Below are 55,263 nucleotides of genomic sequence, written 5' to 3'. Positions count from 1 at the left end.
CGTGCTGCCCGGTCACGTCCTGCTCTTCCGCGGCGACGGCGAGGTGATCGACGCGGTGGTCACGGCGTCGTGCTCGTCGGTCCTGTCGGTCCTCGGGCTGGTCGCCCTGACCGCGGTGGTCCTGCGCAGCCGCGGGCTGCACGCCCTCGGCGGCCTGGTCGTCGCCGTCCTCGCCGTGGTGGTGCTCAACCACGGCCGGCTGCTGCTGTCGGCCCTGGCGGGCCTGCAGTGGGGCGAGGGCGCGCTGGTCCTGTTCCACGACTGGGTGGGCACCGTGTGGAACCTCGTCGCCACCCTCGGCGGCTTCCTGGTGATGGTCTGGGTCACCCTCCCCGCCGCCGAGCGGGCCGAGCAGGACGTCGAGGGCCGGCACACCGCCCGCCGCCCCGACAGCTGGGCGCGGCCCGGTCTGGGCTACCGCACCGCCGACGCCGAGGACGTCGAGGCCCGCCGCCGGCGGACGACCGTCACCGGCCTGCTGCACCGGCACGTGCTGCCCCGGCGGCTCTCCGCCTGGCTGGCCGCGCGCCGCGAGGCCGCCCGCGTCGACTACCGGCTCGGCCACCTGCCGGCCGCCCAGCGGGTCGAGCGGGTGCACGCCCTGGCCGCTGACGGGCTTGGCGCGCACGCCGCCACGCTCGTGGCCGTCGCGACCTACGAGTCCGACCCCCTCGTCCTCGACGCCCTCGCCGACGCGGTCGCCGCGCGGCAGTGGGAGCCGGTGACCGACCACCGGGTGGCCGCGCTGCGGCTGTGGGCCCGCGGCTGGCTGCTGGCCCGGCCCGCGGCACCCCCGTCCGCCCTCGGCGGCCCGTCCGCGGACGACGGCGCCCCGGTCGTGGTGGCCCGGATCCCCGTGCCGCCGGCCACGCCCGGACGTGGCCCCGCGCCGCCGCCGGACGGTTCCGCGCACCCCGCCGGGTCCGCGGCGCCCCGCAGCTTCGCCCGCCCGTCCGCCCCACACCCCCCGGAGACGCCCCGGTGACCTCGACCCTGCCGACCCGGCCGCCCGCTCCCGTCCCCCCACCCGCCGGCGAGCACGAGCGGCGCGGCGCGCCCGCGGTGATCGTCACCGGCGCCGGCGGCCCGGCCGGCGTCGCCGTCGTCCGCCGGCTGACGGCGCTGGGACACCGCGTGGTCGGGGTGGACGCCGACGCGACCGCCGCGGGAGCGGCGCTGGCCACCGTCGGCGCCGTCGTCCCGCGCGCCGACCACGTCCGCTTCGTCGACGCCCTCGTGGCGCTGGCCGGCGCGCACGGTGCCGACGCGCTCATCGGCACGGTCGCCGAGGAGCTGCCGGCCCTCGCCGCGGGCGCCGACCGGCTGGCCGCGGCCGGCGTGGCCACCTGGCTGCCCGACGTGTCCGCGGTCGAGGTCTGCTGCGACAAGGCCGCCTTCGCCCGCCTGCTGCGCGCCGCCGGCGTGCCGCACCCCGCGACCACCGACACCCCCGCAGGGCTGGTCGCCGTCCCCGGGCCCTGGGTGGTCAAGCCCCGCGCCGGGCGCGGCAGCCGCGGCGTCCGGCTGCTCGACGTGCGCTGCGACGTCGTCGAGGCCATGCGCGCCGACGCCGCGCTGATCGCCCAGACCCGGCTGTCGGGGCGCGAGTTCACCGCCGACGCCCTCGTCGGCCGCGACGGGGAGCTGCTCACCGTGGTGCCGCGCTGGCGCGACGACACCCGCGCGGGCATCTCGGTGAAGGGCACCACCTTCGACTCCGCCGAGGTGACCGCGGTGGTGGCCGCCGCGCTGGAGGCCGTGCGTCTCACCGGCCCGGCGAACGTGCAGGGCTTCGTGGCCGACGACGGCCGGGCGACGGTGGTCGAGGTCAACCCCCGCTTCTCCGGCGGGCTGCCGCTGACCCTGGCCGCCGGCGCCGACGTGGTCAGCGCCCACCTGACCGGCATCCGCGAGCCCGGTGCCGCGCTCCCGCACCTGTGGTTCACCCCCGGCGTGCGGATGAGCCGCTACTTCGCTGAGACCTACACCGCCGACGACGGCACCCCGGTGACCGACCCCTGCACCGCGACGGAGGTCCGGGCGTGACCCGCACCCGGCACGTGCTGGTGCCGTTCGGGACCCGGCCGGAGGTGGTCAAGCTCGCGCCCGTGGTGCGGGCGCTGACCGCCGCGGGGCACCGGGTCGACGTGGTCGACACCGGCCAGCACACCGACCCGGACCTGTCCACGCGCCTGCAGCAGACCCTCGGGCTGGCGCCGACCTGCCGGTTCCACCTGCCCGCCGGTGACCCGGCCGCGCGGTACGGGGCCCTGCACGCCGACGCGGCGCGCGCGGTGGCCCGGTTCCGGCCCGACGTCGTGCTGGCCCTCGGCGACACGAACACCGTCCCCGCCTACGCCCTGGCCGCACGCGGCGCCGGTGTGCCCTTCGCGCACCTCGAGGCGGGGCTGCGCAGCCTCAACCCGCGCAGCGTGGAGGAGGTCAACCGGCGGGTGGCCGCGGCGGTCGCCGCGCTGCACCTGGCGCCCACCCGGCGTGCGGCGGCGTTCCTGGCCGCCGAGGAGGTGCCCGCCGAGCGGGTGTTCGTGGTCGGCAACCCGGTGGTCGACACGCTGGTGGACCGGGGCGTGCGGCCGGTGCCCGCGGCGGAGCGGGAGGGGGTCCTGGTCACCGCGCACCGCCCCACCAACGTCGACGACCCGGTGCGGCTGAAGCGGCTGGTCGGCGTCGTCCGGGCGCTGGCCGACGACGTCGGGCCGGTGACCTTCCCGGTGCACCCGCGGACCGCGGCCCGGCTGGCGGCCGCCGGCCTGGACGCCGAGCTCGAGCACCCGGCGATCACCCGGACCGGCCCGGTCGGCTACGACACGCTGCTGGCCGCCCTGGCCTCGGCGCGGCTGGCGGTCACCGACTCCGGCGGCATCCAGGAGGAGGCGGCGTTCCTCGGTGTGCCCGTCGTCGTCCTCCGCGGCTCGACCCCGCGGTGGGAGGGCGTGGAGGCCGGGACGACGACGCTGGCCGGCCTGGCCGACGACTCGGCCGCCGACGCCGTGCTCGCCGCCGCGGCCCGGCACACCGGTGCGGAGGGACAGGCCCGCGCGGCAGCCCTCCCCTGCCCCTACGGCGACGGCACCACCGGCGCCCAGGTGGCCGCCCTCCTCGCCGACGAGGCGACCGACGCCCTGCTGACCCTGGAGGAGCCCGACTTCACCGACGGCCGGCTGCCGTGGTGACCGCGCCACCGTCCTGGCACGGGCCGCCGCCGCTGGCGGTCGTGGTCGACCTCGACGACACGCTCTACCCCCAGGCGGCCCACCTGGCCGGCGCCGCGGCCGACGTCGGGACCGCCGCTGCCGCGGCCGGGCTGGACGGCGCGCGGGTGCACGCCGCCCTGCTCCGGGAACTGGCGGCGGGGTCCGACCGCGGCGGGACGATCGACCGCGCGCTGCTGGCCGCGGGCGTGCCCGCCGCCGACCTGCCCCGGCTGGTCCCGGAGCTGGTGGCCGCCTTCACCGCACACGCGCCCGTGTCCCTGGCCCCCTACCCGGGCGTCACCCCGGCGCTGGCCGAGCTCGGCCGTGCGGTCCCGGTGGGGTGCCTGACCGACGGCAACCCGGTCATCCAGGAGGCCAAGCTCGCCGCGACGGGCCTGACGTCCCTGCTGGCCGAGGTGCTGGTCACCGACACCCTCGGCGGCCGGGCGGCCCGCAAACCGGCTCCCGAGGGCCTGCGGGTGCTGGCCGGCCGCCTCGGCGTGCCCGCCGAGCGCGTCCTGGTCGTCGGGGACCGCCCCGGCAAGGACGTCGCGGTCGCGGCCGCGGTCGGCGCACGGGCGATCCGGGTGCGCCAGGGGGAGTACACGTCGGCTGCCGACCGGCCTCCCGCGTGGGCGGTCACCGACGACTTCCCCGCTGCCGCGGCCCTGGCCCTCAGCGCCCTCGGCGCGGGGGCGGTCGTCGCGGGCTGACCCGTCCGCCTCCCCGGCCCGAACCGTCGTGCGCGACCGGATCTCCCTCCGACGAGGGAGGAGCCGCCGGCCGGGATGGAGGGGGCCGCCGGGTCCGCCGATGGAGGGACGTCGGGCGGCGAACCGCCCCGGACGGACAGGACGGCGGGCGATGGACGGCGCGGGCACGCGGAGCACGGGACGCAGCGTCCTGGCCATCGGGGCACACCCCGACGACGTCGAACTGGGCTGCGGAGGCGCCCTGCTGGCGCACGTCGCGGCCGGGGACTCGGTCACGGTGCTGGTCATGACCGGCGGCGAGAACGGCCCCGGCAACGGGCCGCAGGTCGCCGGCCGCCGGGCCGAGCAGGAGCGAGCGGCCCGGGTGCTCGGCGCCGACCTGGTCTGGGGCGGCCTGCACGACTGCGAGGTGGTCGCGGACTCGGCGGCGATCCGCCGGATCGAGCAGGCCCTGGAGGCCACCGCGGCCGACCTGGTCTACGTGCACGCCCCCGACGACAGCCACCAGGACCACCGCGCCGTCGCGGCCGCCACGCTCGGCGCGGCCCGCCGCCTGCCGCGGGTGCTGCACTACCAGAGCCCGTCGACGCTGACCTTCGCGCCGACCGTCTACGTCGACGTGACGGCTCACCTCACCGGCAAGCTCGCCGCGCTGGCCGCCCATGCCTCGCAGGTGGAGCGGTCGGCGATGGTGGAGCCCGACGCGGTCGTCGCCTCCGCCCGGCACTGGGGCGCGCAGGCGCGGATCGGCTACGCGGAGGCCTTCCAGCCCACCCGCATGGTGCTCGACCTGGCGCCGGCCGGCGGCGCGGCGACCCGGTCGATCCCGGCCTCCTGGTCGCTGGCCCCCTCGTTCGTCCCGCACGCCGCCTCGTCGTTCGCCGCCGGGCGGCGCTGAGCGCCACCGGCCGCCGACCGGGTTCCGCGACGGCCCGGTCACCCGAAGACCTGCCCGGCGATGCCGATGACCATCGGCGCGATGCCGAGGCAGACGAAGGCCGGCAGGAAGCAGGCGCCCAGCGGCGCGAGCACCCACACACCGGCCCGCCGCACCGCGGCGTCGGCGTCGCTGCGGGCGGTCTGACGGGCCTCGGCGGCCAGCACGCGCAGGGCGGGGACCGCCGCCGCCCCCGACTCCCCGGCGCGCACCAGCACGCGGCCCAGCCCGGCCAGCCCGGCGGGGGCGCCGGCCCAGGCCGCGTGCGACGCGGCGCCCAGCCGCATCCGGCCCGCGACCGCCGCGAGGGCGCCGCCCGTGGGTCCGGGCAGGGCCGCCGCCACCGCGCCCAGCGCGCCGCCGACCGGCAGCCCGGCCGCGAGGCAGACGGCGAGCAGGTCACAGGCCACCGGCAGCTCGGCTCCTCCCCCGCCGCCCGGCGCGTCGACCGGCCCGCTCCGCCGCAGCACCCGGTCGGCGAGCACCCCGGCCACCACGCCCAGCGCCGCCCCCGGCGGTCCCCCGACCAGCAGCGCGACGGCCACCCCGGCCGTGCCGGGCAGCAGCAGGCGGCGCACAGCCCCCGGCCGCGGCGGCGTCACCACCGGGTCCGCGGGAGGACGGCCGGCCACGGCCCGCACCCGCGCCGCCCGCCGGGCGGCCGGGGACGGCCACAGCAGCAGCGCCGCGGACAGCAGGACCAGGCTGGCGCTCACGCCGTCGCGTCCCCCGCCGCCCGGCGGACCAGCCGCGCCGACCAGGCCAGTCCGGCTCCCTCCAGGGCGACGCCGGCGACGAGCAGCACCTGCCCGGCCGCGGTCGTGGTGAGCACGGCCCACGGATCGGCGCCGATGCCGCTGCCCATCGCCAGCGCGAGCAGCGGCAGCCCGGCGAGCAGCGCGGCGCTGGCCCGCGGACCGGCGGTCGCCGACCGCAGCTCCTGCCGCTGCCGCCGGCGGGCGCGCAGGTCGTCCTCGACCGCCGCCACGACCGCGGCCAGCGAGCAGCCGGTGCGCTCGCTGAGCAGCACGGCCGCGGCCACCCGTGCCAGCGCCCGGTCGAGGTCGGTCGCGGGGACCGCCGGGGCGCCGACCGTCGCCGGTGCCCTCAGCGCCCCGGCCAGGCCGCGCGCGAGGTCGCCGTCGGGGCAGCCGGCCAGGACCGACGCGGTGGCGGCGGCGAGCGGCCGGCCGGCGCGCAGCTCCGCGGCGACGGCACCGAGCGCGTCGGTGAGCGCGTCGACCCGGGCCTCCTGCGTCCGGCGGGCCCGCGACCGGCCCAGGCCCCTCGCCGCGACCGCCGCGGCCGCGCCGACGAGGACCGCGACCAGGGGCGTGCCCACCGCGGCACCCGCGAGCACGCCCAGCACGGCCGCCGGCACCGGCCAGGCCGATGCCGGCACCGTGGCGATCCGCGCCCGCACCCCCGGCCGCGGCCGGACCAGCCGGCGTAGCCGCTGCCGGCGCTCGTCCACCCGGCCGGGCCACAGCAGCAGCGCGACCGCGGCCAGGACCAGTGCCACGCTCATCCCGGGCCCCCGCCCTCGAGGAGTGCGGCCAGCCGCCCGGCGCCCGGGCACGGGCCCCCGTCGGCGCGCCAGCCGGGCTCCACCACCACCCAGTCACCGTCGCGGCGCACCACCCCGATCTCCTCGACCCGCCGGCCCTCCGGGGTGCGGCGGAGGTGGACGACCGCGGCCAGGGCGGCCGCCGCCTGGCTGTGCACCGCCCGCCGGTCCAGGCCCGCCGCCACGCCGAGCGCCTCCAGCCGCGCGGGCACCTCGCCGGGCCGGTTGGCGTGCAGGGTGCCGCAGCCGCCGTCGTGACCGGTGTTGAGGGCGGCGAGCAGGTCGGTCACCTCGGCGCCGCGGACCTCGCCGACCACGAGCCGGTCGGGCCGCATCCGCAGCGCCTGGCGCACCAGGTCGCGCAGGGTCACCCGGCCCGCGCCCTCGACGTTGGCCGGGCGGGTGAGCAGCCGGACGACGTGCGGGTGCGCGGGCGCGAGCTCCGGCGCGTCCTCGCACAGCACCAGCCGCTCCGCCGCCGGCAGCTCGCCGAGCAGGGCCGCGAGCAGGGTGGTCTTGCCCGAGCCGGTGCCGCCGGTGACGAGGAAGGCCAGCCGGGCCCGCAGCACCGCACGCAGCAGCCCGGCCGACTCCCCGGGCAACGTGCCCCGGGCGGCGAGATCGTCGAGGCCGAGGCGGGCGCGGCGCAGGACCCGCAGCGACAGGCAGGTGCCCCCGCCCGAGACCGGCGGGAGCACCGCGTGCAGGCGGGTGCCGTCGGGCAGGCCGGCGTCCACCCAGGGCGCGGCGTCGTCGAGCCGGCGTCCGGCGCTGGCCGCCAGCCGCACCGCCAGCCGCCGGACGGCGTCCTCGTCGGGGAAGCGGACCAGGGAGCGCTCGAGCCCGCCGCCCCGGTCGACGTAGACCGCCGCGGGGCCGTTGACCAGGACGTCGGTGACGCCGGGCTCGCGCAGCAGCGGCTCCAGCGGTCCGGCCCCGGCCAGCTCGGCCACGGCGTCCCGCACCGCGTCGAGGACCTCGGCGTCGCCGACCAGTCCGGCCTCGTCACGGACCAGGGCGGCGACCGCGGCGCGGCTGGGCGGGCCCGGCTCCAGCGCCAGCCGGGCGCGGACCCGCTCGACCAGCGGCAGCCCGCTCACGCCGCCCGCTCCGCCCGCGCGAGCTCGCCGAGCAGCCGCCGGGCGACCGAGCCGAGGGGACTGCGCGGTGTCACCGAGGGCGGCTCGCCCCGCTCGCCGCGGGCCAGGGCACCGCGGTCGTGCGCCAGGCCGGCCAGCACCGGCCGGCCGGTCACCGCGGACACCTCGGCCGCGGACAGGCCACCGGGGACCTCGCGGACCACCAGCCGGGCCGCGCCCCACGGCGCCGGCTCCTCCGGCACGCCGGTCAGCAGCAGCCGGGCCGCGGAGACCGCCCGGAGCCGGGCGGGCACGAGCAGCACCGCGAGGTCGGCTTCGGCGAGCACCGCGGCCGCCGCCGCGTCGGCGGGACCGGCCGGCCGCGGCAGGTCGACCACCACCGGCCGGCCGCAGCCGCGGGTCGCCTCGACGACCGCGGTCAGCGCCGCGGCGGGCACCGCTGCGGGATCGTCGCGCGCCGCGGCCAGCACCGTGACGCCCCGGACCTCGGGCAGCGCCGCCAGCAGCGCCTCGCCGGCGACCCGCCCGCGGAGCCCGGCGAGCGCGGGCCAGCGCAGACCGTCGGCGTCCTCGGCGCCGAGCAGCAGGTCCAGCCCGCCGCCGCAGGCGTCGGCGTCGACGAGCAGGACGCCGTCGGCGGACTCCGCGGCGGTGAGCGCCAGCGCGGTCGCCAGGGTGCTGGCGCCGGCCCCGCCGCAACTGCCGCCGACCACGGCCAGCCATCCCCGCTCGACCGGTGAGCGGACGGCGTCGGCGGCGCGGGCGGCCAGCCACGCCTCGTCGTCGGGCAGCACCACGACCCGCTCGGCGCCGAGCTCGACCGCCGCCGCCCAGGCCGGCGCGGCCGGCACCCCGGCCACGACGACCACCACGCCGGGACGCCGGGGCAGCGCCCGCACCGCGGGGAGCTCGAGCGCGTCGGCGCCGAGCAGGACCAGCCCCGCGTCCCGGGACGCGCGCCGCAGCGCGGGACCGCCGGTGGCGACCTCCGGCTCGGTGCCGGCCGCGGCGAGGACGCGCAGCACGTCGTCGAGCAGGTCCTCGTCGGAGCTGACGACGAGCGGCCGGGAGGAGGGCGGAGCGGGACGCGGGGACACGCGGCCGAGCCCAGCGCACGGCGGAGCCCCGCGGGCCCCGGCCGGGTGACCTGTGGACGACCCGTTGGGGTGTGGACGGAGCGAGGCGGGTCGTCACCGGCCCCCGCTCCCCTACAGTCGTGAACCGTGACCCGCGCTGCGGCGTTCTTCGACCTGGACAAGACGGTCATCGCCAAGTCCAGCACCCTGGCCTTCGGCCGGCCCTTCTTCGCCGGCGGCCTGATCAACCGCCGTGCCGTGCTCAAGGGCGCCTACGCGCAGCTGGTCTTCTCCCGCGCCGGCGCCGACGCGCAGCAGATGGAGCGGCTGCGCGCGCAGATCACCCGGATGGCCACCGGCTGGGACGTCGCCACCGTGCACGACATCGTCAGCGAGACGCTGCACGAGATCGTCGACCCGCTGGTGTACGCCGAGGCCGCCGACCTGATCGAGTCCCACCGGGCGGCCGGCCGGGAGATCGTGATCGTCTCCAGCAGTGGCGCGGAGATGGTGGGACCGATCGGCGAGATGCTCGGCGCCGACCGCGTCGTGGCCACCCGCATGGTGCGGGCCGAGGGCCGCTACACCGGGGAGATCGAGTTCTACGCCTACGGCGAGAACAAGGCCGAGGCGATGCGGCAGGTGGCCGCCGAGAGCGGCTACGACCTGGCCGACTGCTACGCCTACAGCGACTCGGTCACCGACCTGCCGATGCTGTCGGCCGTCGGGCACCCCACGGCGGTCAACCCCGACCGGGCACTGCGCCGGGTCGCCGCCGAGCGCGGCTGGCCGGTCCTGCAGTTCACCCGGCCGGTGTCCATGCGCAGCCGCTTCGGCGCACCGCCGGTCCCGGTGGTCACCGGCGCGGCGGCGATGGGCGCGGCGGTCGTGGGGCTCGCCTGGTACGCCCGGCGGCGGGCCCTGCGCGTCGTCCCGGCCGCGCCCGCCATGGCCGTGCCGGCAGCCGTGCCGGCTGCGCGCCGGCGACGGCGCGGGGCCTGAGCTCAGACGCCCAGACGCTCCCGGACGCCGTCCACGAGGCTGCGCGCGGCCGAGACCGGCGTGAACGCCCGCGCCGCCGCGGTCAGCGCCGCCACCTCGTCCGCGCGCAGCTCCAGGTCGCCGGCCGCCGCGTTGGCCTCCACCTGCGCCACGCTCGAGGCGCCCGGGATCACGACGACCCGCGGCAACGAGACCAGCCAGGCAAGCGCCACCGTCCCGGGCTGCACCCCGTGGGCGCCGGCGACCTCGCGCAGCACCTCGAGCAGCGGCCGGGCGCGGCGCAGGTTCTCGGTGCCGAACAGCGGGTTGGCCGCCCGCACCCCGCCGGGCCGGTGGTCGACGTCGTACCGCCCGCCGAGCAGGCCCTGCGCCAGCGGGCTGTAGGCGATCACCACGCGGCCCTCGCGCTCGGCGAAGGGCACCAGGTCGTCGAGCGCGGCGGGCCGGGCCAGCGAGAAGTGCACCTGGTTGCTGATCACCGGCCGGCCCAGCGCCGCGTCGGCGGCCCGCCACCGCCGCAGCGAGTAGTTGGAGACGCCGACGGCGCCGATGCGGCCCTCGTCGAGCAGCCCCCGCAGGCCCGGCATGGTCACGGTGTCGGGCACGACCGGGTTGGGCTGGTGCACCTGGTAGAGCGGCACCGTGCGCAGACCGAGCCGCCGGGCGCTGCCCTCGAGCCGGTGGCGCACCACCGGCGGGAACGGCGCCACCGGCAGGAGCTTCGAGGCCACGACGACGTCGCCGCGCCGGTCGCCCAGGGCCTGGCCGAGGATCCGCTCGCTGCGGCCGAACCCGTAGACCTCGGCGGTGTCGAAGAGGGTGACGCCGAGGTCGAGCGCGCGGCGCACGATGTCGCGCGCGGCACCGGAGGCGTAGCCCTCGCCGTAGCCCCACTCGCGGGAGCCGAACTGCCACGTGCCCAGGCCGACGCGGCTGACGCGGCCGAGCCCGTCGACGTCGAGGGAGCGCATGCGGCCACTGTCCCCCGGGCCGCGGCCGGGTGCAGGAGGAGCCGAGCCGCCGGACCCCGGCCGAGCTCAGCCGCGCAGGATGGCCTCGGCGATGGCCAGGCCCTCGCGGGCGCCGAGCTCGGTGGCCCGGCAGCAGTGCACCAGCCAGGCGGCCACGCCCTCGGGGGCGCCGGAGCCGTAACCGGTCAGCCGCTCGCGGTAGGCCTCGACCCCGAGCTCCAGGAACCCGACCTCGGGGACCGACACCGCCTTCGGGTCCAGGCCCCGCCCGATGACGGTCAGCCGGCCGGCCGCGCGGGCGACCACGCCGTCGGCGGTGCCGAAGGGCGCCAGCGCGGCGAGCTCGCCGTGCACCAGCCCGGCGACGAGCACCGCCGGCACGGTCGAGGTGCCGGTGACGACTTGGAACAGCCCGCCCAGGCGCGGGCCGGCGTGCGGCGCGGGACGGCCGAGGTCGCCGCGGTCGACGAGATCGGCGGCGGCGAGGACGTGCAGCCGGGCGAGCACCTGACCCGGCGCCCTCGACCACGTGTCGACCATGGCGCCCAGCCCGACCGAGACGCGCAGCGACCCCTGGACGACCGGGTCCTCGACCGAGCCCGCGCGCAGGTCGGCCAGCGCGACGTCGACCCCGTCGAGCGCGGCCGACGCGCGGGCGCCCCGCAGCGCCGACTCGGTGCTGACCTCCGCCGACCGGTTGCGCATGAGTCGGTGGGCCAGCAGCCGGTCGATGCCGCCACGCGCGGACTCGGCGGCCTCGCGGACGCCGGGCAGGTCGAGCAGCGGGGTGAGCGGGTCGGGGCCGGCGGGCCGGGCCGCGGCCCGCGGAGCAGTGCGGCCGGCACCGGGACGGACGGGGATGGTCACGCCCCGACGGTACGAGCACCGGCGCGGGCGGCCGCGGTGGCCTGTCCTACGCTCGGCGACCACCATGGCCCGCCCGCTCACCCTCCTCCTCGTCCGGCACGGCCAAAGCGAGTGGAACGCCGCGGGGCTGATGCAGGGCCAGACCGCGCACGTGCCGCTCACCGCGCTCGGGCACGAGCAGGCCGCCTCCGCCGCCCGCGAGCTGGGCCGGCTGCGCCCCGGCGCGATGCTGTCGAGCGACCTGCGCCGCGCGGTGCAGACCGCCGAGCACTGCGCCCGCGCCACCGGGCTGCCGTTCACGACCACCCCGGCGCTGCGCGAGCAGGGGTACGGCGTCCTGGAGGGGCGGCCGTCGCGGGAGCTGTGGGACGTCGTCGACTGGACCGATCCGCACTGGTCGGCCGAGGGCGGCGAGAGCCTGGCCGAGCTGCACGCCCGGGTCGCGGGCCTCCTGGCGGAGCTGGCCGCGCGGCCCCCGGCCGACGTGGTCGCGCTGGTCACCCACGGCGACACGATCCGGGCGGCGCAGGCGGTGGCCGCCGGGCTCGGTCCGGCCGCGATGCCGGCGGTGACCCCGCACAACGGCACGGTGACCCGGCTGGAGCTCGCGGCGGCGGCCGTCTGATGGCGCGGGTGCTGGTGCTCGGCGGCTCGCGGTCGGGCAAGTCGGCGCACGCCGAGTCGCTGGTGGCCGGGCGCGCCGACGTCGTCTACCTGGCCACCTCGGCACCGGCGCCGGACGACGCCGAGTGGACCCGCCGGGTCGCGGCCCACCGCGCCCGCCGGCCGGCCGGTTGGACGACGCTGGAGACCACCGCGCCCAGCGACCTGCTGCGCGGCGGCACGGTGCTCGTCGACAGCGTGACCACGTGGGTGGCCGCGCTGATGGACGAGACCGGGGTGTGGGCCGAGGAGCCCGGCGCGCTCGACCGGCTGGCCGGGCGGGTCGACGCCCTGGTCAACGCGTGGGCGATGACGCCGGCGCACGTGGTGGCGGTCAGCGACGAGGTGGGCCTGGGCGTGGTGCCCGAGTCCCGCGCGGGCCGGCTGTTCCGCGACACCCTCGGCGAGGTCAACCAGCGGCTGGCCGGCACCGCCGACGAGGTGTGGTTCGTCGTCGCCGGGCTGCCGCAGCGGCTGCGGTGAGCAGGCGGGGGACGGAGGGGCGGCGCGCGTGGTGGGCCGGTCCGCTGGAGTCGGTCGCGCTGCTCACCGTGGTCCGGGTGCCCGCCGCCGGGACGACGTCGACCCGCGGGGTGCTGCCGTGGGCGCCGCTGGTCGGGCTGGCCCTGGGTGGGGTGGCGGCCGGTGTCGGCGTGCTCGGCGCCCGGCTGGTGTCCCCGGCGGCCGGGGCGGTGCTGGCGCTGGCGGTGCTGGCCTGGCTCACGCGGGCGCTGCACCTCGACGGGCTGGCCGACACCACTGACGGCCTCGGTCCGCTGCGTGGCCGGGAGCGGGCGCTGCAGGTCATGCACCGCGGCGACGTCGGCCCGTTCGGCGTGGTGACCCTCGTCCTGGTGCTGCTGCTCCAGGCGGCGGCAGCAGCGGCCCTGCTGGCCGACGGCGGCGGCTGGACCGCGCTGTGGACGGCGGTGGTCGTGGCCCGGCTGGCGATGGCCCGGACCGGGCTCGCGCGCGTCCGGGTCGCGGAGGGCTCGGCGCTCGGCCGGGCGGTGGCCGGGACGGTGTCGGCGCCGTGGCTGGCCGGGTGGGTCGTCCTCGTGCTGGCCGGCGCCGCGGCGGCGGGGTGGGCCACGGCGGGCCCCGCGGCCGCGGCGGCGCTCACCGGCGCCGCAGTGGCAGGGCTGGTCGCGGCCGAGCTCGTCCGCGCCCGCGCGACGGCGCGCCTCGGCGGCGTCACCGGGGACGTGATGGGGGCGATGGGCGAGGCGGCGGCGACCGTCGTGCTGCTGGTCGCCGCCGCCTCGGTGCCCTAGCTGCTGGAACGGCCCCGCTGCAGGGGCCCGCCGCGAGCGAGCGGCGGGGCAGCGGGGTCCCTCCTCAGCGGCGGCGGGTCAGCGAGCCGAGCAGGCGGCCCAGCCCGCCGGAGGCCGCGGTGGTCGGTGCGCCACGCCCGTAGCGACGGGTCGGGGTGCCGCTCGCCATCCGCGTGCGGCCCATGCCGCGGCCGGTCGCCATGCCCCGGCCGGCCATCCCCCGTCCGGTGGTGGCGCGGCCGGCGGCGGCTCGGCCTCCGGCCGCCCCGCGGCGAGCCGTGGTCTCAGCAGTGCCCAGGAGTCGGTTCAGGATGCCCATGCGGCATGGGGTACCCCTTCATCCACCGCGTGAACCTGGACCTCGGCCCTCCTGCAGGGGCCCGCCGCGAGCGTGCGAGCGGTGGGGGGCCGGGGGGTCCTTCCTCAGGCGGTCGCGCCCGACCGGTCCGGGGTCTCGCCGCCCTCCAGGTCGCCCTCGGTGTCGAGGTAGGCCTGCCGCAGCCCGGCCAGCAGCGCCGGGTCCGGCTCGGCCCACATCCCCCGGTCGACCGCCTCGAGCAGCCGCTCGGCGATGCCGTGCAGCGCCCAGGGGTTCGACCGCTCCATGAACTCGCGGTTCTCCGGGTCGAGCACGTAGGTCTCGGTGAGCTTCTCGTACATCCAGTCGGCCACGACGCCGGTCGTGGCGTCGTAGCCGAACAGGTAGTCGACGGTCGCGGCCAGCTCGAACGCGCCCTTGTAGCCGTGCCGGCGCATCGCGGCCAGCCACCGCGGGTTGACCACCCGCGCCCGGAACACCCGCGAGGTCTCCTCGGTCAGCGACCGGGTGCGTACCTGCTCGGGCCGGGTCGAGTCACCGACGTAGGCCCGTGGCGCCGCGCCGGTCAGCGCCCGGACGGTGGCCACCATCCCGCCGTGGTACTGGAAGTAGTCGTCGGAGTCGGCGATGTCGTGCTCGCGGGTGTCGACGTTCTTCGCCGCCACCGCGATCCGCCGGTACGCCGCCTCCATGTCCGGGCGGGCCTGCACGCCGTCGAGGTCGCGGCCGTAGGCGTAGCCGCCCCACACCGCGTACACCTCGGCGAGGTCGGCGTCGCCGCGCCAGTCCCGCGAGTCGATCAGCGACAGCAGCCCGGCCCCGTAGGCGCCGGGTTTGGACCCGAACACCCGGGTGGTCGCCCGCCGCCGGTCCCCGTGCCCGGCGACGTCGGCGTCGACGTGGGCCCGCACGAAGTTCTCCGACGCGGGCTCGTCGAGCGCGGCCACCAGGGTCACCGCGTCGTCGAGCATGGTCACCACGTGCGGGAAGGCGTCCCGGAAGAAGCCGGAGATCCGCACCGTGACGTCGATCCGCGGCCGGCCCAGCTCCGCCGGCGGCACCGGCTCCAGCGAGGTCACCCGCCGCGAGGCGTCGTCCCACACCGGCCGCACGCCCAGCAGCGCGAGCACCTCGGCGACGTCGTCGCCGGAGGTCCGCATCGCGGAGGTCCCCCACACCGACAGGCCCACCGACCGCGGCCACTCCCCCGTGTCGGCCCGGTAGCGCTCCAGCAGCGAGTCGGCCATCGCCTGCCCGGTCTCCCACGCCAGCCGCGACGGGATCGCCCGCGGGTCGACGGAGTAGAAGTTGCGCCCGGTCGGCAGCACGTTGACCAGCCCGCGCAGCGGCGAGCCCGACGGTCCGGCCGGCACGTAGCCGCCGTCGAGGGCGTGCAGCGTGGCGTCGAGCTCGTCGGTGGTGCGCTCCAGCCGCGGCACCACCTCGTCGACGGCGAACCGCAGCACGTCGGCGACGGCGTCGTCCTCCCGCCCGAGCACCTCCCGCACGACCGGGCCGACGGCGCCGGTCGTCCAGCCGGCGTCCTCCATGCCGGAGACCAGCGCGGCCGCCTGCGACTCGACGAGGTCGGTCGCCCTCAGGCCCGCCGACCCGTCCTCGGCCAGGCCCAGCGCCTCGCGCAGCCCCGGGAGCGCGACCGAGCCGCCCCAGATCTGGCGGGCCCGCAGCACCGCCAGCACCAGGTCCACCCGGTCCTGACCCGACGGCGGGACGCCGAGCACGTGCAGGCCGTCGCGGATCTGGGAGTCCTTGATCTCGCAGAGCCAGCCGTCGACGTGCAGGATCATCTCGTCGAAGTGGTCGTCGTCGGGCCGGTCGGCCAGCCCGAGGTCGTGGTCGAGCTTCGCCGCCTGCAGCAGCGTCCAGATCTGCGCGCGCACCGCCGGCAGCTTGGCCGGGTCCATCGCCGCCACGTTGGCGTGCTCGTCGAGCAGCTGCTCGAGCCGCGCGATGTCGCCGTAGGTGTCCGCGCGCGCCATCGGCGGCACCATGTGGTCGACCAGCGTGGCGTGCGCCCGGCGCTTGGCCTGCGAGCCCTCGCCCGGGTCGTTGACCAGGAACGGGTAGACCAGCGGCAGGTCGCCGATCGCCGCGTCGGGCCCGCACGAGGCCGACAGCCCCACCGTCTTGCCCGGCAGCCACTCCAGGTTGCCGTGCTTGCCGACGTGCACCAGCGCGTGCGCGCCGAACACCGACCGCAGCCACCAGTAGGCGGCCAGGTAGTGGTGCGAGGGCGGCAGGTCGGGGTCGTGGTAGATCGCGATCGGGTTCTCCCCGAAGCCGCGCGGCGGCTGCACCATCACCACGACGTTGCCGGCCCGCAGTGCGGCGAAGACGATGGCGGGGCCGTCGGGTCCGGAGTCGTCCACGAACAGCGACCCGGGCGGCTCGCCCCAGTGCCGCACCACCGCGTCCCTCAGGTCGGCCGGCAGCGTCTCGAAGAAGCGCCGGTACTCGGCGGCCGGGATGCGCACCGGGTTGCCCGACAGCTGCTCCTCGGTCAGCCAGTCGGCGTCCTGCCCGCCGGCGGCGATGAGCGCGTGCACCAGCGCGTCGCCGTCGAGGTCGGCCACGCCGGGCAGCGCGCCGGGCCCGTCGAACGGGCCGATGTCGTAGCCGGCGCCGTGCATGGCAGCCAGCAGCCGCACCAGCGACGCCGGGGTGTCCAGGCCGACGGCGTTGCCGATCCGCGCGTGCTTGGTCGGGTAGGCGCTCAGCATCACCACGATCCGGCGGTCCCGGGGCGCCACCGACCGCAGCCGGGCGTGCGCCACCGCCGTCCCCGCCACGCGGGCCGCGCGCTCTGGGTCCGCGACGTAGTGCGTGAGGCCGTCGTCGTCGGTCTCCTTGAAGGAGAACGGCACGCTGACCAGCCGGCCGTCGAACTCGGGGATCGCGACCTGGTTGCCGACGTCGAGCGGCGAGAGGCCGTCGTCGTCGGCCAGCCAGTCGGCCCGCGAGCGGGTCAGGCACAGGCCCTGGACCACCGGCACGTCGAGCGCGGCCAGCCGGCCGACGTCCCAGGCGCCGTCGTCCTCGCCGGCCGACGCGGTGGCCGGCCGGGAGCCGCCGGCGGCGAGCACCGTGACGACCAGCGCGTCGGCGGTGCGGAGCACCTCAAGCAGGTCGTCGGGGACGCTGCGCAGCGAGCTGACGAACACCGGCAGCGCCTGCCCGCCGGCGTCCTCGACCGCCGTGCAGAGCGCCTCGACGAACGCCGTGTTCCCGGCCAGGTGGTGGGCCCGGTAGTAGAGGACGGCGACCCGCGGGTCGTCGGAGGTGCGCGCGGCGCGTTCCAGCACGCCCCAGTCCGGCGCCACCGACGGCGGCTCGAATCCCTCGCCGGTGAGCAGCACCGTGTCGGAGAGGAAGCGGTGCAGCTGCACGAGGTTGTCCGGACCGCCCTGCGCGAGGTAGCCGTGCGCCTCGGTGGCCACGCCCATCGGGACGGTGGACAGCTCCATCAGCTCGGCGTCGGGCACCTGCTCCCCGCCGAGGACGACGACCGGCGCCGGCCCGGCCAGCAGCGGCGCGAGCATCTCCTCGTACTGCCGCCGCACGCCGAGGATGCGGACGACGACGAGCGCGGCGCCCTCGGTCAGCGCCGCGATGCCGTCGCCACCGAGGCGGACCGGGTTGCCGGGGCGCCAGTCGGCGCCGCTGGCGCGGGCGGAGAGCAGGTCGGTGTCGCTCGTGGAGAGCAGGACGAACACGCGGTCAGACGCTACCCGGGAGCCCTCGCTCGGCCGCCGAGCCTGCCGAGCACCGCCGCGCGCAGCCGCAGGTACTGGTCGCGGTTGCGGCGGGGCAGCCCCGGTGGGCGGACGACGACCCGCGGTTCCTGGACGACCTCGGTGGGCGCGAACTGCCCGCGGGTGAGGTCGACCTCGCGGCCGTCGGGCAGCCGGTTCCACCAGTGCACCCCCTGCCGCGACCCGTCGGGCAGCAGCACCTCGGCCAGCAGCAGGTCCCCGCCGAGCAGGTCGTGCAGGACCAGCGCGGTGGCGCCGCACTGGCCGCGGGCCGGGTTCTGCGGGGACCAGTCGGCGAGGTCGCTGTCGTCGCAGGTCTCGCGGCACCAGGCGGCGCGGACGGCCGCGACGACATCGTCGGGAACGGACACGGACGGCACCCTGCCCGCCGGCACCGACGGTCCCGGCCGGGCAACGACCGGCCGACGGTCGGGTCGTGGAATGGCCCCGTCCCGCCATCTCCCCTACGGTCGGCCCACATCGACTCCGAGGCCGGGGGTACGCCCGTGTCCGCATCCATCGTCGTGGGTCTGGACGGCAGCGAGGCCAGCAACAGGGCTGCGGACGCGGCCCTGGAGGCCGCGCGCCGCCACTCCCTGCGCCTGGTGCTCGCCTGTGTCGTCCCCTGGTCGCCGTACTCCCTCACGCCGGCGGAGGAGAACGAGCGGCGCCACATCGACAAGGAGCGCGAGGCCGCGGCGGCGCGGGAGAAGGTGCTGCAACCGGTGGTCACACGCCTGTCCGGGGCCGGTGACGTGCCCGTCGAGGGGCTCGTCCGGCACGGCCACCCCGCGGAGACGCTGGTCGCCATCGCCCGGGAGAACGACGCCGCCTGGATCACCGTCGGCCGCGTCGGTCAGAGCCGGGTGCGCACGCTGCTCTTCGGCTCCACCCCCAGTCACCTCATCCAACTCTCCCCCGTACCCGTCCTGGTGGTGCCGTGATGGACGACTCCGCAGTTCTCGCCGCGAGCTTCGACGACCGGGTCAACGACTTCTTCACCCCGATCTCGGACTTCATCTCGGGCATCGTCTTCTACGCCGTCCCGTTGGACTTCCTCGGTGACGGGGTCGAGCTGCCACTGATCGTGGTGTGGCTGGTCGTCGCCGGGATCTTCTTCACGATCTACCTCAGGGGCTTCCAGTTCTGGGCCTTCAAGCAGGCACTCCGACTGGTCCGTGGTGACTACAACGACCCGCGCGACGCCGGCGAGGTGACGCACTTCCAGGCACTGGCCACCGCGGTCTCCGGCACCGTCGGCCTGGGCAACATCGCCGGCGTGGCCGTGGCGATCTCCCTCGGTGGCCCAGGTGCCACCTTCTGGATGGTCATCGCCGGGCTCGTCGGCATGTGCACCAAGGGCGTCGAGTGCACGCTCGGTGTCAAGTACCGGAACGAGTACCCGGACGGACGGGTCTCCGGCGGCCCGATGTACTACCTGAGCAAGGGCCTCAAGGAGAAGAGCCCCCGGCTCGGCACGCTGGGCAAGGTCCTCGCGGTCCTCTTCTGCGTCTTCACCCTCGGCGGGGCCGTCGGCGGCGGCAACATGTTCCAGTCCAACCAGGCGTTCGCCCAGGCCCAGTCGGTGACCGGCGGCGAGGACGGCCCGCTCGGCGGTGGCGCGGCCGGCGCGGTCTTCGGGCTCGTCCTCGCCCTGCTCGTCGGCGCCGTGATCATCGGCGGCATCCGGAGCATCGCCCGGGTCACCGACAAGATCGTCCCGTTCATGGCGGTCTTCTACGTGGTCGCCTGCCTGCTGGTGCTGTTCGCCAACCTCAGCGCGGTGCCCGGCGCGCTGTGGGACATCATCACCCAGGCGTTCAGCCCGGAGGCCGGCTACGGCGGCCTCGTCGGGGTCCTCATCCAGGGCTTCCGTCGCGCGGCGTTCAGCAACGAGGCCGGCCTGGGGTCCGCCGCGATCGCGCACTCCGCGGTCAAGACCAAGGAGCCCGCCACCGAGGGCCACGTCGCCGTCCTCGAGCCCTTCATCGACACCGTCGTCATCTGCACGATGACCGCCCTGGCGATCGTCATCACCGGCACCTACGCCGACGAGTCGAGCGCACCCGGTGTCGAGACGACGTCGGCGGCCTTCGAGACGGTGGCCTCGTGGTTCCCGTTCGTGCTGGCCATCGCGGTGATCCTGTTCGCCTACTCCACGATGCTCGCCTGGAGCTACTACGGCCTGAAGGCGGCGACCTACCTCTTCGGCGAGTCGATGCTGGTCGACCGCACCTGGAAGGTCGTCTTCTGCCTCTTCGTGATCATCGGCGCCGCGTCGACGCTGGACGCGGTGATCGGGTTCTCCGACAGCATGATCTTCGCGATGTCGCTGGCGAACATCGTCGGCCTCTACATCATGGCCGGGGTCGTGAAGCGGGAGCTCTTCGGCTACCGGCGCCGACTGGCCGACGGCGAGATCCGGCCGGTGAGCGAGCGCGCCTGACCGCCTGCGCGCAGCGCACCGCTCGGCCGGCCGCCGGCGACCGTCGGCGTTCCGGCAGGACCGACGTCAGCGCAGCAGCAGCCGGTCGAGGGTGTCGGCCACCCAGTCGGCGAAACGCGCGGCCGGCCAGCCGCACCCCACCATGAGCCGGGACTGCGTCGAGGGCGAGAAGACCGCCCAGGCGACGTCGGTCGCCGCGTCGAGGTCGAGGTCCTCGCGCAGGTCGGGCGCGAAGGCGCCGAGGAGGGCGGCGGTGTCGGCACGCCGCCGGCGCTCGTACTCCTCGTAGGCGGGCCGCACGTCCGGGTCGGCCGCCGCGGCCGCGGCGAAGACGTCCTGCATCGCCCGGGACCCGGGGGCGGCCTCGAGCACCAGCTCCCGCAGCGCCGCGAGCCGGCCGGCGCGGTCCGGCGCGGCGAGCAGCTGCGCGAACGGGCCGAGCTCCCGCACCGCGCGCTCCTCGTCGGAGCCGACCAGCGCCCGGTCCACGCACGCGAGCAGCAGCGCCGCCTTGCCGCCCTGCGCGAACACCGTCGGCACCGACACCCCGGCGGCGGCCGCGACGTCGCGCATCGTCGTCGCGGCGTAGCTCTGCTCGACGAAGCAGCGGGTGGCGGCGTCGAGCACCTGCACGCGGGTGCGCCGGGCCTGCTCCTGCCGCAACTGCGAGCGGTAGACCCTCTTGCCCTCGGACACGGTTCCACCCTACCGTTCCTCTATTCGTTTGAGCCTTACTCAGCCGAAAGAGGTCGCCGTGACCACTGCCCCTCCCCACCCCGTCCAGCTCCTCCTGCCCGGCCAGGCCGCCGCACCCGACGGCCCGGTCGACGTGGCCGCGATGTACGTCATGCACCGGGCGTTCCGGCGCGACCTCGACGCCTTCGCCGCGGTCGTCCCGACGGTCGGCGTGGGCGACCGGGCTCGCTGGCGGGCCCTCGCCCGGCGCTTCGGGCTGTTCGCGCGGTTCCTGCACAAGCACCACGCCGGCGAGGACGCCCACCTGTGGCCGCTGCTGCGGGAGCGCGGCGCCGACCCCGTCGTCCTCGACCGGCTCGAGGCCGAGCACGCCGGCATCGACCCGCTGCTGGCCTCCTGCGCGGCCGGGCTGGCGGACCTGGCCGCCGGCCGGGGCGGCGCGGACACCCGGCAGCGGCTGGCCGCCACCCTCGCCCGGACCTGCGACGCCCTGGGCGCCCACCTGGCGCACGAGGAGCGCGACGGGATGGCGCTCGTCCAGCAGCACCTCACCCCCGAGGACTGGGCCCGCCAGGACGCCGCGTTCGCGCGGGAGTACGGCCCCCGCGACACCGTGGCCGCGCTCGGCTGGGTCGTCTCGGCGATCCCGCCGGAGGCCGCGGCCCGGATCCTCGGCGGGCAGCCGGTCCTGTCCGCGCTGGGTCGGCTGCTCGGCCGGCGCGCCGCCCGGGCCGACGCGCGCCTGTTCGGGACCGCCCGGTGACCGCCGCCCTGTCCCGCGGCGACCGGGTCCTGACGGCCGTCTCGCGGCGGCTGGCCGCGGGGCACACCGCGCTGCTGCGGCGCACCGGCGGGCGGGTCGGCAACCGCTTCCGCGGCGGCGACGTCGTGCTGCTGACCTGCCGCGGGCGGGTGTCCGGTCAGGAGCGCAGCACCCCCCTGCTGCACGTGCGCGACGGCGAGGACGTCGTGGTCGCGGCGTCCAACGGCGGGATCGACGCCGAGCCGCAGTGGTGGCTGAACCTGCAGGCCGACCCGCGCGCCGCGGTCGAGGTGCGCGGCCGGCGGTGGCCCGTGGTGGCCACCGAGGTCGAGGAGCCGGAGCGGGCCCGGCTGTGGGCGGCGCTCATGGCGCGGTTCGACGGCTACGACGGCTACCAGGCCCGGGTGTCGCGGCGGATCGCCGTGGTCCGGCTGACGCCTCAGGCGGGGACCGGCTGCCCGAGCGAGGTGCGGTACAGCTCGGCGTAGCGGCCGTCGAGGGCGAGCAGCTCCTCGTGCCGGCCGCGCTCGACCACCCGGCCGCCCTCGAGCACGAGGATGCAGTCGGCCGCGCGCACGGTCGAGAGCCGGTGCGCGATGACGATCGCCGTCCGGCCCTCGAGCGCCTCGTCCAGGGCCTCCTGCACCGCGGCCTCGGACGTCGCGTCGAGGTGCGCGGTGGCCTCGTCGAGCAGCACCACCCGCGGGCGGGCGAGCAGCAGGCGGGCGATGGTGAGCCGCTGCCGCTCCCCGCCGGAGAAGCGGTAGCCGCGCTCGCCGACGACGGTGTCCAGGCCGTCGGGCAGTCCGCGCACCAGGTCGGCCAACCGCGCCCGGGTGAGCACGTCCCACAGCTGCGCGTCGGTGGCGCCGGGGTCGGCGAGCAGCAGGTTGTCCCGCAGCGACTCGTGGAAGAGGTGGCCGTCCTGCGTGACCAGCCCGACGGTGCGGCGGATGGAGTCGGCGGTCAGGTCGCGCACGTCGACGCCGCCGAGGCGGACGGCGCCGGCGTCGACGTCGTAGAGGCGCGGCAGCAGCGCGGCGATCGTGGACTTGCCCGCACCCGACGACCCGACGACGGCCAGCACCTCCCCGGGCCGCACGGTGAACGAGACGTCGTGCAGGACGTCGACGCCGCCGCGGCCGTCGAGCCGGGCGACGTCCTCCAGCGAGGCCAGCGAGACCCGGTCGGCCGAGGGATAGGCGAAGGTGACGCCGTCCAGCTCGACCGACACCGGCCCGTCGGGGACCTCGCGGGCGCCGGGCCGCTCGCGGACGAGCGGCACCAGGTCGAGTACCTCGAACACCCGCTCGAAGCTGACCAGGGCCGAGGCGACGTCGACCCGGGCACTGGCCAGCGCGGTCAGCGGCGCGTACAGGCGGGTGAGCAGCAGGGCGAGCGCCACGACGGCGCCGGGCTCGAGCGCCCCGGCCAGCGCGGAGGTGCCGCCCACGCCGTAGACCAGTGCGAGCGCGAGCGCCGACACCAGGGTGAGCGCGCTGACGAACGTCCACTGCACCATCGCCGTCCGCACGCCGACGTCGCGCACCGCCCGCGCCCGGGCGGCGAAGCGGGCCGACTCCGCGTCGGGACGGCCGTAGAGCTTGACCAGCGTGGCGCCGGGCGCGGAGAAGCGCTCCGTCGTCTGCCCGGTCATGGCCGCGTTGGACTCCGCGGCGACCCGGCGCAGGCCGGCCAGCTGGCGGCCGATCCGGCGGGCGGGCAGCAGGAACACCGGCAGCAGGAGCAGCGCCAGCAGCGTCACCTGCCACGACAGCGTCAGCATCGCGGCGAGCGCGAGCAGCAGCGTGACGGTGTTGGTGACGATCCCCGACAGGGTGTCGCTGAAGGCGCGCTGGGCCCCGAGGACGTCGTTGTCGAGCCGGGACACCAGCGCGCCGGTGCGCGTGCGGGTGAAGAAGGCCACCGGCATCTGCTGCACGTGGTCGAACACGGCGGTGCGCAGGTCGAGGATGAGCCCCTCGCCGAGCGTGGCCGACAGCCACCGGCCGAGCAGGCCGAGCGCGGTCCCGGCGAGGGCCACCGCGGCGATGACGACGGCGAGGCGGACGACGGTGCCGGTGCTCCCGCCACCGACGATCTCGTCGACCACCCGGCCGGCCAGCAGGGGCGTGGCGACGGCGAGCACCGCCTCGACGACGCCCACTGAGACGAAGGCGCCGATGCGGGCGCGGTGCGGCCGGGCGTGGGTCAGCACCCGCCGCAGGGTCGCGCGGGAGATCGCCCGCCGGTCGGTGTGGGCCTGCGTGGCCCGCGAGAGCGCCGACCACGCCGTCATCTCCATGCTCACGGCCGGGACGCTAGGACCTCGAGCCGACTCGAGGTCAACGTCCGTGCCGGAACCGCAAGAACGGTCGGTGGGCTACTCGGCGCCGAGCGCGTCGGCCATGCGGTGGTGGGGTGCGGCCTCGTCGCGGCGGCTCTGCCGCTCCAGCGTGCGGGCCAGGGCGCGGCGCGCCCACCCGTTGGCGGGCGCCAGCTCGACCAGCCGGCGCAGCGCGTCCTCCGCCCGCTGCAGCTGGGCCGAGCCGAAGTAGCTGCGCGCCAGGAGCTCCAGCGCGGCCTCGTTGCCCGGCTCGGCCGCCACGAGCGGCTCCAGGACGCGCGCGGCCTCGACCGGCTGCCCCATGGAGAAGAAGAGGTCGGCGCGCAGGTACTCGGAGTGCAGATCGGTCTCGAAGGGCTGGTTCACGTCGACGGAACGACGGCGGGCGGGCCGCTCTTCCCGGACCGCGACACGCCCGGGCGCGCACGGCACGAGGAAGTCCGGAACGAGGTGCATCCGTGCGCCATCGAGTTGGGAACAACCGTTGCCAGCAGTCCTCCGGCTCGAGGAGCACACCATGGCCCTGTCGCTGCACCGCCACCGGACGGCCGGCCGCTCGCCGGCCCCTCCCCGTCGGCAGCCCGATGCCCCGCCCGCGGCGGAGCGCAACCGCGTCTACACCGTGCAGCGCATCGGCGCGTTCGTCGTCGCCGGGGTGATCGCGGTCTTCGGCGTGCTCGGGTTCGCCAACGGGCTGGCCTACTTCTCCACCGACGGCGAGCGCGTCCTCGGCCTGTCGTCGAACGGCCTGCTGTCGACCATCTCGATCGTGACGGCGGTCGTGCTGGTCTTCTCCGCGCTGCGCAGCCCGCGCACCGCCTCGACGGTCATGATCGTCATCGGCGTGCTGTTCCTCGTGTCGGCGCTGGCCAACCTGGCCGTGCTCAACACCGACCTCAACATCCTCGCGTTCGGCATCAGCAACGTGGTCTTCTCCGTCGTCGCCGGCCTGGTGCTGCTGGTGCTCGGCGCCTACGGCCGGGTGAGCGGCAACCTGCCGCCCGACAGCCCCTACGCGCGGGAGCGCGGCGATGAGGTGCCCCCGGTCCCGGCCGACGAGTACCCGTCGACGCCGGCCGAGTTCGCCGCCGAGCGGGCCATGCGCGAGGCCGAGATCGCCGTCGTCCAGCACATCGCCTCCTTCGACCAGCGCCGCCGCGTCGCCGCCATGGCGCAGGTGACCACCCGCAAGGAGCGCCGCGAGGTCTGGATGTCGTTCGACCGCGCCCGCCGGGACGCCTGACGCCGGGTGGTCGTGGCGCCCGCGTCGTACCGTCGCGGGCGCCATGACCACTGCCCGAACCCGCGCCGACGCCTGCCCGGGTGCGCTGCAGACGCACGCCGCCGCCGACGGCGAGCTGGCCCGCGTGCGGGTGCCGGGCGGGCTGCTGAGCGCCGCCCAGCTGCGGACGCTCGCCGCCGCGGCGCGCGACCTCGGCGACGGCGGCCTGGAGATGACCAGCCGCGGCAACCTGCAGCTGCGCGGGCTCGCGTCCGGAGCCACTCGCGAGCTCGGCGACCGGCTGGCCGCGGCCGGCCTGCTGCCCAGCGAGACCCACGAGCGGGTGCGCAACGTGCTGGCCAGCACCCTCACCGGCCGCGCCGGGGGGCTGCTCGACGCCCGCCCGTGGGTCGCCGCGCTGGACGCCGGCCTGTGCGCCGACCCGGCGCTGGCCGGGCTGCCGGGCCGCTACCTGGCCACCCTCGACGACGGCCGCGGCGACGTGAGCGGGCTCGGCGGCGACGCCGGCCTGCTCGCCCTCCCCGGCGGCGACGTGGCACTGCTGCTCGCCGGGGCCGACAGCGGGCTGCGCGCCACACCGGACGTCGCCGTGGACCTGCTGCTCGCCGCCACGCGCGCCCTCCTCGCCGAGCGCGACGCCCAAGGCGGCACCGCGTGGCGGCTGGCCGAGCTCGACGACGGCCCGGCGCGGGTGCGGGCGCGCCTCCCCGGCTCCCCGGTGTCGCCGGTCCCCGTCCCGGCCGCGCCGCCGGTGGGACCAGTGGGCGCCGAGACGCAGGCGGACGGGCGGACGGCGCTCGTCGGCGTCGTCCCGCTGGGCCGGCTCTCCGCGGGTCAGGCCGACCTGCTGGCCTCGCTCACCGCGGAGGTCCAGCTGACGCCGTGGCGCAGCGTCGTCGTGCCCGACCTGCCCGAGGACCGCGTCGACGACGCCGCCGTCGACCTGCACCGGACCGGCGTCGTCTTCGACGCCGAGAACCCGTGGACGCGGGTGACCGCCTGCGCCGGCCGGCCCGGGTGCGCGCGGTCGCTGGCCGACGTCCGCGCCGACGCCGCGGCGGCCGTCGTGTCCGGCACGGTGCCCGAGAGGGTGCGCGTGCACTGGGCGGGGTGCGGACGCCGGTGCGGCCGGCCGCGCGGGGACGTGCTGGACGTCGTCGCGACGCCGGCGGGCTACGAGGTCTCCTCCGGGTCGGGGTAGCGGGCGCCGGCGGGGACCTCCGTGCCCTCCTCGAGCCGCGCCCGCAGGCCGACGAGGGTGATGTCCCCGTCGCCGCCCACCGTGCAGCCGCGGCCGACGTCGACGGCGTCGTCGACCACCGAGCGCGTCACCGTGGCACCCGAGCGCACCCGCACGCCGGGCAGCAGCACCGAGTCGACGACGGTGGCGCCGGGCTCCACCACCACCCCGGGCGAGAGCACCGAGCCGCGCACGTCGCCCGAGACGCGGGTGCCGCCGGAGAGCAGGCTGTTCTCGATCCGGCCGTCGTCGAGGACCCGGGCGGCGCTGCGCCGGCCGCCGCGGGTGTGGATCGGCCAGTCCGGGGCGTCGAGGTCGATCGGCGGCTCCTCCGACAGGAACTCCTGGTGCGCCTCCCAGTAGGACTCCACCGTGCCGACGTCGCGCCAGTACCCCTTGAGCGGGTGGGCCCGCGCGAGGCCGTCGCGCGTCTGCGCCGGCAGCAGGTGGGAGCCGAGGTCCTCCAGCCCCTCCTCGCCCACCTCGGAGCGCAGCTGCTCGAGCCGGTCGAGCGTCGGCTCCGGGTCGAAGACGAAGACCTCGTTGGTGGCGGTGGTCGTGGCCGGCTCGTCGGGCTTGTAGGCGTAGCCGGTCACCCGGTCGCCGTCGACCTCGACGATCCCGTAGCGGGCGGCGTCGTCGGCGTCGACCTCGGTGGTCACCATGGTCACCTCCGCGCCCGACTGCAGGTGCGCGTCGGCCACCTCCCGGTAGTCGAGCTCGTAGACGGCGTCGGCACTGACCACGACCAGCGCGTCGGCGCCGAACCCGCGGATGAGCTCGGCCTGGCGCCACAGCGAGTTGGCGGTGCCGGTGTTCCACCCGCCCCGCTCGGTCCCCTGGAACGGCGGCAGGGTCATCAGCCCGCCGTGCGTGCGGTCGAGGTCCCACGGCCGGCCGTTGGCCAGGTGGTCGGCGAGCGAGGTCGGGTGCTGCTGGATCGACACCCACACGTCGGCGACGTGCGAGTGCTGGCAGTTGCTCAGTGGGAAGTCGATGAGCCGGTAGACGCCCGCGAACGGGACGGCCGGCTTGGCCCGGTGCTGGGTGAGCAGCTGCAGGCGGCCACCGGCACCGCCGGCCAGGACGAGGACGAGCAGACGGGGAAGGGCCATGCCCCCGGCTACCCGCCTGCGCCCGCGGCTACCCGGCGGGCGCGGCTACCCGGCGGGCACGGCTACCCGGCGGGCGCGCCCGGCGACCGGCCGGCGAGGTCCTCGGCGAGCTCGTCCAGCGCGCGCTCCACGCGCCGCGCCAGACCGGGCCGGGCGGGGCCGGTCAGCCAGGCGCGGTAGGCGGTCCGGAACGCGGCCGCGCCGGCCCCAGCGAGGGCCCGGGCCCGCCCCAGGGGCAGATCCCGGGCGGCCAGCACGTCGGCCAGCGCCTCGATCCAGCGCGCCTGCTTGGCCAGGTCGCGGCCGACCAGGGCCGGGTCGCTGGCGACCACCTCCGCGCGCCGCCGCTGGGCCTCCCGCCCGTCGTGCAGCCGGTCGGCCAGCGAGCCGAGGGCGGCGCGCACGACGGCGACCGGCGCGGCGTCGTCCGGGAGCGACCGCACTCCCTGCAGCAGCGCCCCGAGCAGGGCGTCGTCCTCGGCGAAGAGCACCTCCTCCTTGTCCCGGAAGTGCCGGAAGAACGTGCGCTGCGTGACCCCGGCTGCGGCCGCGATCTGCTCGGTGGTGGTCGAGCCGTAGCCCTGGGCGGCGAACAGCCCGACGGCGGCCTCCTGCAACCGCCCGCGGGTGCCCTCCTGCCAGCGCGCCACGCGACGACCGTAGCCGGGGGCACTTGCGTCAGTCACTGACATCACCCACGATGGTGAGCATGACAGTTCCTGACATCACCGACTGCATCGTCGTCACCGGACCGACCCGCGGCCTGGGTCGCGCGCTGGTCCCCGCGCTCGCGGCCGCCCGACCCTCCGCCGCCCTCGTGCTCGTGGGGCGTCCCGGCGCCGCCCTCGAGGCGGCGGCGGAGGACGCGGCCCGCTCCGGCGCCCGCGTGGTGACCGTCCCCTGCGACCTCGCCTCCCTGGACCAGGTGCGGGCCGCCGCGACGACCGTCCGCGACACCGTCGCCGCCGGCGACCTGCCCCCGGTGACGGCCCTGGTGTCCAACGCCGGCGTCCAGACGGCCGACCGCCGGCAGGTCACCGCCGACGGCCACGAGCTCACCTTCGGCGTCAACGTGCTCGCGCCGCACGTGCTGGTGGAGTCGCTGCGGCCGGCGATGGCCGACGGAGCGCACGTCGTCCTGCTGGGCAGCGGAACCCACCACGGCGACCGCTCGATGGGCCTGGTCGACCCGCCGCGGTGGGAGCACCCGCGCGACCTGGCCCGCCCGGACGGCCCCGACGGCGATCCCAGGGCCGGGTCGCGCGCGTATGCGACCAGCAAACTGGCGGTCGTGTACCAGGCGCACGAGTGGGACCGCCGCCACGGCGGGGCCGCCCCGGCGCTGCGGGTCAACGTCTACGACCCGGGCCTGATGCCGGGCACCGGGCTGGCCCGGCGGCGCACCGCGCTGGAGCGGTGGGCCTGGTCCTGGCTGCTCCCGGTGCTGCGGGTGCTGCCGGGGGTGACCACCCCCCGGCGCTCGGCCCGGGCCCTCGCCGACCTGGTCCTGGGCCGCACGCACGCCGGCCTGCGCGGGGGGTACGTGGAGATCGGCGCGGTGACCCGGCCGTCGGCCGCGTCGTTCGACCCGCGGCGGGAGCGCGAGCTGTGGGAGGTCTGCACCGAGCTGACCGGCGTGCCGGCGGTGGCCGCGCCGGCCTGAGGAGCGCGGCCGGCCTCCGGCGTCCCGGCACGCGGGCGGGGACGACGCCGCGGCGGGCCGTAGCCTCGCGGGCGATGTACGAGTACGAGAAGGACGGCGCCGAGATCTACCGGCAGTCGTTCGCGACGATCCGGGCCGAGGCCGACCTCACCGGCCTGCCCGACGACGTCGCCCGCGCCGTCGTGCGGATGATCCACGCCTGCGGCCAGGTCGACCTGGTGGCCGACGTCGCCTACAGCCCCGACGTCGTCCGGCGTGCCCGCGAGGCGCTCGACGCCGGCGCGCCCGTGCTCTGCGACGCCCGGATGGTCGCCTCCGGCATCACCCGGCGGCGGCTGCCCAAGGACAACGACGTCGTCTGCACCCTCGACGACCCGCAGGTGCCGGCGCTGGCCGCAGACCTCCGCACCACCCGCACCGCCGCCGCGCTGGAGCTGTGGGGCGAGCGCCTCGACGGCGCCGTCGTCGCGATCGGCAACGCCCCCACCGCGCTGTTCCACCTGCTCGAGATGGTCGCCGCCGGCGCCCCGCGCCCGGCCGCCGTGCTCGGCATCCCGGTCGGCTTCATCGGCGCGGCCGAGTCGAAGGAGGCGCTGGCCGCCTCGGACCTGGAGTTCCTCGTCGTCCGCGGCCGCCGCGGCGGCAGCGCGATCACCGCCGCGGCCGTGAACGCGATCGCGAGCGACGTGGAATGACCGGCCGCCTCTACGGCGTCGGGCTGGGTCCCGGCGACCCCGAGCTGGTCACCGTCAAGGCCGCCCGGCTGATCGCCGCCGCCGACGTCGTCGCCTTCCACGCCGCGCGGCACGGCCGTTCGGTCGCCCGCGCGCTGGCCGCCCCGTACCTGCGGGAGGGGCAGGTCGAGGAGCTGCTGGTCTACCCGGTCACCACCGAGGGCACCGACCACCCCGGCGGCTATCAGGGCGCCATCGACGAGTTCTACGAGGCCGCCGCCGGCCGGCTGGCCGCCCACCTCGACGCCGGCCGCGACGTCGTCGTGCTCGCCGAGGGCGACCCGTTCTTCTACGGGTCCTACATGCACATGCACAAGCGGCTCGCGCACCGGTACCCGACCGAGGTGGTGCCCGGCGTGACCAGCGTCAGCGGCGCCGCCGCGGTGGTCGGCCGGCCGCTGGTGGAGCGGGACGAGGTGCTCACCGTGCTGCCCGGCACGCTGCCCGCCGACGAGCTCGCCGAGTGGCTGGCCACCACCGACTCCGCGGTCGTGATGAAGCTCGGCCGCACGTTCCCGCAGGTGCGGGAGGCGTTCGAGGCCGCCGGCGTGCTCGACCGCGCGCTCTACGTCGAGCGGGCCACCACCGACCGGCAGCGCACGCTGCCCCTCGCCGGCGTCGACCCGGCGACGGTGCCCTACTTCTCCCTCGCGCTGCTGCCCAGCCCCCTCACCGCGGCCTCCTCCGCGCCGCCCGACGCCCAGGACGCCGGACCGCGGGCCGGTGAGGTGGTCGTCGTCGGCCTCGGCCCCGGCGCGCGCGGCTGGACGACGCCCGAGGCCGCCGACGCGGTGGCGTCCGCCGACGACCTGGTCGGCTACGGGCCCTACCTCGACCGCGTGCCGGCCAACCCGCGGCAGACCCGGCACCCCAGCGACAACCGGGTGGAGGCCGAACGGGCCGCGCACGCCCTGGAGCTGGCCCGGTCGGGACGGCGGGTCGCGGTGGTCTCCAGCGGCGACCCGGGCGTGTTCGCCATGGCCGCCGCGGTGCTCGAGGTGGCCGCCCGTCCCGAGCACGCCGGCGTCCGCGTCCGGGTGCTGCCCGGCCTGACCGCCGCGCAGGCCGTGGCCTCCCGTGTCGGCGCCCCGCTGGGCCACGACTTCGCCGTCATCAGCCTCTCCGACGTGCTCAAGCCGCTCGACGTGGTGCTCGACCGGCTGCGCGCGGCCGCGGCCGCCGACCTGGTCCTCGCGCTCTACAACCCGCGCTCGCGGGCGCGGCCGCACCAGCTCGGCGAGGCGCTGACCGCGCTGCTGGAGGTGCGCAAGCCGGAGACGGTGGTCGTCGTCGGCCGCGACGTCGGCGGGCCGGGGGAGGAGGTCCGGGTGACGACGCTCGGCGAGCTCGACCCGGAGACCGTCGACATGCGCTGCCTGGTGCTCGTCGGCTCCTCGCAGACCCGGGTGACGCCGTCGGGGCAGGTCTACACACCGCGCCGCTACCCCTCCTGACGCCGACACGCCGTTGCGGGGAACAACCAGCTCGCGGTCCCGCTTGTCCCCCGGCGTGCCCCGCCTCTCCCGCCCCGCCGCGTTCTGGTCGGTGGCCGGACTGCTCGTGCTGGTGCTGGCCGCCTCCGGGGTCCCGACGCCGCTGTACCGCGTCTACCAGGAGCAGTTCGGCTTCGGCGCCGGGGTCCTGACCCTGGTCTTCGGCATCTACGCCTTCGCGCTGCTGGCCGCGCTGCTGGTGGTCGGGAGCCTGTCCGACCACGTCGGGCGGCGACCGGTGCTCGCCGGCGGGCTGCTGCTGCAGGCGGTGGCCATGGCCGTCTTCCTCGCCGCCGACGGCGTGGGCTGGCTGCTGGCCGCGCGGGTGCTGCAGGGGCTGTCCACCGGCGCGCTGACCGGGTCGCTCGGCGCCACCCTGCTCGACCTGCAGCGCCCCGGCCGGCGGCCGATCGGCGCGCTGCTCAACAGCGTCTCCCCCGGCCTGGGCCTGTCCCTCGGCGCCGTCGGCGCGGGTCTGGCGATCGAGTCCGTCGCCAGCCCGACGCCGTGGGTGTTCGGCGTGCTCACCGTCGTCTTCGTGCTCGGCGCCGCGCTGGTCCTGGTGCTGCCGGAGTCCTCACCGCGGCTGCCCGGAGCGCTGGCCTCGCTGCGCCCGAGGGTCGAGGTGCCCCGGCCGCAGCGCCGGGCGTTCGCCGTCGCCGTCCCCGCCCTGGTGGCGCTGTGGGCGATGGGCGGGCTGGTGCTCTCCCTCGGCCCGTCGCTGGTCGCCGGCGTCTTCGGCGTCGCCGACCACGTCGTCGGCAGCCTGCTCATCCTCTGCATGCAGGGCGCCGGTGTCGTCGGCAGCCTGCTCGCCCGCGACCTGCCGCCGCGCCGGTCGATGGGCGGCGGCTGCCTGGTGTTCGCCGTCGCGGTCGGTGTCCTGCTGGTCTCGCTGGTCACCGGCTCGCTGTGGCTGTTCCTCCTGTCGGCCGCGGTGTCCGGCGTGGGCTTCGGCGCGGCGTTCCTCGGCGCGGTGGCCCTGGTGACCGCCGGCGTCGAGCCCGGCCACCGCGCGGGGCTGCTGTCGAGCGTCTTCGTCGTCGGCTACCTGGCCTTCAGCATCCCGGCCATCGTCGCGGGCGTCGCCGCGGGCGCCGTGGGGCTGCGACCGGTCGCCGAGGTCTACGGCGGCGTCGTCGTCCTGCTGGCGGTGGGGGCGGCGGCCGGCCTGCGGCTGTCGGACCGCCGGAACGCCGCTCCGGACCGCGTCGAGGAGCCGGCCGAGCCGCTGGCGGCCTGACCCGCTCCGCGACCGCCGCCCACGAGGCGGACCGGCGCCCGGGCCGGCGGACGACCCAGTCCCCCTCCGCGGGCAGCCACCGGCCATACGTTGACGGCCATGACCAGCGACGTGTCCGGCCCGGTCGTCGAGGACCCGCCCGGCGCGCGCCGGTTGTCCGTGGCCGGGTGGATCGCGCTGGTGGTCGTCTACCTGGTCGTCCTCCAGGGTCTGGCGGTGCTGCTGACCCGAGGCACCGACGCCGGCTATGCCTCCCCGACGACTCCGGACGAGGTGTGGCGCAGCATCACCGTCCCGGTCGGCGTCTCGCTGGCGTTCGTCCTCGCCGCCGTGGCCCTCCTGCGGTGGTGGCGGCCCGTGCTGGTGGACGCCCGGCCGGTGCAGCGCTGGGTGGTCGTCGTCCCGGTCCTCATGGGGGCCGGCACCGTCGCGGCGGTCAACTACGGCGGCCTGGCCGACCGCGGGCTCGGCTTCACCCTCCTGCTGCTGCTCAGCTGCCTGCTCGTCGGGTCCGCCGAGGAGGGCATGTTCCGCGGCCTGGGCGTCACGGTGTTCCGCACCAACGGGTTCAGCGAGGGCCGGGTCGCACTGTGGTCCACCCTGGTCTTCGGCCTGGCCCATGCGACCAACCTGGTCAGCGAGGGGGTGGGGGCCTTCGTCCAGGTGTTCGTCACCGCGGTCGCCGGCTACTTCTTCTACCTGGTCCGCAGGCGCGCGGGCGGGTTGCTCGCACCGGCTCTGCTCCACGGGCTGTGGGACTTCGCCCTGGTCTCCAGCGCGGTCGTCCCCGGCCGCACCCATGCCGGGTTCCTCGTCGCGGTGCTGGTGATGGTCGTCCTCGGCGTCCTCCTGTGGGTGCGCCGGCACCGCATCGAGCCGGCCCCCACGGGTTGAGGTGCCCCGCGGCCGGTCCAGGACACCGGACCCCCCGGTCCGCCGGCCACGCGAGGTCCCGAGGCCCGTCTGCAGGTAGAAGCACGTCCCGGCGGGTACGGACTCCCAGCGTGACCGACGACCCGTCCCGCGAGGACCGTGAGCGGCTGCGCCAGCAGCTCGCCGCCTCCCGGGAGGACCGCCTCGCCGACGTCCGCCTCTGGCTGCTGAGGAGGATCGAGGACCTGAACCCGAACTGATCCCGGCCGCCGCCGGGTGGCTCAGACGAGCGGCCGCTCGAAGGTGACCAGGACGCCCTCCACACCGCCGGGCCCGATGCGGCCCTTCACCTCGACGGACGTGATCGCCCGGAGCTGCCAGCCCTCGCGGGCGTACGAGTTCAGGACCTTCTCGAGCTTGCCGCCGGACATCTTGCCGCCGATCATGCCCTCGCGGATCTCCTCGACCTTGTACTCGTAGCGCGCGACCATCGACCGCTCCCCTCGCCGGTGCCGAGAGGCCAGCCTGTCCGGTCCGGCACCCGGTGTCCACGCCCGCCGGTGCCGCGCGTCAGGAGCGCGCGCGACCCACCGCGGCGCAGTAGCGGTCGTGCTCGGCGCGCACTTCCGCCACCGGGGCCAGCACCTCCTCCTCGGCCACCTCGGCCACCCGTGCGGTCAACCGGCGCCGAGCCGTCCGCGCCCGGCGCCGGGCCCCCGCGGCCACCAGCGGCCGGCACACCAGGGCCAGCAGCAACCCGGCGAGCAGCCCGAGGACCAGCAGCACCGTGGGCAGCGGGATCCCCTGCACCCGGGGCAGCGGCACGACGTCGTCGAGCTGCAGCAGCCCCAGTCCGACCAGGCAGATCAGCCACAGCGCCCCGGCCAGCGCCACCAGCGCGAGCAGCCACTGCAGCCCGCCGACCGCGCGCTGCCACAGCGGCGTGCGGTCCGGGCCCAGGTCGGTGCCGGCGACGGCGCGGTCGAGCCGGTCGGGCAGCCGCTCGGCGGTGTCCTCGGTGGTGCGGCGCAGCTCGTCGCGCCAGGCCGGCGGCAGCCCGCGGCCGGCGTCGTCGCGGGCCCGGCGCAGCGCGGCGTCCATGCCGGCCCGCTGCACCGACCCGGCCTGCGGCAGCGAGGTGCGCGACCGCTCGTCGCCCAGGTTGAGCCGGGCCAGCGGGTCGGCGCGCAGCTTGCGCGTCCACCGCAGCAGCGGCCAGCCGGTGTGCGCGGTGCCGTTGCGGCGGGCCGAGCGCTCGACCGCGCCGACGACGGCGGGCACCCCGGCGGCGTCGGCCAGCGCGGCGGTGAGCTCCTCGCGGGCGGCGCGACCGGGTCCGCGGTCGCGGCCGAGGTCGGGCGCGCAGTGCTCGGCCAGCGCGCCGGCCGCGGCGCGGGCGTCGGCGGTGAGCCGGTCGGTCGCCGCCTTCCGCGCACCGACCCGGCGGGCCAGCTCGGCGCGCAGCTCCGGCAGGCCCAGGCCGGTGCGGGCCGCGGTGGGCAGCACCGGCGTCCCGGTCAGCCCCTCCTCGTCGAGCAGCCGGCGCAGGTCGGTCAGGCACGCGACGGCCGCGGCCTCGTCGAGCCGGTCGACCTGGTTGAGCACCACCAGCAGCACGCCCGCGTGCCCGGCCAGCGGCGCGAGGTAGCGGGTGTGCACCGCGTCGTCGGCGTACTTCTGCGGGTCGAGCACCCACACCAGGACGTCGACCAGCTGCACCAGCCGGTCGACCTCCAGCCGGTTCTCCAGCCGCACGCTGTCGTGGTCGGGCAGGTCCAGCAGCACCAGCCCGTCGAGGGCGGGGTCGGGGTCGGCCACCCGGTGCCGGCGGGGCACCTCCAGCCAGTCGAGCAGCCGGTCCGCGCCCTGCTCGCCCCAGACGCTCGCGTGCGCGACGCCGGTGGTGGGCCGCCGCACCCCCGGCGTGCTCACCTCCGCCCCGGACAGGGCGTTGAACAGCGTGGACTTGCCGCTGCCGGTGGCCCCGGCCAGCGCGACGACGGTGGCGTCGCCCAGCGCCTCGCGGGCGCCGGCCTTGGCCAGCAGCTGCCGCGCGGCGCCGATCTCGGGGACCTCCAGCCGCCCCTCGGCCACCCCCACCGCCTCGCGCAGCGCGGCCAGCCGGTCGGCCAGCGGCGTCTCCCGAGCCCTCACGCGGCCACGCCCCGGGCCGCGGCCAGCGCGGCGACGGCGGCCCGCAGCCGCCCGGCCGCGTCGGGGGCGTCGGCGACGACGTCCAGCAGCTCGTCGAAGCGCTCCTGCTCGACGCGCAGCAGCCGGTCGGCGCGGGCGTCCAGGTCGGCGCGGGCCCGGGCCGCCAGCTCGCGCACCGCGGCGTCGCCGAACACCGCCTCGAGCACCCGCTGCCCCACGGCGGTGGTGCCGCCGGCGACCGCGAGCTCCGCGCCGGTCAGCCCCGCCGTCGAGGCGAACACGGCGACCATCACCACCGCCCCGGCGCCGTTGACCCCCCAGGACAGCAGCCGCGCCCGCGAGCGCCGGCTCGCCCCCTCCTCGCGGACCAGGTCGAGCACGAAGCCCTGCCAGTCGCGCACCTCGTCGGCGGCGGCCGGCGCGAACTCCGGCGAGGCGGCGCCCAGCGCCTCCTCGCGCCCGGCCACCAGCGGCCCGCCGCCGGGCAGCGACCGCCACGCGGTCACCGTGCGGTCGGCGGCGCGGTCGGCCTCGGACCGCATCAGCGTCTCGACGCCGGACTCCAGCGCCCCCGACAGCGAGTCGGCCGTCGTCGGCCGGCCGCTCAGCGCGGCCCCGAGGCGGTCGCGCAGCCGGCCCACCTGGTTCTGCAGCGAGCGCATCCACTCGCCGGTGCCGACGAAGTCCTGCCAGCGGGCGAGCACCTCGCCGCGCAGCAGGCTGCCGTTGCCCACGCCCTCGGCGACGGCGTCGCGCGCGCCGTCGTAGGCGGCCTCGGCGGCGTCGGCCAGGGCGGTGGCCGCCGCGGCCTGCTCGTCGACCCCCGCGGCCACCGCGGCGACCCGCCCGTCGAGGCTCTCCAGCGCACCGGCCAGCGTCTGCCGGACCACGGCGGCCCGCTGCTCCTGGTCGGCGGCCAGGCCGCGCAGCCAGTCGCGCAGCGGGGCGACCTGGTCCTCGGGCAGGAACCCGTCGGCCAGCGGCCGCTCCTCGACGACGAACAGCCGCGCGCCGCCCAGCCCGCCGCGCTGCAGCATCCCGGCCAGGTCGTCGGCGACCTCGGTCACCGCCTCGGGCGGCGTCCGGTCGAGGACGACGGCCAGCGCGGTGCCCCGCTCCTGCGCCGTCCGCAGCAGGTCCCACGGGACCGCGTCGGCGTAGCGCGCCGCCGTCGTCACGAAGACCCACAGGTCGGCGGCCGACAGCAGCTGCCCGGCGAGGTCGCGGTTGGCCTCCACCACGGAGTCGACGTCGGGGGCGTCGATCAGCGCCAGCCCCGGCGGGAGCGCGTCGCTGGGCACCAGCCGCAGCCCGCCGGCGACGTCGCGGACGCTGTCGCCCGCGCCGGTGGTGCGCGGCAGGTGCGGGAGCACCCGGTCGCCGGAGAACGCGGCGAGGTCGGCCGGCGAGCACACCAGCACCGGTGCCCGGGTGGTGGGGCGCAGCACGCCGGGCGTGGTGACCCGCGCCCCGAGCACGCTGTTGACCAGCGTGGACTTGCCCGCGCCGGTGGAACCGCCGACCACCGCCAGCAGCGGGGCGTCGAGGTCGCGCAGCCGGGGCAGCAGGTAGTCGTCGACCTGGTCGACGACGGCCCGCGCGGTGCGGACGGTGGCCTCGCGGCCGGGCGTGGCCAGGCCGAGCGGGGCATGCGCCACGGCGTCGCGGAGCTCCTGCAGCGCGTCGGTCAGCGGAACGGGTCCGGTCACCCCCGGTAGGTAGCCCGCGGAGCCCTCCGCTACCCGTTGCCGCCGGTGGACGGCCCGTCCGGGTGAGCGGGGGCCCGGACCCGGGCGGGCCGGCGGCTCACCCCAGGACGGCGTCGACGAACTCCGCCACCCGTCCGCGCAGCTCCGCGACCCGCTCCTCGCCCACGAGGAGCGGGTCGCGGTCACGCAGCCACGGCGGGATCTCGCTGCGGGCGCGGACGGCGCAGCCGAGGTCGGCGCAGACGTAGGTGCCCACCGTGTTGCCGTTGCGCCCGGCCTCACCGGCGCGCCGGGCGGTGAACAGCGAGACCGCGTCGCCGGCGTGCGTCGACCGGCAGAGCAGGCACATCACGCTGCGGCGGACCGACATCCGGGTGTCGGCGGCCCGCAGCGCCACGCCCACCGGCCGGCCCTCCCGCTGGACGACGAGGTAGCCGCGCAGCGGCGCCTTCGCGTCCCGCCAGCCGAGCACCTCGAGCTCGTCCCACGGCAGGTCGGCGAGGTCGCGCGGCAGGGTCGCCGAGTTCGCCTCGCCCTTCGAGCAGTTCACGAAGGAGCGGCGCACCTGGGCCTCGGTCATCGGTTCCACGAGGAGCCATCCTCCGATCCGGAACCGGCCGGTCTCAAGCGGTTTCCCGCACCCAGCGCAGCGCCTCCTCCACCGTGCCGACCACGGTCACCCCGGCGGGCAGCGGTGGCCGGCGCACCAGCACGACGGGCAGCCCGAGCTGCCGGGCGGCCACCAGCTTGGCCTCGGTAAGGTGCCCGCCGGAGTCCTTGGCGACGACGACGTCCACGCCGTGGTCGCGCATCAGCGCCACCTCCTCCTCCACCGTGAACGGGCCGCGGGCGAGCAGCAGCACCGCCCCCGCCGGCAGCGGCTCGTCGGGCGGGTCCACCGCCCGCACCAGCACCCGGCCCGGCAGCGCGGCGAAGGCGCCCACCCCCTGCCGGCCGGTGGTGAGGAAGACCGTGCCGCGGCCGCGCACCGCCTCGGCCGCCGCGGCCAGCGAGTCCACGTAGCGCCAGTCGTCGCCCGGGCCCGGCGCCCACCCGGGGCGCTGGAGCCGCAGCAGCGGGGTGCGGTGCCGGGCCGCGGCCGCGGCCGCGTTGGCGGTGATCCGCGCAGCGAAGGGGTGGGTGGCGTCCACGACGGCGGCCGGCCGGTGCGTGGCCAGCCAGTCGGCCAGCCCGTCGGCACCGCCGAACCCGCCGACCCGCACCCGGCCCTCGGGCAGCAGCGGGTCGGCCACCCGCCCGGCGAGGCTGGAGAGGACGTCGACCCCGCCGGCCACCAGCTCGGTGGCCAGCCGCCGCGCCTCGGCGGTGCCGCCGAGCACCAGGACCTGCCCGCTCACCGCGCCTCCCCCTCGCTCCCGCGGGGCGCTCCGCTCCTCGCTCGTCCCTCGCTGCGATGCACCCGCCCCTGTCCGCTCAGGACCCGGCCGCCGGGGATCATGGGCCCGTGAGCAGGGACGGCGCCTCCGGGCTGCGGCACGGCTGGACCACCGGCGCGTGCGCGACGGCGGCCACCACCGCGGCCTACACCGCGCTGCTCACCGGCGAGTTCCCCGACCCGGTGACCATCGACCTGCCGAACGACCGGCACCCGTCCTTCGCGCTGGCCCGGGAGTCGCTGGAGCCCGGCGCGGCCCGCGCGGCGGTGGTCAAGGACGCCGGCGACGACCCCGACGTCACCCACGGTGCGCTGGTGGGCGTGCGGGTGACCCACGGCGAGCCCGGCAGCGGCGTCGTCTTCCGGGCCGGCGAGGGCGTGGGCACGGTGACCAAGCCCGGCCTCCCGCTGGCGGTGGGCGAGCCGGCGATCAACCCGATGCCACGGCGGTTCATCGCTGCGCACGTGGCCATGGTGGCGCACCGGCACGGCGGCAGCGGCGACGTCGTCGTCGAGGTGTCCATCGAGCACGGGGAGGAACTGGCGCGGCGGACGTGGAACCCGCGGCTGGGCATCGTCGGCGGGCTCTCGGTGCTGGGGACCACCGGCGTGGTCGTGCCGTACTCGTGCTCGTCGTGGATCGACTCGATCCGCCGCGGCATCGACGTCGCCCGCGCCGCCGGGCATCGGCACGTGGCCGGGTGCACCGGATCCACCAGCGAGCGGACGGTGCAGCAGCTCCACGGCCTGCCCGAGGACGCGCTGCTGGACATGGGCGACTTCGCCGGCGCCGTGCTCAAGTACCTGCGCCGCCACCCGGTGCCGCGGCTGACCGTGGCCGGCGGCATCGGCAAGCTGGCCAAGCTCGCCGACGGCCACCTCGACCTGCACTCGGGCCGCTCCCAGGTGTCCTTCGCGTCGCTGGCCGACCGGGTGGCCGGCGCCGGCGGCGACCCGGCGCTGGTCGAGGGCGTGCGCGGCGCGAACACCGCGCTCGACGCGCTGCGGCAGTGCCAGGCCGCCGGGCTGCCGCTGGGCGACCTGGTCGCCGCCGCTGCCCGCGAGACGGCGCTGGGGGTGCTGCGCGGCGCCCCGGTGGCGGTCGACGTCGTGGTGGTCGACCGCGCCGGGGCGATCGTGGGTCAGGCCTGACGGCACCGCGCCGTCGAGTACAGGTGGCTGTCGGGGAACTGCTCCGCGGTGAGCACCGGGCCCACGACGACGACCGCCGTCCGTCTCACCCCGGCGGCCTCGACCTGCGCGGCGATGTCGGCGAGCGTGCCGCGCAGCACCAGCTCGTCGTCGCGGCTGGCCCGGGCCACGACGGCGACCGGGCCGTCGTCGCCGTAGTGCTCGGCGAGCTGCGGCGCGAGCTGGGCGATGCGCTGCACGGCCAGGTGCAGCACCAGCGTCGCGCCGGTGGCGGCGTACGCGGCCAGCTGCTCCCCCGGCGGCATCGGTGTCGACCGCGCCGACGTGCGGGTGAGCACGACGGTCTGCCCGACGCCGGGCACGGTCAGCTCCCGCTTGAGCGACGCGGCGGCCGCGGCGAACGCGGGCACCCCCGGGACGACGTCGTAGGGGACGCCGGCGGCGTCGAGCCGGCGCATCTGCTCGGCCATCGCGCTGTAGACGCTGGGGTCCCCCGAGTGCAGCCGGGCGACGTCGAGACCGGCCTCGTGCGCGGCGACCAGCTCGGCGGTGATCGCGTCGAGGTCGAGGTCGGCGGTGTCGACCAGGCGGGCGCCGGGCGGGGCGGTGTCGAGCAGCTCGCGGGGCACCAGCGCGCCGGCGTAGAGGCACACCGGGGCGGACGCGATGATCCGCGCCGCCCGCAGCGTGACGAGGTCGGCGGCCCCGGGCCCGGCCCCGATGAAGTGCACCGTCACGATGACACCGTCGTCCTACCGGACGACACCGCGACCAGGTGCCGTCCCCTGCCACGAGGAGCCCACCCGGCCGCTCCTCGCGGAGGCCTCCGGCCCCCACTCGTCGCGCCCATCACCACCGGGTCACCGACCAGATCGTCACGGGCATCGCCGGCTTCCAGCCGGTGAACGACCCCACCGGCTCGGCCCGCGACACCTCCACCCGCACCAGGTCACCGCCCACCTCGGCGTGCCACTGGGCGAGCACGGCCTCGCTCTCCACCGTCACCGCGTTGGCCACCATCCGCCCGCCCGGCGGCAGGGCGTCCCAGCACGTCTCGACCAGCAGCGGCGTGGTCAGCCCGCCGCCGATGAACACCGCGTCGGGGGCGCCCAGCCGGGACAGCACCTCGGGCGCGTGCCCGTGCACCACCCGCAGGTAGGGCACGCCGAGCCGGGTGGCGTTGCGGGCGATCCGCTCGGCGCGCTCCGCGGAGGCCTCGACGGCGACGGCGCGGCAGGTGCGGTGGGCCCGCATCCACTCGATGCCGATCGACCCCGCGCCGGCGCCGACGTCCCACAGCAGCTGTCCCGGCACCGCCGCCAGCCGGGCCAGCGTGACCGCGCGGACCTCGGAGCGGGTGAGCTGCCCGTCGGACTCGTAGGCACCGTCGGGCAGTCCGGGCGTGGTGGGCAGCGGCATCGTGCCCCGGTCGGCACGGCACTCGACGGCGGTGACCACCAGCGCCGGCGCCGGCTGCGACCAGGTGGCCGCGGTGCCGGTGCGCACCTCCTCGTCGGGGCCGCCCAGGCCGCCGAGCACGGTGAGCAGGCTCTGCCCGTACCCCCGGCCGGCCAGCAGCGCGGCCACCTGGGCCGGGGTCTCGCCGTCGGACCCGAGCACCAGCAGCCGCCGGCCGGGCTGCACGTGCGGGTGCAGCAGCTCGATCGGCCGGCCGACCAGGGTGACCACCTCGGTGTCCTCCACCGCCCAGCCCAGCCGGGCGCAGGCCAGCGACACCGACGACGGCGCCGGCAGCACCCGCACCCGGCCGGCGCCGAGCAGCCGGGTGAGCGTGGTGCCGATCCCCGACAGCATCGGGTCGCCGCTGGCCAGCACCACGACCGCGCGGCCGGCGTGCTGCTCGACCAGCCCGGGCAGGGCCTCGGTGAGCGGCGAGGGCCACGGGACCCGCTCGGCACCCACCTCCCCGGGCACCAGGTCCAGCTGCCGGGCGCTGCCGAGGAGCACGTCGGCGCGCTCGACCTCGGCGCGGGAGGTGGGCGCCAGCCCGTCCCACCCGTCCGCGCCGATCCCCACGACGACGACCGGCGCGGGCGGCGCCGGCTCGGCGGCCTCCGCCGTCCCGCTCACGCCGGCAGCTCCCCCTCCGGCCCGGCGGCCTCGGCCAGCAGCCGCTCGCGCAGCTCCGCGGGCAGCCGGTCGACGTAGACGACGCCGTCGAGGTGGTCGACCTCGTGCTGCAGGCACCGGGCGGCCATGCCGGTCGCCTCGATGGAGACCGGACGGCCCGTCACGTCCACGCCCTCGACCCGGGCGCGGAAGGCCCGGGGGAGCTCGGCGTAGGGCCCGGGCACCGAGAGGCAGCCCTCCTCGGTGACCTCCTCCGCCGGCTCGCCGTCGGCCGGCTGCACCGGCGTCAGCGACGGGTTGACGACGTAGCCGACGACGTCCTCGCCGTCGGCGTCGGGGCAGTCGATGACGAACACCCGTGCGTCGACGCCGATCTGGTTCGCGGCCAGCCCCACGCCGTCGGCCTCGCGCATGCTGGCGAACATGTCGAGCACCAGCCGGCGCAGCCGCTCGTCGAACTCGGTGACGGGGGCGGTCGGGCGGTGCAGCACCTCGTTGCTGCCGTAGGTGACGATCGGCCGGGCGACGCCGTCGTAACGGCCGGGCAGGCGCATGGCCGCGATCCTAGGAAGCGCCCTGGGCAGGATGGACGTCGTGCCCCGCCGCCGAGACGTCGCCTCCGCTCTCGGCCTGGCGCTCGGCGCGGGCGCCGACCTGCTGCTGGCCGACCCCGCCCGGCGGCACCCGGTGGCGGGCTTCGGCTCGCTCGCCGCCGCGCTGGAGCGCCGCCTGTGGCGGGACTCCCGGGCGGCCGGGGCCGGCCACGCCGCGGTGCTCGTCGCCGCGGCCGCGGGCCTGGGGACGGCGGTCGACCGGGCCACCCGGGACCGGCCGGCAGCGCGCACGGCCGCGGTCGCCCTCGCCACCTGGACGGTGCTCGGCGGCACCTCGCTCGGCCGGGCCGCCGGGGCGATGGCCGGTGCGCTGGCGGCCGGGGACCTGCCCGCCGCCCGGGCACTGCTGCCCACGCTGGCCGGGCGGGACCCCTCGGCGCTCGGCGCCGGGGAGCTGGCCCGCGCCACCGTCGAGTCGGTCGCGGAGAACACCTCCGACGCCGCCGTCGCACCGCTGGTGTGGGGCGCGCTGGCCGGGCTGCCCGGGCTGCTCGGGTACCGCGCGGTCAACACCCTCGACGCGATGGTGGGTCACCGTTCCCCGCGGTACGCCCTCTTCGGCTGGGCCGCCGCCCGCGCCGACGACGTCGCCAACTGGCTGCCCGCCCGGCTGACCGCCGCGCTCACCGTCGCCCTCGCACCGCTGGCCGGCGGCTCCCCGCGCGGGGCGCTGCGCGTCTGGCGCCGCGACGGCGCCGCCCACCCCAGCCCCAACGCCGGCCGCTGCGAGGCCGCGGCGGCCGGCGCGCTGGGACTGCGGCTGGGCGGGCGCAACGTCTACGGCAGCAGGGTGGAGGACCGGCCGGTGCTCGGCGACGGCCGGGCGCCGGACAGCGACGACGTCGCCCGGGCGGTCCGCCTGTCGCGGGCGGTGTGGCTGGCCGCGGCGGCGCTGGCCGCGGCCGGCCGGCTGCTCCGCCGCGGCTGACCGGTCCGGGGACCGCGCCGGTGCAGGGCCCCGCGCGGCTCCGGGAGCACGGGGAAGCCGGCCGGATCGGTGTGGAGGTGGCTGGCCGGCGGGTCGGCCGGCCCGCGCCCGCCGCGCACCGCGACGACCAGCGTGCCGGCGGCCAGGCCGCCCACGGCGAGCAGGAACAGGAGCACGAGGACTGATCCGGTGGTCATGACCACGACAGTGGCACCATCTGCACTGGACGAGACGAGTCCAATCCGGCATGGTGGCCTGCATGCCACTGGAGCGGGGCCAGTCCACTGCCGCGGAGCTGGCCAGGCTGGTCGGGCCACTGGACGACGCACCCGGTCCCCGGTACGCCGGCCTGGCCCGCCGGATCGGTGAGCTCGTCGCGCTGGGCCGGCTCCCCCCGGGGAGCCGGCTGCCCGCCGAGCGGGACCTGGCCGCGGCGCTGACGGTCAGCCGGGTCACCGTCGCGTCGGCCTACCGGCTGCTGCGGGAGCAGGGCCGCGCCAGCACCCGCCACGGCGCCGGCACCGTGCTCGAGGCGCCGCCGGTGGACGCGGTGTGGACCGCGCCGGCCACCGACCCGGAGGTGCTCGACCTCGCGCACGCCGCGCCCGAGGCCGCGCCCGAGCTGCTGCCCGCCTACCAGCAGGCGCTGTCCCGGCTGCCCGCCCTCGCCGCCGGCCACGGCTACGCGCCCGGCGGGCTGCCCGAGCTGCGCGCGGCGGTCGCCGACCGCTACACCGCCCGCGGCCTGCCCACCGACCCCGAGCAGGTCGTGGTCACCGTCGGCACCGGCGACGCCACCGCGACGGTGGTCGAGGCACTGCTGCAGCCCGGGGACCGGGTGCTGGTCGAGCACCCCACCTACCCCGGCGCGATCGGCATGGTGACGGCGGCCGGCGGGCGGTGCGTGCCGGTGGGCGTCGACGCCGCCGACCCCGACGCCGTCGTCGGTGCCGCCCACCTCGCCGTCCGGCAGAGCAGCCCGCGGCTGGCCTTCCTGATGCCCGACTTCTCCAACCCCAGCGGCGCGCGGCTGTCGGCGGCCGGCCGGCGGCGGCTGGCCGCGACCCTGTGGCAGCAGGGCGTGCTCACCGTCGTCGACGAGGTCACCGCGGAGCTGTGGCTCGACGAGCAGGGGCCGCTGCCGCCCTACGCCGCCGGCCTGCCCGACGCCGCCACGGTGACCGTCGGCGGGCTGTCCAAGGCCGTCTGGGGCGGGCTGCGGATCGGCTGGCTGCGCACCGACGCCGCGCTGGCCGCCTCGCTGGCCGCCACCCTGGGCCGCCGGCAGCTGTCGGTCGGCCTGCTCGACCAGGTCGCCGCGGCGGCGCTGGTCCGCGACCTCGACGCCGTGCTGGCCGGCCGCCGCGCGCTGCTGCGGGAACGCCGGGAGGTGCTGCTGGCCGAGGTGGCCGCGCGACTGCCGCACTGGAGCGCGCCCCGCCCCGGCGGCGGGCTGTCGGCGTGGTGCGCGCTGCCACCGGGGACCAGCTCCGCCGCGCTCGTGGCCGCCGCGGCACCGCTGGGCCTGCTGCTGGCGGAGGGGCGCGTCTTCGGCACCGGGACGCTCTTCGACGACCGCCTGCGGCTGCCCTTCACCCTGCCGCCGGACCGGCTGCGCGCCGCGGTGGCCACGCTGGCCTCGGTGGACGCCGCTCTGCAAAGCGGTCCGGCCGTCCGGCGGCAGGCGCGGCCGGCCACGGTCGTGTGACCCGCGTCCCGTCGATGCGCCCGGACGGCGTGCGCCCGCCGCCCCGGGCGACTACGGTCTCAGGAGACGAGAGCGGCCGGTCCAGCACCGGCAACCGCAGACGGTCGAACAGCCGGCTGAGCGGCCATCGCCGGGCGCTGCCCGGTGCGCCACCCGGAGAGCACCATGACGTCGACCCCGTCCCGACTCCTGCCGCGCCACCGTCCCGTCGACCTGCGGGGCGCCGGTGCCGCACCCCCGTCGCGCCCGCCGGCACCTCCGCTGCCCACCGGCCGGCGCACCCGGCTGGCCGGGCGCTGGAGGTACGACCGCGCCACCGGCGAGTGGGAGTGGTCGGCGGAGATGAGCGCCCTGCACGGACTTCCCGCCGACGGCGCCGGCGCCTGCACCGAGGCGCTGCTGGAGGCGCAGCACCCCGACGACCGGCCGCGGACGATCGACGCCCTGTCCGCGGCGCTCACCGGTGGGCAGGCCTTCTGCCTCGAGGTGCGGATCCGCACCGACGACGGCGGGCACCGCGCCGCGATCCTGCTCGGGGAGCCGCGGCTCGACGACGAGGGCCGCGTCGTCGCCGTCGAGGGCCTGGTCGTGGAGAGCCCGCGGCCGGCCGCCGGCGAGGAGCGCGTCCGGGCCCTGGAGGTCGAGGTGGACCAGCTGCGGGCCGCCATGGCCAGCCGGGCCCCGATCGAGCAGGCCAAGGGCGTGCTGATGCTGCTCACCGGCTGCGGTGACCAGGTGGCCTTCGACCTGCTGGCACACATCTCCAGCCACACCCACCGCAAGGTCCGCGACGTCGCCGTCGACGTGGTGGCCTCGGCCTCGGGCCGCCGGCCGCTGTCGGCCCAGGTGCGGGAGATCCTGCGCGACGCCTGTCCGCCTCCCGGCTCCGGGCACTGACCCGGTCGCCTCCCCTGCCGCCGTCCTCCTCCCGGCGGCAGGGGAGGATGCCCCGGGGGGTCCGGCGGGCGGGCCGGACCGAGGGAGGTGGACGGCGTGTTCTACCTCGTCGCGCGGTTCCTGCTCAGGCCGCTGTTCCACCTGCTGCTGCGGCCGCGGGTGCGGGGACGGGAGAACGTGCCGGCCACCGGCGCGGTCATCATCGCGAGCAACCACCTGTCCTTCATGGACAGCATCGTCATCCCGCTCGCCGCCCCGCGCCGCGTGCACTACCTGGCCAAGGCCGAGTACTTCACCTCGCCCGGCATCGGCGGGTGGCTCACCCGCACGCTGTTCACCGCGCTGGGCGCGGTGCCCGTCGAGCGGGAGACCTCGCGCGCCGCGCAGGGGGCCCTCGACACCGCCCTGGGCGTGCTGCGGCGCGGTGAGGGCTTCGGCATCTACCCCGAGGGCACCCGGTCCCGCGACGGCCGGCTGGCCCGGGGCAAGACCGGCGTCGCCTGGCTGGCGCTCACCGCCGACTGCCCGGTGGTGCCGGTCGCCGTCGCCGGGACCGACCGGGTGCAGCCGGTCGACTCCCGCTGGCCGCGCCCCCACCGGGTGTCGGTCACCTTCGGCCCGGCGCTGACCTTCCCCGAGCACCGCGGGCAGGCCGGCAGGGGACGGCCGCGCCGGGAGGTCACCGACCGGATCATGGAGGCGATCGCGGAGCTGTCGGGCCAGGAGAAGGCCGGGTGGGGGCAGCAGCGGACCTCCCCGGTCGCTCCCCCCGCCACGCCGTGAGCGGCGCGCTCCTCGTCGCCGGCACCACCTCCGACGCCGGCAAGTCCGTCGTCACCGCCGGCATCTGCCGCTGGCTGGCCCGCGAGGGCGTGCGCGTGGCGCCGTTCAAGGCGCAGAACATGAGCAACAACTCGGTGGTCACCGCCGACGGCGCCGAGATCGGGCGGGCGCAGGCCATGCAGGCGGCGGCCGCGGGCGTGGAGCCCGAGGCGGCGATGAACCCGGTGCTGCTCAAGCCCGGCGGCGAGGACGCGAGCCAGGTCGTCGTGCTGGGCCGGCCGGTGGCCGAGGTGACCGCGCTGTCCTACCGGCCGATGAAGGCGGCGCTGCTCGAGCAGGTGCTGGCCAGCCTGGCCGACCTGCGGTCGCGGTTCGACGTCGTCGTGTGCGAGGGCGCCGGCTCCCCCACCGAGATCAACCTGCGCGCCGACGACATCGCCAACATGGGCCTGGCCACCGCGGCGGGCCTGCCGGTGGTGGTCGTCGGCGACATCGACCGCGGCGGCGTCTTCCCCGCCCTCTACGGCACCGTCGCGCTCATGCCCCCCGCCGACCAGCGGCTGGTCGCCGGGTTCCTGGTCAACAAGTTCCGCGGCGACGTCCGGCTGCTGCGCCCCGGGCTGGACCAGCTCACCGCGCTCACCGGCCGGCCCACCCTCGGCGTGCTCCCCTGGCTCCCCGGCGCGGCGCTCGACGTGGAGGACTCCCTGGGCATCCCCACCGGCGTCTCCGCGGCCGGGCCGCCGCACGGGGAGGACGTGCTGCGGGTGGCCGTGGCGCGGCTGCCGCGGCTGTCGAACTCCACCGACGTCGACGCACTGGCCGCCGAGCCCGGCGTCCTGGTCCGCTTCGTCACCCGCCCCGAGGAGGCCGCCGACGCCGACCTCGTCGTCCTCCCGGGCACCCGCTCGACCGTGGCCGACCTGGCGTGGCTGCGCTCGACCGGGCTGGCCGGCGCCGTCGTCCGGCGGGCCGCCGAGGGCCGGCCGGTGCTGGGCATCTGCGGCGGGCACCAGATGCTCGCCCGGACCATCACCGACGACGTCGAGTCGCGCGCCGGCACGGTCGCCGGCCTCGGGCTGCTGCCGGCCGACGTCCGGTTCGCGCGGGAGAAGACGCTGGGCCGCCCGTCCGGGGCGGCCCTCGGCCACCCGGTGCGCGGCTACGAGATCCACCACGGCCTGGTCGACTACGGGGACGGGGCCGAGCCCTTCCTCGACGGCGGCCGGGTCGGGTCGGTGTGGGGCACCACCTGGCACGGCGCCCTGGAGAACGACGGCTTCCGGCGGGCCTTCCTCGCCGAGGTCGCCCATGCGGCCGGCCGGCGGTTCACGCCCGCGCCGGACACCTCCTTCGCCGCGGTGCGCGAGCAGCGCCTGGACGCTCTCGGCGACCTCGTGGCCGAGCACGCCGACACCGACGCGCTGCGCCGGCTGGTCGAGCAGGGCCCGCCCGCAGACCTGTCCCTGCTCCCTCCCGGGGGCGCGCTCAGCCGGCGGTGAGCCGCTCGCGCACGTCGTCGGGCCAGGGCACGGGCGCGCCACCGGCCGTGCCGACGTAGGTGTTGCGGACGACGCAGCACACCCGCTCCCCCACGCGGACGGTGAACCGCACGGTCACGCTGGTGCGGCCCACCCGCTCGGACTCGGCCTCGACGGTCACCGTGTCGCCCCACCGGGCCGACGACGACCACTCCAGCGTGCTGGCCTTGACCACCGGGTCGGCGCGGGCGGCGATCTCGTCCCACGGCAGGCCGAGCGAGGCCCACCACAGGTTGCTGGCCTCGTCGGCCCAGACCAGGTAGTGCGCGTTGAACACGACGCCCTGCTGGTCGCACTCGACGAAGCGGACCGGGGAGCTCCAGGTGACCGGCACGGGCAGGCAGGCTAGCCGGGCGGGCGGGTCCGGCGGTTACCGTCGTCGCCATGCCCGACGACGGCGCGCCCGCTCCCGACCCCGTCCTCGCGGGGTACCGCCCGCCCTCGCAGCTGGTCGTCGACAAGGAGATCGACCACCTCGACACCCACTGCCGCTCGTTCATCGGGCTCTCGCCGTTCCTCACGATGTCCACGGCCGACGCCGACGGCTGGCCGGAGATCTCCCCGCGCGGCGGGGACCCGGGCTTCGTGCGGGTGCTCGACGAGCGCCGGCTGGTGCTGCCCGACCGGCAGGGCAACAACCGGCTCGACAGCCTGCGCAAGGTGGCGGTCAACCCGCGCGTGGCGCTGCTGTTCTTCGTGCCCGGCGTCGAGGAGACGCTCAAGGTCTACGGCACCGGGCAGCTGCTGCCCGCCGACGCCCTCGACCTCGACCTCACCGAGTTCGGGCGGGCGCCGCGCTCGCTGCTGGTCGTCACCGTGCAGCGCGCCTACCTGCAGTGCGCCAAGGCGGTCATGCGCTCGCGGCTGTGGGACCCCGACGCGCGGATCGACCGCGCGGCGTTGCCACCCTTCGGCGTCATGATCCGCGACCACTGCCGGCTGGAGACGCCGCTGCCCGACGACGCGACGATCCGCGCGGAGCTGGCACTGGAGTTGTAGGAGGACCACCGTCCTCCCCACGCCTCGCACGCTCGGCGCGGGCCCCTGGAGGGCGGCCGTTCCAGAACGTCACCAGGGGCTGCCAGGCTGCGGGCATGGCGACCGACTTCCAGGTGGTGATCGACTCGGCCGACCCGCACGCGCAGGCGGACTGGTGGGCGGAGGCGCTGGGCTGGCAGGTGGAGCCGCAGGACGAGGCGTTCATCCGGCGGACGGTCGAGGCCGGGCACGCCTCCGAGGCCGACACCACCACGCACCGCGGCGCCCTGGTGTGGGCCTCGGGTGCGGCCGTCACCTCGCCCGACCCGGACCGCCCGCGGGTGCTGTTCCAGCGCGTCCCCGAGGGCAAGACGGTCAAGAACCGCCTGCACCTCGACCTGCGGGTCGGCGACGACCGGCGGGAGGCCGAGGTGGCGCGGCTGCTGGCGCTCGGCGCCACCGAGCTGTGGCGGGCCTCGCAGGGTCCCTTCGACTGGGTGACGCTGGCCGACCCGGAGGGCAACGAGTTCTGCGTCGCCTGACGGCTCGGGGAGCGCGGCGGGCCCGGTCAGCCGACGGGGAGGTCCCGGGCGAGGCGGCGGGAGACCACGGTGCGCTCGGCGATGCGGCGGGTCCGCCGGCGCCGGCGTCCGCGTCCGGCGCCCAGGTACCTGGCGTCCTCGACCAGCTGGAAGGCGGCGAGCACGCTGGCGCGGGGTTCGCGCGCCAGCGGGACGGCGGCGATGACGGGCTGGGCCGAGGTCATGGGGAGTCCCCTCTCCCGGGCGCGGTGGCTGCGCGCTCCGTGACTCGATGGTGCCCAGGAACGACGCTCCGGAACCAGAACCGGCCCGATTTGGTACCGGTGTGACGAACGAGTCAGTTGTGACGGCGTGTCCCCTCGCCGATCCGTACGGTGCGCGCATGAGCCGCTCGCGCCGTCTGGTGGACGCCGTCCTGTCGCTCGTGCGCACCGCCGCCGCGGCCGGTCGCCGTCCCACACCCCGCCCGGCACGCGCCACCGGGCAGCGCCCGCCCGCCGGCGTCGACACGGAGTACCGCCCGCGGGCCGACGGCCGGCCCGACCCCGGCGAGGTGGTGTGGGCCTGGGCGCCCTACGACGAGGGCGACGGGCGGGGCAAGGACCGCCCGGTGCTGGTGCTCGGCCGGCGCGGGGCGGACCTGGTGGGGCTGGCGCTCACCAGCAGGGACCACGACCGCGACGCCGCCGACGAGGCCCGGCACGGCCGGACGTGGATGGACGTCGGCCGCGGCGGCTGGGACCGGCAGGGCCGGCCGAGCGAGGTGCGGCTGGACCGCCTGCTCGTCCTCGACCCCGCGGAGGTGCGCCGCGAGGGCGCGGCCCTGGACCGGGCGGTGTTCGACCGGGTGGTGGCCGCCGCGCGCCGCGTCCAGGGGTGGTGAGGGCTCAGCCCGCCGGCACCGGCGGCACCGGGCTCGGGCCGCGCTCGACGTAGGTCTGCAGCACCACGCGGGTGCGGGTGTTGCGGACGCCGGTGACGGCGTACAGGTCGCGCAGCAGGTCCTGCAGGTCGTTCGGGCCGGCGACCCGCACCTTGACGAGGAAGTGCGTGTCCCCGGCCACCGAGTGCATCTCCTCGACGCGCGGGTCGTCCCGGACCGCCTCGGCCAGCGGCTCGGTCACCCAGCCCTCGGTGTCGACCTCGACGAAGGCCAGCAGGTGGCGTCCCAGCGCGTCGGGGTCCACCTCGACCGTGGTGCGCCGGATGACGCCGTCGCGGCGCAGCCGGCGCACCCGCTCGTGCACCGCGGCGGGCGAGAGGTGCACGGCGCGACCGAGCTCCGCGTAGGACGACTGGGCGTCGTCCTGCAGCAGACCCAACAGCGTTCGGTCCGTGGCGTCCACGCCTCATCCCCTCACCGGTTACGGCCGAACAGCATACGGACTCGACACCGTTCGGCCACAGGCCCGTATCGCTGAACCGCTTTCGGTCCTACGGTCGGGGCGTGCCCAGCCTCCCGAACCGCCCGACCGGGGCCGTCCGGCTCGGGTCCGCACCGTGGCTGCTCATGGCGGCGGTGGCCGTCGTGGGCGCACAGTCGCTGCTGCTCGCCCCGCTGTTCGTCGACGTCGCCCGGTCGCTGGGCACCGGCCCGGCAGCGGTCGGCCGGGCCGCGGGCGCCTACGGCCTGGCCACCGCGGTGTCGGCGCTCGCGCTGGGGAGGACCGCCGACCGGCTGCCACGACGCACCGTGCTGCGCGCCGCCGCGGCGGTGCTGTCGGCCGGGCTGCTGCTCTCGGCGACTGCGCAGCACTGGGTGTGGCTGGCCGCCGGCCAGGCCGTCGCCGGCGCAGCCGCCGGTGTGCTGCTGCCCGCCGCCTACGCCACCGCAGGGGAGCTGGCGCCGGCCAGCGCGCAGACCCGCGCGGTCGGCCGGGTGCTCCTCGGCTGGTCGGTGGCCATGGTGGTGGCCGTGCCGCTGGCCGCGGCGGCCGGCGGCGCCGTCGGGTGGCGCGGCACCCTCGCCGGGGTCGCCGCGCTGTCGCTGGTGCTCGTCGGGCTGCTCGGGCGCCTCCCGGAGCCGCGGGCCCCGCGCGAGGGCGGCAGCGGCACCGGGTACGCGGCGGCCCTGCGGCGACCGGGCGTGCGCCCGCTGCTGCTCGTCGTCCTGGCCTACATGGGCGCCTTCTACGCGACCTACGCCTACCTGGGGCACCACCTCCGCGCGGAGGAGGGCGCGAGCGCCGCCCAGGCCGGGCTGCTGGCGCTCGCCTACGGCGCGGGCTTCGGCGCCGCCGGGCTGCTCGACGCCCGGGTCGACCGCGTCGGGCCGGCCCGGCTGCTCCTCCCGGCCGTCCTCGTCCTGGCCGCCGTCTACGGCCTGGTGCCGCTGACCACCGGCTCGCTCGCCACCGTCCTGCTGCTGGCCGTGGCCTGGGGGCTGGCCAACCACCTCGGGCTGAGCCTGCTGGTCGGCCTGCTCTCCCGGGCGGGCGGGCCGGCGCGCGGTCCGGTCCTGTCGCTCTACAGCGCCGTCACCTACCTGGCCGCATCACTGGGCACCGCGGGCCTGGGGCCGGCGTACGAGCACTCCGGGCTGCCCGTCGTCGCCCTCGTCTCCGCCTTGGCGCTGCTGCTCGCCGCGGTCCCCGCCGCGCGGGTGCGTGCGGGAGGAGGCGAGGACCTCCCTCAGCCGGTGCGGTCGCGGCGCGGCTGCGGGCCCGGCGGGCGGAGGTGGTAGACGCCGGCCTGTCCGGGCAGCGGGTGCAGGTCGTAGCGGGAGACGACCTTCGGCCCGTCGTGGAGGTGCACGTGCGTGACCGTGGGCAGCGGGTCCCCGTGGCGTGCGGCACGGATCTCCACCCGCCCGTCGAGCGGGCCGCCCACGAACAGCAGCACGGCGTCCTGCGCCGTCGCCGCCGCGTCCCCGGGCAGCTCGGTGGTGTCGACGTCGGACAGCTCGGTCTCCTCCCTCGGCGCGGTCACCCGGTCGAGGGTAGGCGCCCGGCGCACGCCCTCACCCCGGCCGGGGGCGCAGCCGACGGGCCACCAGCGGGGCCGCGAGCAGCATCACGAACAGCCGCAGCACCTGGACGGCGAGCACGAACGTGGCGTCGGCGCCGCTGCCGGTGGCGGTGGCCAGGACGGCGTAGAGGCCGCCGGGCGTCGTCGCGAGGTAGCCGTCGAGCCGGCTGACGCCGGTGGCCGCGGACAGCACCAGGCCGAGGCCGGCGCAGGCGGCGACCAGCCCGAGGATGATCCCCAGCGCCACGGGCAGCGCCCGGCCGACGGTGCGCAGGCTCGCCACGGTGAAGCGCACCCCGACGGCGAGGCCGATGAGCAGGAAGGCCGCCGCCTCCACCCCCGGGGGCACGGCCGCACCGCCGGAGACCCCGGAGAGGTCGGCCCCCGCCGCGACGAGGAGGGGGCCGAGCAGGGCGGGCACCGGCAGCCGCACCAGCCGCGCGAGCAGCAGGCCGCTCAGCGCGCAGGCGGCGGTGAACAGCAGGTCCGCGGGCCGGCCCGGGCCGGGCGGTCCCGCCGGGACGGTGCCGCCGCCCGGGTCGGCGCCGTAGACCGTCGTCGCGACGACCGGCATCAGCACCACGATGAGCACCACGCGCAGGTACTGCAGGACCGCGACCATGCGGTCGTCGGCGCCGAGGTCGCGCGCCATGGCGGTGATCCCCGAGGCGCCCCCGGCGATCATCGCGAAGGCGCCGGTCACCGGCGTGATGCCCGGCTGGCGGCGCAGCAGCAGCCCGGCGGCGACGGTGAGCAGCAACGTGGCGACGGTGACCAGCAGGACCGGCAGCCAGTCCTCGCCGAGGGCGGCGAGGGTGTCCGGGTCGACCAGGGTGCCGATCGCGATCCCGACGACGGCCTGCGCGGCCGCCTGCCCGGCCCGCGGCACGTCGGCGGGGGTGCGCCCGGCCAGCCCGCGGACCAGCCCGGCCAGCAGCCCGCCGAACAGCGCGGGGGACGGGACGCCGGCCCGGTCGAGCAGGACGACGGCTCCCACGGCGCCGGCGACGACCACGGCGGCGTCGAGGAGCCGGGCGCCCGCCATGCCGCAGACGGGACCCGCCGCGACCGGCCTGCGTCAAGTCGGCGGCCCGGCCTGTCCGCCTGCGGTCGGGCGTGGTTCCATGGGCGCCGCCACAGCGACGGCAGTGGAGGAAGCCCGGTGCGACTCCGGCGCGGTCCCGCCACTGTGAGCCGGTCCCGTGCCGGTGAGTCAGGAACTCCCGCCGACGCCTCCTGCCACCTCCGGGCGTGGACACCCGGGGAGAGGACACCTGCCGTGCGCGGTCGAGCCGCATGACCTACCCCTTCGGCGCCGTCGTCGGCATGGACGACATGCGGCTGGCGCTGCTGCTCAACGCCGTCTCCCCGGCCATCGGGGGCGTCCTGGTGCGCGGCGAGAAGGGGACGGCGAAGTCGACGACGGTGCGCGCGCTGGCCGCCGTCCTGCCGCCGGTCGCCGTCGTGCCCGGCTGCCGCTTCGCCTGCGACCCGGCCGCGCCCGACCCGGCCTGCCCCGACGGGCCGCACGACGCGGTCCCCGGGCACACGCGGCCGGCGCGGCTGGTCGAGCTGCCGGTGGGCGCCTCGGAGGACCGCGTCGTCGGGTCGCTGGACCTGGAGCGGGCGCTGACCGAGGGCGTGAAGGCCTTCGAGCCGGGGCTGCTGGCCGCCGCGCACCGGGGCGTGCTCTACGTCGACGAGGTCAACCTGCTGCACGACCACCTCGTCGACCTGCTCCTCGACGCCGCGGCGCTGGGCACCGCCTACGTCGAGCGCGAGGGTGTCTCGGTGCGGCACGCCGCCCGGTTCCTGCTGGTCGGGACGATGAACCCCGAGGAGGGCGAGCTGCGCCCGCAGCTGCTCGACCGGTTCGGGCTCACCGTGGAGGTCGCCGCCCCCCGCGACCCGGCCGAGCGCGCCGAGGTGGTCCGCCGCCGGTTCGCCTTCGACGCCGACCCCGCCGGGTTCGCCGCGGCGTGGGCGGCGGAGGAGGCGGCGCTGGCGTCCGGGATCGCCGCCGCCCGGGCCCGGCTGCCACGGGTGACCCTCTCCGACGCCGCGCTGCGCCAGGTGACCGCCGTCTGCGCGGCCTTCGACGTCGACGGCCTGCGCGCCGACCTGGTCACCGCCCGCACCGCGATCGCACACGCCGCCTGGTGCGGCCGCGAGGAGGTCACCGAGGACGACGTCCGGGTGGCCGCTCGGCTCGCGCTGCCGCACCGCCGGCGCCGCAACCCGTTCGACGCCCCGGGCCTCGACGAGGACACCCTGGAGCAGGCGCTCGAGGACTCCCGCCCCGACGACGACCCGCCCCAGGGACCGGACGACGGCGGCGCTCCCCCGCCCCCGCCCCCGCCCCCGCCCGGGGACGGTGACGGCCCGGACTCCCCGGGGGGGGGGGGGGGGGGGGGCGGGGGGGCGGGCGGGGGGGGGCGGGGGGGGCGGGTGGTGGGGGGGGGGGGGGGGG

At 77.5% G+C, this 55,263-nt stretch carries 59 protein-coding genes and 1 riboswitch (1 of these 60 only partly in view); of the genes, 32 read left to right on the top strand and 27 right to left on the bottom strand.

What is annotated here, in order from left to right; translation table 11 throughout:
* From ACI79V_RS13590 to ACI79V_RS13570, 5 genes are all read left to right on the top strand, one after another.
* Positions 1-985 carry the 3' portion of a hypothetical protein gene (locus ACI79V_RS13590; protein WP_456890068.1) on the top strand. It extends 200 nt beyond the left edge of the window, so 985 of the gene's 1,185 nt are visible here — the last part of the coding sequence; its start codon lies beyond the left edge, outside the window; it ends in the stop codon at positions 983-985.
* Positions 982-2,046, top strand: coding sequence for an ATP-grasp domain-containing protein (locus tag ACI79V_RS13585; protein ID WP_456890065.1), 1,065 nt, complete (start codon positions 982-984; stop codon positions 2,044-2,046). The genes ACI79V_RS13590 and ACI79V_RS13585 overlap by 4 nt, the downstream gene beginning before the upstream one ends.
* Positions 2,043-3,194, top strand: coding sequence for a non-hydrolyzing UDP-N-acetylglucosamine 2-epimerase (wecB, locus tag ACI79V_RS13580; RefSeq protein WP_456890063.1), 1,152 nt, complete (start codon positions 2,043-2,045; stop codon positions 3,192-3,194). Before ACI79V_RS13585 ends, wecB begins: the two co-directional genes overlap by 4 nt.
* Positions 3,191-3,928 (top strand): HAD family hydrolase, encoded by a 738-nt coding sequence (locus ACI79V_RS13575; protein ID WP_456890061.1) that lies wholly within the window; start codon positions 3,191-3,193, stop codon positions 3,926-3,928. The genes wecB and ACI79V_RS13575 overlap by 4 nt, the downstream gene beginning before the upstream one ends.
* Positions 3,929-4,079: 151 nt before the next feature.
* Positions 4,080-4,826 (top strand): PIG-L deacetylase family protein, encoded by a 747-nt coding sequence (locus tag ACI79V_RS13570; RefSeq protein ID WP_456890058.1) that lies wholly within the window; start codon positions 4,080-4,082, stop codon positions 4,824-4,826.
* 38 nt (positions 4,827-4,864) lie between these two features.
* On the opposite strand, the gene ACI79V_RS13565 is transcribed toward ACI79V_RS13570, so the two are convergent.
* From ACI79V_RS13565 to ssd, 4 genes are read right to left on the bottom strand one after another with little or no spacing between them, the layout of a single operon-like run.
* A complete protein-coding gene (locus tag ACI79V_RS13565; RefSeq protein WP_456890055.1) occupies positions 4,865-5,581 on the bottom strand; it encodes a type II secretion system F family protein in 717 nt (238 codons plus the stop codon).
* Positions 5,578-6,393, bottom strand: coding sequence for a type II secretion system F family protein (locus ACI79V_RS13560; protein ID WP_456890053.1), 816 nt, complete (start codon positions 6,391-6,393; stop codon positions 5,578-5,580). The genes ACI79V_RS13565 and ACI79V_RS13560 overlap by 4 nt, the downstream gene beginning before the upstream one ends.
* Positions 6,390-7,532 carry a TadA family conjugal transfer-associated ATPase gene (locus ACI79V_RS13555; RefSeq protein ID WP_456890051.1) on the bottom strand — a complete coding sequence of 381 codons (1,143 nt, stop codon included), beginning with the start codon at positions 7,530-7,532 and terminating at the stop codon, positions 6,390-6,392. The genes ACI79V_RS13560 and ACI79V_RS13555 overlap by 4 nt, the downstream gene beginning before the upstream one ends.
* The gene (ssd, locus tag ACI79V_RS13550) at positions 7,529-8,629 is read right to left on the bottom strand and encodes a septum site-determining protein Ssd (protein WP_456890049.1); all 1,101 of its coding nucleotides are present in this window, start codon (positions 8,627-8,629) and stop codon (positions 7,529-7,531) included. The genes ACI79V_RS13555 and ssd overlap by 4 nt, the downstream gene beginning before the upstream one ends.
* 126 nt (positions 8,630-8,755) lie before the next feature.
* Between ssd and ACI79V_RS13545 the strand changes: the two genes are divergently transcribed.
* Positions 8,756-9,610: an HAD family hydrolase gene (locus ACI79V_RS13545; protein ID WP_456890047.1), complete on the top strand. Its 855-nt coding sequence runs from the start codon at positions 8,756-8,758 to the stop codon at positions 9,608-9,610.
* Positions 9,611-9,612: 2 nt separating this feature from the next.
* Here ACI79V_RS13545 and ACI79V_RS13540 read toward each other — a convergent pair whose 3' ends face one another.
* Positions 9,613-10,581 (bottom strand): aldo/keto reductase, encoded by a 969-nt coding sequence (locus ACI79V_RS13540; RefSeq protein WP_456890045.1) that lies wholly within the window; start codon positions 10,579-10,581, stop codon positions 9,613-9,615.
* A 66-nt stretch (positions 10,582-10,647) separates the two neighbouring features.
* Positions 10,648-11,448, bottom strand: a complete 801-nt coding sequence (locus ACI79V_RS13535; protein WP_456890043.1) for an oxidoreductase — start codon at positions 11,446-11,448, stop codon at positions 10,648-10,650.
* A gap of 64 nt (positions 11,449-11,512) precedes the next feature.
* Between ACI79V_RS13535 and ACI79V_RS13530 the strand changes: the two genes are divergently transcribed.
* Genes ACI79V_RS13530 through ACI79V_RS13520 form a run of 3 tightly spaced genes read left to right on the top strand, consistent with a single transcriptional unit; the run spans position 11,513 to position 13,385 of the window.
* Positions 11,513-12,073, top strand: coding sequence for a histidine phosphatase family protein (locus ACI79V_RS13530; protein ID WP_456890042.1), 561 nt, complete (start codon positions 11,513-11,515; stop codon positions 12,071-12,073).
* Positions 12,073-12,594 carry a bifunctional adenosylcobinamide kinase/adenosylcobinamide-phosphate guanylyltransferase gene (gene cobU / locus ACI79V_RS13525; RefSeq protein WP_456890039.1) on the top strand — a complete coding sequence of 174 codons (522 nt, stop codon included), beginning with the start codon at positions 12,073-12,075 and terminating at the stop codon, positions 12,592-12,594. The genes ACI79V_RS13530 and cobU overlap by 1 nt, the downstream gene beginning before the upstream one ends.
* A complete protein-coding gene (locus tag ACI79V_RS13520) occupies positions 12,591-13,385 on the top strand; it encodes an adenosylcobinamide-GDP ribazoletransferase (protein WP_456890037.1) in 795 nt (264 codons plus the stop codon). Before cobU ends, ACI79V_RS13520 begins: the two co-directional genes overlap by 4 nt.
* A gap of 64 nt (positions 13,386-13,449) precedes the next feature.
* Here the strand turns inward: ACI79V_RS13520 and ACI79V_RS13515 are convergent, their stop codons facing one another.
* The 3 genes from ACI79V_RS13515 to ACI79V_RS13505 all read right to left on the bottom strand — a co-directional run bounded on the left by ACI79V_RS13515 (position 13,450) and on the right by ACI79V_RS13505 (position 17,848).
* Entirely contained in the window at positions 13,450-13,704 is a 255-nt protein-coding gene (locus ACI79V_RS13515) for a hypothetical protein (RefSeq protein ID WP_456890035.1), read from the bottom strand.
* 104 nt (positions 13,705-13,808) lie between these two features.
* Positions 13,809-17,438 carry a cobaltochelatase subunit CobN gene (cobN, locus tag ACI79V_RS13510; protein ID WP_456890033.1) on the bottom strand — a complete coding sequence of 1,210 codons (3,630 nt, stop codon included), beginning with the start codon at positions 17,436-17,438 and terminating at the stop codon, positions 13,809-13,811.
* An 11-nt stretch (positions 17,439-17,449) separates the two neighbouring features.
* A complete protein-coding gene (locus ACI79V_RS13505; RefSeq protein ID WP_456890031.1) occupies positions 17,450-17,848 on the bottom strand; it encodes a YunG family protein in 399 nt (132 codons plus the stop codon).
* Between the two features lie 135 nt (positions 17,849-17,983).
* Here ACI79V_RS13505 and ACI79V_RS13500 point away from each other — a divergent pair, with 135 nt between their 5' ends.
* Both ACI79V_RS13500 and ACI79V_RS13495 read left to right on the top strand, forming a co-directional pair.
* Positions 17,984-18,421, top strand: coding sequence for a universal stress protein (locus ACI79V_RS13500; RefSeq protein ID WP_456890029.1), 438 nt, complete (start codon positions 17,984-17,986; stop codon positions 18,419-18,421).
* Complete coding sequence (locus ACI79V_RS13495; protein WP_456875176.1) at positions 18,421-19,923, top strand: alanine/glycine:cation symporter family protein; 1,503 nt, start codon at positions 18,421-18,423, stop codon at positions 19,921-19,923. Before ACI79V_RS13500 ends, ACI79V_RS13495 begins: the two co-directional genes overlap by 1 nt.
* 66 nt (positions 19,924-19,989) lie before the next feature.
* Here the strand turns inward: ACI79V_RS13495 and ACI79V_RS13490 are convergent, their stop codons facing one another.
* Positions 19,990-20,619, bottom strand: coding sequence for a TetR/AcrR family transcriptional regulator (locus ACI79V_RS13490; RefSeq protein WP_456890025.1), 630 nt, complete (start codon positions 20,617-20,619; stop codon positions 19,990-19,992).
* Between the two features lie 58 nt (positions 20,620-20,677).
* Between ACI79V_RS13490 and ACI79V_RS13485 the strand changes: the two genes are divergently transcribed.
* Both ACI79V_RS13485 and ACI79V_RS13480 read left to right on the top strand, forming a co-directional pair.
* Positions 20,678-21,382 (top strand): hemerythrin domain-containing protein, encoded by a 705-nt coding sequence (locus ACI79V_RS13485; protein ID WP_456890023.1) that lies wholly within the window; start codon positions 20,678-20,680, stop codon positions 21,380-21,382.
* Positions 21,379-21,870: a nitroreductase family deazaflavin-dependent oxidoreductase gene (locus ACI79V_RS13480; RefSeq protein WP_456890021.1), complete on the top strand. Its 492-nt coding sequence runs from the start codon at positions 21,379-21,381 to the stop codon at positions 21,868-21,870. The genes ACI79V_RS13485 and ACI79V_RS13480 overlap by 4 nt, the downstream gene beginning before the upstream one ends.
* Here ACI79V_RS13480 and ACI79V_RS13475 read toward each other — a convergent pair.
* Together ACI79V_RS13475 and ACI79V_RS13470 are read right to left on the bottom strand one after the other, a co-directional pair.
* Positions 21,822-23,687, bottom strand: coding sequence for an ABC transporter ATP-binding protein (locus tag ACI79V_RS13475; protein WP_456890142.1), 1,866 nt, complete (start codon positions 23,685-23,687; stop codon positions 21,822-21,824). The two genes, ACI79V_RS13480 and ACI79V_RS13475, sit on opposite strands and share 49 nt — an antisense overlap.
* 78 nt (positions 23,688-23,765) lie before the next feature.
* Complete coding sequence (locus ACI79V_RS13470) at positions 23,766-24,095, bottom strand: tetratricopeptide repeat protein (RefSeq protein WP_456890019.1); 330 nt, start codon at positions 24,093-24,095, stop codon at positions 23,766-23,768.
* A gap of 151 nt (positions 24,096-24,246) precedes the next feature.
* Here ACI79V_RS13470 and ACI79V_RS13465 point away from each other — a divergent pair, with 151 nt between their 5' ends.
* Together ACI79V_RS13465 and cobG are read left to right on the top strand one after the other, a co-directional pair.
* On the top strand, positions 24,247-24,972 hold the full coding sequence (locus ACI79V_RS13465) for a DUF4383 domain-containing protein (RefSeq protein ID WP_456890017.1): 726 nt from the start codon (positions 24,247-24,249) through the stop codon (positions 24,970-24,972).
* Positions 24,973-25,015: 43 nt separating this feature from the next.
* A complete protein-coding gene (cobG, locus tag ACI79V_RS13460; RefSeq protein ID WP_456890016.1) occupies positions 25,016-26,173 on the top strand; it encodes a precorrin-3B synthase in 1,158 nt (385 codons plus the stop codon).
* Here cobG and ACI79V_RS13455 read toward each other — a convergent pair.
* Together ACI79V_RS13455 and ACI79V_RS13450 are read right to left on the bottom strand one after the other, a co-directional pair.
* A complete protein-coding gene (locus ACI79V_RS13455) occupies positions 26,146-27,327 on the bottom strand; it encodes a glucose-1-phosphate adenylyltransferase family protein (protein ID WP_456890014.1) in 1,182 nt (393 codons plus the stop codon). The genes cobG and ACI79V_RS13455 overlap by 28 nt on opposite strands.
* Before the next feature lie 62 nt (positions 27,328-27,389).
* Positions 27,390-27,977: a TetR/AcrR family transcriptional regulator gene (locus ACI79V_RS13450; RefSeq protein WP_456890011.1), complete on the bottom strand. Its 588-nt coding sequence runs from the start codon at positions 27,975-27,977 to the stop codon at positions 27,390-27,392.
* 59 nt (positions 27,978-28,036) lie between these two features.
* On the opposite strand from ACI79V_RS13450, the gene ACI79V_RS13445 reads away from it, so the two are divergent.
* The 6 genes from ACI79V_RS13445 to ACI79V_RS13420 all read left to right on the top strand — a co-directional run bounded on the left by ACI79V_RS13445 (position 28,037) and on the right by ACI79V_RS13420 (position 33,593).
* Complete coding sequence (locus ACI79V_RS13445; protein ID WP_456890007.1) at positions 28,037-28,990, top strand: SDR family NAD(P)-dependent oxidoreductase; 954 nt, start codon at positions 28,037-28,039, stop codon at positions 28,988-28,990.
* Between the two features lie 74 nt (positions 28,991-29,064).
* On the top strand, positions 29,065-29,685 hold the full coding sequence (locus ACI79V_RS13440; protein WP_456890004.1) for a precorrin-8X methylmutase: 621 nt from the start codon (positions 29,065-29,067) through the stop codon (positions 29,683-29,685).
* Positions 29,682-31,178 (top strand): precorrin-2 C(20)-methyltransferase, encoded by a 1,497-nt coding sequence (locus ACI79V_RS13435; RefSeq protein ID WP_456890002.1) that lies wholly within the window; start codon positions 29,682-29,684, stop codon positions 31,176-31,178. The genes ACI79V_RS13440 and ACI79V_RS13435 overlap by 4 nt, the downstream gene beginning before the upstream one ends.
* 55 nt (positions 31,179-31,233) lie before the next feature.
* Complete coding sequence (locus tag ACI79V_RS13430; RefSeq protein WP_456890000.1) at positions 31,234-32,460, top strand: MFS transporter; 1,227 nt, start codon at positions 31,234-31,236, stop codon at positions 32,458-32,460.
* Between the two features lie 99 nt (positions 32,461-32,559).
* The gene (locus tag ACI79V_RS13425; RefSeq protein WP_456889998.1) at positions 32,560-33,354 is read left to right on the top strand and encodes a CPBP family intramembrane glutamic endopeptidase; all 795 of its coding nucleotides are present in this window, start codon (positions 32,560-32,562) and stop codon (positions 33,352-33,354) included.
* Positions 33,355-33,464: 110 nt separating this feature from the next.
* A complete protein-coding gene (locus tag ACI79V_RS13420; RefSeq protein WP_456875190.1) occupies positions 33,465-33,593 on the top strand; it encodes a hypothetical protein in 129 nt (42 codons plus the stop codon).
* Between the two features lie 21 nt (positions 33,594-33,614).
* Here ACI79V_RS13420 and ACI79V_RS13415 read toward each other — a convergent pair whose 3' ends face one another.
* From ACI79V_RS13415 to ACI79V_RS13395, 5 genes are all read right to left on the bottom strand, one after another.
* On the bottom strand, positions 33,615-33,824 hold the full coding sequence (locus ACI79V_RS13415; RefSeq protein WP_456875191.1) for a DUF4177 domain-containing protein: 210 nt from the start codon (positions 33,822-33,824) through the stop codon (positions 33,615-33,617).
* 79 nt (positions 33,825-33,903) lie between these two features.
* The gene (locus tag ACI79V_RS13410) at positions 33,904-35,487 is read right to left on the bottom strand and encodes a GTPase (protein WP_456889996.1); all 1,584 of its coding nucleotides are present in this window, start codon (positions 35,485-35,487) and stop codon (positions 33,904-33,906) included.
* Positions 35,484-37,196: an ABC transporter gene (locus tag ACI79V_RS13405; protein WP_456875193.1), complete on the bottom strand. Its 1,713-nt coding sequence runs from the start codon at positions 37,194-37,196 to the stop codon at positions 35,484-35,486. Before ACI79V_RS13405 ends, ACI79V_RS13410 begins: the two co-directional genes overlap by 4 nt.
* A 97-nt stretch (positions 37,197-37,293) precedes the next feature.
* Positions 37,294-37,776: an FBP domain-containing protein gene (locus tag ACI79V_RS13400; protein ID WP_456890140.1), complete on the bottom strand. Its 483-nt coding sequence runs from the start codon at positions 37,774-37,776 to the stop codon at positions 37,294-37,296.
* A 43-nt stretch (positions 37,777-37,819) separates the two neighbouring features.
* Positions 37,820-38,554: a cobalt-precorrin-6A reductase gene (locus ACI79V_RS13395; RefSeq protein WP_456889994.1), complete on the bottom strand. Its 735-nt coding sequence runs from the start codon at positions 38,552-38,554 to the stop codon at positions 37,820-37,822.
* Positions 38,555-38,661: 107 nt separating this feature from the next.
* On the opposite strand from ACI79V_RS13395, the gene ACI79V_RS13390 reads away from it, so the two are divergent.
* Positions 38,662-39,744, top strand: coding sequence for a cobalt-precorrin-5B (C(1))-methyltransferase (locus tag ACI79V_RS13390; protein WP_456889992.1), 1,083 nt, complete (start codon positions 38,662-38,664; stop codon positions 39,742-39,744).
* Here the strand turns inward: ACI79V_RS13390 and cobM are convergent.
* From cobM to def, 3 genes are all read right to left on the bottom strand, one after another.
* Positions 39,735-40,481 carry a precorrin-4 C(11)-methyltransferase gene (cobM, locus tag ACI79V_RS13385; protein ID WP_456889990.1) on the bottom strand — a complete coding sequence of 249 codons (747 nt, stop codon included), beginning with the start codon at positions 40,479-40,481 and terminating at the stop codon, positions 39,735-39,737. The genes ACI79V_RS13390 and cobM overlap by 10 nt on opposite strands.
* Positions 40,482-40,593: 112 nt before the next feature.
* On the bottom strand, positions 40,594-41,835 hold the full coding sequence (gene cbiE, locus ACI79V_RS13380; RefSeq protein WP_456889988.1) for a precorrin-6y C5,15-methyltransferase (decarboxylating) subunit CbiE: 1,242 nt from the start codon (positions 41,833-41,835) through the stop codon (positions 40,594-40,596).
* Positions 41,832-42,389 (bottom strand): peptide deformylase, encoded by a 558-nt coding sequence (gene def / locus ACI79V_RS13375; RefSeq protein WP_456889984.1) that lies wholly within the window; start codon positions 42,387-42,389, stop codon positions 41,832-41,834. Before def ends, cbiE begins: the two co-directional genes overlap by 4 nt.
* 40 nt (positions 42,390-42,429) lie before the next feature.
* On the opposite strand from def, the gene ACI79V_RS13370 reads away from it, so the two are divergent.
* From ACI79V_RS13370 to ACI79V_RS13350, 5 genes are all read left to right on the top strand, one after another.
* A complete protein-coding gene (locus tag ACI79V_RS13370; RefSeq protein WP_456889981.1) occupies positions 42,430-43,377 on the top strand; it encodes a cobalamin biosynthesis protein in 948 nt (315 codons plus the stop codon).
* Between the two features lie 259 nt (positions 43,378-43,636).
* A complete protein-coding gene (yczR, locus tag ACI79V_RS13365) occupies positions 43,637-45,085 on the top strand; it encodes a MocR-like transcription factor YczR (RefSeq protein WP_456889979.1) in 1,449 nt (482 codons plus the stop codon).
* 165 nt (positions 45,086-45,250) lie between these two features.
* A complete protein-coding gene (locus ACI79V_RS13360) occupies positions 45,251-45,982 on the top strand; it encodes a PAS and ANTAR domain-containing protein (protein WP_456889978.1) in 732 nt (243 codons plus the stop codon).
* 96 nt (positions 45,983-46,078) lie between these two features.
* Complete coding sequence (locus ACI79V_RS13355) at positions 46,079-46,765, top strand: lysophospholipid acyltransferase family protein (protein ID WP_456889977.1); 687 nt, start codon at positions 46,079-46,081, stop codon at positions 46,763-46,765.
* Positions 46,762-48,267 carry a cobyric acid synthase gene (locus ACI79V_RS13350; RefSeq protein ID WP_456889976.1) on the top strand — a complete coding sequence of 502 codons (1,506 nt, stop codon included), beginning with the start codon at positions 46,762-46,764 and terminating at the stop codon, positions 48,265-48,267. Before ACI79V_RS13355 ends, ACI79V_RS13350 begins: the two co-directional genes overlap by 4 nt.
* Here the strand turns inward: ACI79V_RS13350 and ACI79V_RS13345 are convergent.
* Positions 48,254-48,640 (bottom strand): acyl-CoA thioesterase, encoded by a 387-nt coding sequence (locus ACI79V_RS13345; RefSeq protein ID WP_456875414.1) that lies wholly within the window; start codon positions 48,638-48,640, stop codon positions 48,254-48,256. The genes ACI79V_RS13350 and ACI79V_RS13345 overlap by 14 nt on opposite strands.
* Positions 48,641-48,690: 50 nt before the next feature.
* On the opposite strand from ACI79V_RS13345, the gene ACI79V_RS13340 reads away from it, so the two are divergent.
* Both ACI79V_RS13340 and ACI79V_RS13335 read left to right on the top strand, forming a co-directional pair.
* Positions 48,691-49,305, top strand: coding sequence for an MSMEG_1061 family FMN-dependent PPOX-type flavoprotein (locus tag ACI79V_RS13340; protein ID WP_456889973.1), 615 nt, complete (start codon positions 48,691-48,693; stop codon positions 49,303-49,305).
* A gap of 95 nt (positions 49,306-49,400) precedes the next feature.
* Positions 49,401-49,826, top strand: a complete 426-nt coding sequence (locus ACI79V_RS13335; protein ID WP_456889971.1) for a VOC family protein — start codon at positions 49,401-49,403, stop codon at positions 49,824-49,826.
* Positions 49,827-49,852: 26 nt separating this feature from the next.
* Here the strand turns inward: ACI79V_RS13335 and ACI79V_RS13330 are convergent, their stop codons facing one another.
* Entirely contained in the window at positions 49,853-50,050 is a 198-nt protein-coding gene (locus ACI79V_RS13330; protein ID WP_456875411.1) for a hypothetical protein, read from the bottom strand.
* 158 nt (positions 50,051-50,208) lie between these two features.
* Here ACI79V_RS13330 and ACI79V_RS13325 point away from each other — a divergent pair, with 158 nt between their 5' ends.
* On the top strand, positions 50,209-50,709 hold the full coding sequence (locus tag ACI79V_RS13325) for a type II toxin-antitoxin system PemK/MazF family toxin (protein WP_456889969.1): 501 nt from the start codon (positions 50,209-50,211) through the stop codon (positions 50,707-50,709).
* A gap of 4 nt (positions 50,710-50,713) precedes the next feature.
* On the opposite strand, the gene ACI79V_RS13320 is transcribed toward ACI79V_RS13325, so the two are convergent.
* Positions 50,714-51,172, bottom strand: coding sequence for an Lrp/AsnC family transcriptional regulator (locus ACI79V_RS13320; protein ID WP_456889966.1), 459 nt, complete (start codon positions 51,170-51,172; stop codon positions 50,714-50,716).
* A gap of 101 nt (positions 51,173-51,273) precedes the next feature.
* On the opposite strand from ACI79V_RS13320, the gene ACI79V_RS13315 reads away from it, so the two are divergent.
* Positions 51,274-52,509, top strand: coding sequence for an MFS transporter (locus tag ACI79V_RS13315; RefSeq protein WP_456889964.1), 1,236 nt, complete (start codon positions 51,274-51,276; stop codon positions 52,507-52,509).
* Here ACI79V_RS13315 and ACI79V_RS13310 read toward each other — a convergent pair.
* A complete protein-coding gene (locus ACI79V_RS13310; RefSeq protein ID WP_456889963.1) occupies positions 52,458-52,754 on the bottom strand; it encodes a hypothetical protein in 297 nt (98 codons plus the stop codon). The two genes, ACI79V_RS13315 and ACI79V_RS13310, sit on opposite strands and share 52 nt — an antisense overlap.
* 31 nt (positions 52,755-52,785) lie before the next feature.
* Positions 52,786-53,838, bottom strand: a complete 1,053-nt coding sequence (locus ACI79V_RS13305) for an AbrB family transcriptional regulator (protein WP_456889961.1) — start codon at positions 53,836-53,838, stop codon at positions 52,786-52,788.
* A 106-nt stretch (positions 53,839-53,944) separates the two neighbouring features.
* Positions 53,945-54,016, top strand: a riboswitch (cobalamin riboswitch).
* 73 nt (positions 54,017-54,089) lie between these two features.
* Between ACI79V_RS13305 and ACI79V_RS13300 the strand changes: the two genes are divergently transcribed.
* Positions 54,090-55,263, top strand: a 1,174-nt coding sequence (locus ACI79V_RS13300) for an ATP-binding protein (RefSeq protein ID WP_456889959.1), incomplete at its 3' end; no start/stop codon positions are given.

Source organism: Geodermatophilus sp. SYSU D00700 (assembly GCF_054050255.1).
This window is presented reverse-complemented; position numbering and strand designations above follow the sequence as displayed.

Coding starts and splice junctions, on each gene's coding strand:
- ACI79V_RS13400 (WP_456890140.1), bottom strand. CDS start 37,776: ATGACCGAGGCCCAGGTGCGCCGCTCCTTCGTGAACTGCTCGAAGGGC.
- cobG (WP_456890016.1), top strand. CDS start 25,016: ATGACCACTGCCCGAACCCGCGCCGACGCCTGCCCGGGTGCGCTGCAG.
- ACI79V_RS13360 (WP_456889978.1), top strand. CDS start 45,251: ATGACGTCGACCCCGTCCCGACTCCTGCCGCGCCACCGTCCCGTCGAC.
- ACI79V_RS13455 (WP_456890014.1), bottom strand. CDS start 27,327: ATGGCCCTTCCCCGTCTGCTCGTCCTCGTCCTGGCCGGCGGTGCCGGT.
- ACI79V_RS13475 (WP_456890142.1), bottom strand. CDS start 23,687: ATGGAGATGACGGCGTGGTCGGCGCTCTCGCGGGCCACGCAGGCCCAC.
- ACI79V_RS13540 (WP_456890045.1), bottom strand. CDS start 10,581: ATGCGCTCCCTCGACGTCGACGGGCTCGGCCGCGTCAGCCGCGTCGGC.
- yczR (WP_456889979.1), top strand. CDS start 43,637: ATGCCACTGGAGCGGGGCCAGTCCACTGCCGCGGAGCTGGCCAGGCTG.
- ACI79V_RS13435 (WP_456890002.1), top strand. CDS start 29,682: ATGACCGGCCGCCTCTACGGCGTCGGGCTGGGTCCCGGCGACCCCGAG.
- ACI79V_RS13515 (WP_456890035.1), bottom strand. CDS start 13,704: ATGGGCATCCTGAACCGACTCCTGGGCACTGCTGAGACCACGGCTCGC.
- ACI79V_RS13425 (WP_456889998.1), top strand. CDS start 32,560: ATGACCAGCGACGTGTCCGGCCCGGTCGTCGAGGACCCGCCCGGCGCG.
- ACI79V_RS13495 (WP_456875176.1), top strand. CDS start 18,421: ATGGACGACTCCGCAGTTCTCGCCGCGAGCTTCGACGACCGGGTCAAC.
- ACI79V_RS13325 (WP_456889969.1), top strand. CDS start 50,209: ATGAGCCGCTCGCGCCGTCTGGTGGACGCCGTCCTGTCGCTCGTGCGC.
- ACI79V_RS13560 (WP_456890053.1), bottom strand. CDS start 6,393: ATGAGCGTGGCACTGGTCCTGGCCGCGGTCGCGCTGCTGCTGTGGCCC.
- cobU (WP_456890039.1), top strand. CDS start 12,073: ATGGCGCGGGTGCTGGTGCTCGGCGGCTCGCGGTCGGGCAAGTCGGCG.
- ACI79V_RS13330 (WP_456875411.1), bottom strand. CDS start 50,050: ATGACCTCGGCCCAGCCCGTCATCGCCGCCGTCCCGCTGGCGCGCGAA.
- ACI79V_RS13465 (WP_456890017.1), top strand. CDS start 24,247: ATGGCCCTGTCGCTGCACCGCCACCGGACGGCCGGCCGCTCGCCGGCC.
- ACI79V_RS13415 (WP_456875191.1), bottom strand. CDS start 33,824: ATGGTCGCGCGCTACGAGTACAAGGTCGAGGAGATCCGCGAGGGCATG.
- ACI79V_RS13440 (WP_456890004.1), top strand. CDS start 29,065: ATGTACGAGTACGAGAAGGACGGCGCCGAGATCTACCGGCAGTCGTTC.
- ACI79V_RS13335 (WP_456889971.1), top strand. CDS start 49,401: ATGGCGACCGACTTCCAGGTGGTGATCGACTCGGCCGACCCGCACGCG.
- ACI79V_RS13340 (WP_456889973.1), top strand. CDS start 48,691: ATGCCCGACGACGGCGCGCCCGCTCCCGACCCCGTCCTCGCGGGGTAC.
- ACI79V_RS13305 (WP_456889961.1), bottom strand. CDS start 53,838: ATGGCGGGCGCCCGGCTCCTCGACGCCGCCGTGGTCGTCGCCGGCGCC.
- ACI79V_RS13445 (WP_456890007.1), top strand. CDS start 28,037: ATGACAGTTCCTGACATCACCGACTGCATCGTCGTCACCGGACCGACC.
- ACI79V_RS13530 (WP_456890042.1), top strand. CDS start 11,513: ATGGCCCGCCCGCTCACCCTCCTCCTCGTCCGGCACGGCCAAAGCGAG.
- ACI79V_RS13570 (WP_456890058.1), top strand. CDS start 4,080: ATGGACGGCGCGGGCACGCGGAGCACGGGACGCAGCGTCCTGGCCATC.
- def (WP_456889984.1), bottom strand. CDS start 42,389: ATGCGCCTGCCCGGCCGTTACGACGGCGTCGCCCGGCCGATCGTCACC.